The organism is Rhodococcus globerulus NBRC 14531, from assembly GCF_001894805.1.
Classification (GTDB): Bacteria; Actinomycetota; Actinomycetes; order Mycobacteriales; family Mycobacteriaceae; genus Rhodococcus_F; species Rhodococcus_F globerula.
The window spans coordinates 1-55,742 of sequence record NZ_BCWX01000004.1; the positions used below are offsets into that span (position 1 = coordinate 1).

The 55,742-nt window shown below is 61.6% G+C and carries 59 protein-coding genes (1 of these 59 running past the window's edge); 23 read left to right on the plus strand and 36 right to left on the minus strand.

All coding sequences use genetic code 11. The annotated features are described in order from the left end of the window. The 3 genes from RG2_RS20475 to RG2_RS20485 all read left to right on the plus strand — a co-directional run. Positions 1-343 (plus strand): SDR family oxidoreductase (locus tag RG2_RS20475; protein WP_139278895.1); only part of this gene is annotated, 343 nt, incomplete at its 5' end. A 32-nt stretch (positions 344-375) separates the two neighbouring features. Further along, complete coding sequence (locus tag RG2_RS20480) at positions 376-591, plus strand: ferredoxin (RefSeq protein ID WP_033233201.1); 216 nt, start codon at positions 376-378, stop codon at positions 589-591. 55 nt (positions 592-646) lie between these two features. Further along, on the plus strand, positions 647-2,017 hold the full coding sequence (locus RG2_RS20485) for a cytochrome P450 (RefSeq protein WP_033233202.1): 1,371 nt from the start codon (positions 647-649) through the stop codon (positions 2,015-2,017). Between the two features lie 414 nt (positions 2,018-2,431). Here the strand turns inward: RG2_RS20485 and RG2_RS20490 are convergent, their stop codons facing one another. After that, positions 2,432-2,941 (minus strand): nuclear transport factor 2 family protein, encoded by a 510-nt coding sequence (locus RG2_RS20490; RefSeq protein WP_033233802.1) that lies wholly within the window; start codon positions 2,939-2,941, stop codon positions 2,432-2,434. Positions 2,942-3,205: 264 nt separating this feature from the next. Between RG2_RS20490 and RG2_RS20495 the strand changes: the two genes are divergently transcribed. Further along, positions 3,206-3,463, plus strand: coding sequence for a hypothetical protein (locus RG2_RS20495; protein WP_033233203.1), 258 nt, complete (start codon positions 3,206-3,208; stop codon positions 3,461-3,463). A gap of 121 nt (positions 3,464-3,584) precedes the next feature. On the opposite strand, the gene RG2_RS20500 is transcribed toward RG2_RS20495, so the two are convergent. Beyond that, a complete protein-coding gene (locus RG2_RS20500; RefSeq protein ID WP_033233204.1) occupies positions 3,585-4,085 on the minus strand; it encodes a hypothetical protein in 501 nt (166 codons plus the stop codon). Between the two features lie 523 nt (positions 4,086-4,608). Next, the gene (locus RG2_RS31890) at positions 4,609-4,749 is read right to left on the minus strand and encodes a hypothetical protein (protein ID WP_165826230.1); all 141 of its coding nucleotides are present in this window, start codon (positions 4,747-4,749) and stop codon (positions 4,609-4,611) included. 195 nt (positions 4,750-4,944) lie between these two features. On the opposite strand from RG2_RS31890, the gene RG2_RS20505 reads away from it, so the two are divergent. Then, positions 4,945-6,417 (plus strand): FAD-dependent oxidoreductase, encoded by a 1,473-nt coding sequence (locus tag RG2_RS20505; RefSeq protein ID WP_051730393.1) that lies wholly within the window; start codon positions 4,945-4,947, stop codon positions 6,415-6,417. A gap of 46 nt (positions 6,418-6,463) precedes the next feature. Here RG2_RS20505 and RG2_RS20510 read toward each other — a convergent pair whose 3' ends face one another. The 8 genes from RG2_RS20510 to RG2_RS20545 all read right to left on the minus strand — a co-directional run bounded on the left by RG2_RS20510 (position 6,464) and on the right by RG2_RS20545 (position 15,878). Continuing rightward, positions 6,464-7,909: an aldehyde dehydrogenase gene (locus RG2_RS20510; protein WP_033233205.1), complete on the minus strand. Its 1,446-nt coding sequence runs from the start codon at positions 7,907-7,909 to the stop codon at positions 6,464-6,466. Positions 7,910-8,164: 255 nt separating this feature from the next. Then, positions 8,165-8,953, minus strand: a complete 789-nt coding sequence (locus RG2_RS20515) for an SDR family NAD(P)-dependent oxidoreductase (RefSeq protein WP_033233207.1) — start codon at positions 8,951-8,953, stop codon at positions 8,165-8,167. Positions 8,954-8,978: 25 nt separating this feature from the next. Then, positions 8,979-9,629 carry a PaaI family thioesterase gene (locus tag RG2_RS20520; RefSeq protein WP_033233208.1) on the minus strand — a complete coding sequence of 217 codons (651 nt, stop codon included), beginning with the start codon at positions 9,627-9,629 and terminating at the stop codon, positions 8,979-8,981. Beyond that, positions 9,629-10,498, minus strand: coding sequence for a MaoC/PaaZ C-terminal domain-containing protein (locus tag RG2_RS20525; RefSeq protein WP_033233210.1), 870 nt, complete (start codon positions 10,496-10,498; stop codon positions 9,629-9,631). Before RG2_RS20525 ends, RG2_RS20520 begins: the two co-directional genes overlap by 1 nt. After that, positions 10,498-11,700 (minus strand): lipid-transfer protein, encoded by a 1,203-nt coding sequence (locus RG2_RS20530; protein ID WP_033233211.1) that lies wholly within the window; start codon positions 11,698-11,700, stop codon positions 10,498-10,500. The genes RG2_RS20525 and RG2_RS20530 overlap by 1 nt, the downstream gene beginning before the upstream one ends. A gap of 7 nt (positions 11,701-11,707) precedes the next feature. After that, positions 11,708-13,888: an acyl-CoA dehydrogenase family protein gene (locus RG2_RS20535; protein ID WP_033233212.1), complete on the minus strand. Its 2,181-nt coding sequence runs from the start codon at positions 13,886-13,888 to the stop codon at positions 11,708-11,710. Positions 13,889-13,922: 34 nt separating this feature from the next. After that, positions 13,923-15,086: a steroid 3-ketoacyl-CoA thiolase gene (locus RG2_RS20540; protein WP_033233804.1), complete on the minus strand. Its 1,164-nt coding sequence runs from the start codon at positions 15,084-15,086 to the stop codon at positions 13,923-13,925. Between the two features lie 180 nt (positions 15,087-15,266). Next, positions 15,267-15,878 (minus strand): TetR/AcrR family transcriptional regulator, encoded by a 612-nt coding sequence (locus RG2_RS20545; protein WP_033233213.1) that lies wholly within the window; start codon positions 15,876-15,878, stop codon positions 15,267-15,269. Between the two features lie 171 nt (positions 15,879-16,049). On the opposite strand from RG2_RS20545, the gene RG2_RS20550 reads away from it, so the two are divergent. Next, the gene (locus RG2_RS20550; RefSeq protein WP_033233805.1) at positions 16,050-17,582 is read left to right on the plus strand and encodes an FAD-dependent oxidoreductase; all 1,533 of its coding nucleotides are present in this window, start codon (positions 16,050-16,052) and stop codon (positions 17,580-17,582) included. Positions 17,583-17,639: 57 nt separating this feature from the next. On the opposite strand, the gene RG2_RS20555 is transcribed toward RG2_RS20550, so the two are convergent. From RG2_RS20555 to hsaA, 7 genes are all read right to left on the minus strand, one after another. Continuing rightward, complete coding sequence (locus tag RG2_RS20555) at positions 17,640-19,493, minus strand: alkyl/aryl-sulfatase (protein ID WP_255285233.1); 1,854 nt, start codon at positions 19,491-19,493, stop codon at positions 17,640-17,642. Between the two features lie 160 nt (positions 19,494-19,653). After that, the gene (locus RG2_RS20560) at positions 19,654-20,658 is read right to left on the minus strand and encodes a TIGR03617 family F420-dependent LLM class oxidoreductase (RefSeq protein ID WP_033233214.1); all 1,005 of its coding nucleotides are present in this window, start codon (positions 20,656-20,658) and stop codon (positions 19,654-19,656) included. A gap of 10 nt (positions 20,659-20,668) precedes the next feature. Beyond that, entirely contained in the window at positions 20,669-21,541 is an 873-nt protein-coding gene (locus RG2_RS20565) for an SMP-30/gluconolactonase/LRE family protein (protein WP_033233807.1), read from the minus strand. Between the two features lie 83 nt (positions 21,542-21,624). Then, the gene (locus tag RG2_RS20570; protein ID WP_033233215.1) at positions 21,625-22,083 is read right to left on the minus strand and encodes an SRPBCC family protein; all 459 of its coding nucleotides are present in this window, start codon (positions 22,081-22,083) and stop codon (positions 21,625-21,627) included. Then, positions 22,076-22,426, minus strand: a complete 351-nt coding sequence (locus RG2_RS20575) for an ArsR/SmtB family transcription factor (RefSeq protein WP_033233216.1) — start codon at positions 22,424-22,426, stop codon at positions 22,076-22,078. Before RG2_RS20575 ends, RG2_RS20570 begins: the two co-directional genes overlap by 8 nt. A gap of 56 nt (positions 22,427-22,482) precedes the next feature. Further along, entirely contained in the window at positions 22,483-23,778 is a 1,296-nt protein-coding gene (locus RG2_RS20580) for a type I glutamate--ammonia ligase (RefSeq protein WP_033233217.1), read from the minus strand. 45 nt (positions 23,779-23,823) lie between these two features. Beyond that, positions 23,824-24,990 (minus strand): 3-hydroxy-9,10-secoandrosta-1,3,5(10)-triene-9,17-dione monooxygenase oxygenase subunit, encoded by a 1,167-nt coding sequence (gene hsaA / locus RG2_RS20585; protein ID WP_033233218.1) that lies wholly within the window; start codon positions 24,988-24,990, stop codon positions 23,824-23,826. Between the two features lie 237 nt (positions 24,991-25,227). Between hsaA and RG2_RS20590 the strand changes: the two genes are divergently transcribed. Genes RG2_RS20590 through RG2_RS20605 form a run of 4 tightly spaced genes read left to right on the plus strand, consistent with a single transcriptional unit; the run spans position 25,228 to position 27,994 of the window. Continuing rightward, the gene (locus RG2_RS20590; protein ID WP_033233219.1) at positions 25,228-26,391 is read left to right on the plus strand and encodes a 3-ketosteroid-9-alpha-monooxygenase, oxygenase component; all 1,164 of its coding nucleotides are present in this window, start codon (positions 25,228-25,230) and stop codon (positions 26,389-26,391) included. Next, positions 26,369-26,665, plus strand: a complete 297-nt coding sequence (locus tag RG2_RS20595) for a hypothetical protein (RefSeq protein ID WP_033233220.1) — start codon at positions 26,369-26,371, stop codon at positions 26,663-26,665. Before RG2_RS20590 ends, RG2_RS20595 begins: the two co-directional genes overlap by 23 nt. A 30-nt stretch (positions 26,666-26,695) precedes the next feature. Continuing rightward, entirely contained in the window at positions 26,696-27,484 is a 789-nt protein-coding gene (locus tag RG2_RS20600) for an SDR family NAD(P)-dependent oxidoreductase (RefSeq protein ID WP_033233221.1), read from the plus strand. A 51-nt stretch (positions 27,485-27,535) separates the two neighbouring features. Further along, positions 27,536-27,994, plus strand: coding sequence for a nuclear transport factor 2 family protein (locus RG2_RS20605; RefSeq protein WP_020909165.1), 459 nt, complete (start codon positions 27,536-27,538; stop codon positions 27,992-27,994). Position 27,995: 1 nt separating this feature from the next. On the opposite strand, the gene RG2_RS20610 is transcribed toward RG2_RS20605, so the two are convergent. From RG2_RS20610 to RG2_RS20630, 5 genes are all read right to left on the minus strand, one after another. Then, positions 27,996-28,790 carry an SDR family NAD(P)-dependent oxidoreductase gene (locus tag RG2_RS20610; protein WP_033233223.1) on the minus strand — a complete coding sequence of 265 codons (795 nt, stop codon included), beginning with the start codon at positions 28,788-28,790 and terminating at the stop codon, positions 27,996-27,998. A gap of 169 nt (positions 28,791-28,959) precedes the next feature. Continuing rightward, positions 28,960-29,904 (minus strand): TauD/TfdA dioxygenase family protein, encoded by a 945-nt coding sequence (locus tag RG2_RS20615; protein WP_033233224.1) that lies wholly within the window; start codon positions 29,902-29,904, stop codon positions 28,960-28,962. Positions 29,905-29,993: 89 nt separating this feature from the next. Further along, positions 29,994-31,514: an AMP-binding protein gene (locus tag RG2_RS20620; protein ID WP_033233225.1), complete on the minus strand. Its 1,521-nt coding sequence runs from the start codon at positions 31,512-31,514 to the stop codon at positions 29,994-29,996. 34 nt (positions 31,515-31,548) lie between these two features. Beyond that, positions 31,549-32,670, minus strand: a complete 1,122-nt coding sequence (locus RG2_RS20625; protein ID WP_033233226.1) for a DUF5938 domain-containing protein — start codon at positions 32,668-32,670, stop codon at positions 31,549-31,551. Between the two features lie 50 nt (positions 32,671-32,720). Then, positions 32,721-33,524, minus strand: a complete 804-nt coding sequence (locus RG2_RS20630; protein WP_033233227.1) for an SDR family NAD(P)-dependent oxidoreductase — start codon at positions 33,522-33,524, stop codon at positions 32,721-32,723. A 189-nt stretch (positions 33,525-33,713) separates the two neighbouring features. Between RG2_RS20630 and RG2_RS20635 the strand changes: the two genes are divergently transcribed. Continuing rightward, the gene (locus RG2_RS20635) at positions 33,714-34,421 is read left to right on the plus strand and encodes a TetR/AcrR family transcriptional regulator (protein ID WP_033233228.1); all 708 of its coding nucleotides are present in this window, start codon (positions 33,714-33,716) and stop codon (positions 34,419-34,421) included. Here the strand turns inward: RG2_RS20635 and RG2_RS20640 are convergent. Continuing rightward, positions 34,418-35,041 carry a TetR/AcrR family transcriptional regulator gene (locus RG2_RS20640; protein ID WP_230590074.1) on the minus strand — a complete coding sequence of 208 codons (624 nt, stop codon included), beginning with the start codon at positions 35,039-35,041 and terminating at the stop codon, positions 34,418-34,420. The two genes, RG2_RS20635 and RG2_RS20640, sit on opposite strands and share 4 nt — an antisense overlap. A gap of 72 nt (positions 35,042-35,113) precedes the next feature. On the opposite strand from RG2_RS20640, the gene RG2_RS20645 reads away from it, so the two are divergent. The 3 genes from RG2_RS20645 (at position 35,114) to RG2_RS20655 (ending at position 37,984) form a co-directional block, all read left to right on the plus strand. Beyond that, the gene (locus RG2_RS20645; RefSeq protein ID WP_033233230.1) at positions 35,114-35,875 is read left to right on the plus strand and encodes an enoyl-CoA hydratase-related protein; all 762 of its coding nucleotides are present in this window, start codon (positions 35,114-35,116) and stop codon (positions 35,873-35,875) included. Positions 35,876-36,118: 243 nt separating this feature from the next. Further along, positions 36,119-36,634, plus strand: coding sequence for an OsmC family protein (locus RG2_RS20650; RefSeq protein ID WP_033233232.1), 516 nt, complete (start codon positions 36,119-36,121; stop codon positions 36,632-36,634). A gap of 36 nt (positions 36,635-36,670) precedes the next feature. Beyond that, entirely contained in the window at positions 36,671-37,984 is a 1,314-nt protein-coding gene (locus RG2_RS20655; RefSeq protein ID WP_045064988.1) for a bifunctional o-acetylhomoserine/o-acetylserine sulfhydrylase, read from the plus strand. Between the two features lie 64 nt (positions 37,985-38,048). Here the strand turns inward: RG2_RS20655 and bphC are convergent, their stop codons facing one another. From bphC to RG2_RS20680, 5 genes are all read right to left on the minus strand, one after another. Next, entirely contained in the window at positions 38,049-38,969 is a 921-nt protein-coding gene (bphC, locus tag RG2_RS20660) for a biphenyl-2,3-diol 1,2-dioxygenase (protein ID WP_033233234.1), read from the minus strand. 35 nt (positions 38,970-39,004) lie between these two features. Then, on the minus strand, positions 39,005-40,183 hold the full coding sequence (locus RG2_RS20665; RefSeq protein WP_033233236.1) for an acyl-CoA dehydrogenase family protein: 1,179 nt from the start codon (positions 40,181-40,183) through the stop codon (positions 39,005-39,007). 39 nt (positions 40,184-40,222) lie between these two features. Then, positions 40,223-40,327 (minus strand): 4-hydroxy-2-oxovalerate aldolase family protein, encoded by a 105-nt coding sequence (locus tag RG2_RS32735; protein WP_072782658.1) that lies wholly within the window; start codon positions 40,325-40,327, stop codon positions 40,223-40,225. A 160-nt stretch (positions 40,328-40,487) separates the two neighbouring features. Next, positions 40,488-41,348 carry an alpha/beta fold hydrolase gene (locus RG2_RS20675; protein ID WP_033233239.1) on the minus strand — a complete coding sequence of 287 codons (861 nt, stop codon included), beginning with the start codon at positions 41,346-41,348 and terminating at the stop codon, positions 40,488-40,490. Between the two features lie 76 nt (positions 41,349-41,424). Next, entirely contained in the window at positions 41,425-42,333 is a 909-nt protein-coding gene (locus RG2_RS20680) for an IclR family transcriptional regulator (protein WP_033233241.1), read from the minus strand. 137 nt (positions 42,334-42,470) lie between these two features. On the opposite strand from RG2_RS20680, the gene RG2_RS20685 reads away from it, so the two are divergent. Then, a complete protein-coding gene (locus RG2_RS20685; RefSeq protein ID WP_033233243.1) occupies positions 42,471-43,340 on the plus strand; it encodes a TIGR03619 family F420-dependent LLM class oxidoreductase in 870 nt (289 codons plus the stop codon). Between the two features lie 31 nt (positions 43,341-43,371). Beyond that, a complete protein-coding gene (locus RG2_RS20690; protein WP_033233245.1) occupies positions 43,372-43,881 on the plus strand; it encodes a nuclear transport factor 2 family protein in 510 nt (169 codons plus the stop codon). A gap of 63 nt (positions 43,882-43,944) precedes the next feature. Here RG2_RS20690 and RG2_RS20695 read toward each other — a convergent pair whose 3' ends face one another. Continuing rightward, a complete protein-coding gene (locus RG2_RS20695) occupies positions 43,945-45,528 on the minus strand; it encodes an acyl-CoA synthetase (protein WP_033233247.1) in 1,584 nt (527 codons plus the stop codon). Positions 45,529-46,009: 481 nt separating this feature from the next. On the opposite strand from RG2_RS20695, the gene RG2_RS20700 reads away from it, so the two are divergent. Further along, entirely contained in the window at positions 46,010-46,948 is a 939-nt protein-coding gene (locus RG2_RS20700; protein ID WP_033233249.1) for a 3-oxoacyl-ACP reductase, read from the plus strand. A gap of 29 nt (positions 46,949-46,977) precedes the next feature. Continuing rightward, positions 46,978-47,721, plus strand: coding sequence for an SDR family NAD(P)-dependent oxidoreductase (locus RG2_RS20705; RefSeq protein ID WP_033233251.1), 744 nt, complete (start codon positions 46,978-46,980; stop codon positions 47,719-47,721). A 45-nt stretch (positions 47,722-47,766) separates the two neighbouring features. Here the strand turns inward: RG2_RS20705 and RG2_RS20710 are convergent, their stop codons facing one another. Next, positions 47,767-48,672 carry an amidohydrolase family protein gene (locus RG2_RS20710; protein WP_051730442.1) on the minus strand — a complete coding sequence of 302 codons (906 nt, stop codon included), beginning with the start codon at positions 48,670-48,672 and terminating at the stop codon, positions 47,767-47,769. Between the two features lie 126 nt (positions 48,673-48,798). Here RG2_RS20710 and RG2_RS20715 point away from each other — a divergent pair, with 126 nt between their 5' ends. Continuing rightward, positions 48,799-49,326 carry a nuclear transport factor 2 family protein gene (locus RG2_RS20715; protein WP_033233253.1) on the plus strand — a complete coding sequence of 176 codons (528 nt, stop codon included), beginning with the start codon at positions 48,799-48,801 and terminating at the stop codon, positions 49,324-49,326. A 5-nt stretch (positions 49,327-49,331) separates the two neighbouring features. Continuing rightward, positions 49,332-50,465 carry an NADH:flavin oxidoreductase gene (locus RG2_RS20720; protein ID WP_033233811.1) on the plus strand — a complete coding sequence of 378 codons (1,134 nt, stop codon included), beginning with the start codon at positions 49,332-49,334 and terminating at the stop codon, positions 50,463-50,465. A 12-nt stretch (positions 50,466-50,477) separates the two neighbouring features. On the opposite strand, the gene RG2_RS20725 is transcribed toward RG2_RS20720, so the two are convergent. Continuing rightward, on the minus strand, positions 50,478-51,041 hold the full coding sequence (locus RG2_RS20725) for a ribonuclease H family protein (RefSeq protein WP_033233812.1): 564 nt from the start codon (positions 51,039-51,041) through the stop codon (positions 50,478-50,480). Between the two features lie 73 nt (positions 51,042-51,114). Between RG2_RS20725 and RG2_RS20730 the strand changes: the two genes are divergently transcribed. The 3 genes from RG2_RS20730 to RG2_RS20740 all read left to right on the plus strand — a co-directional run bounded on the left by RG2_RS20730 (position 51,115) and on the right by RG2_RS20740 (position 53,308). Further along, positions 51,115-52,041: a DNA-3-methyladenine glycosylase family protein gene (locus RG2_RS20730; protein WP_033233255.1), complete on the plus strand. Its 927-nt coding sequence runs from the start codon at positions 51,115-51,117 to the stop codon at positions 52,039-52,041. A 41-nt stretch (positions 52,042-52,082) separates the two neighbouring features. Next, positions 52,083-52,754: a pyridoxamine 5'-phosphate oxidase family protein gene (locus RG2_RS20735; protein ID WP_033233258.1), complete on the plus strand. Its 672-nt coding sequence runs from the start codon at positions 52,083-52,085 to the stop codon at positions 52,752-52,754. 143 nt (positions 52,755-52,897) lie between these two features. Continuing rightward, positions 52,898-53,308, plus strand: coding sequence for a hypothetical protein (locus RG2_RS20740; protein WP_033233259.1), 411 nt, complete (start codon positions 52,898-52,900; stop codon positions 53,306-53,308). A gap of 15 nt (positions 53,309-53,323) precedes the next feature. Here RG2_RS20740 and RG2_RS20745 read toward each other — a convergent pair whose 3' ends face one another. The 4 genes in view from RG2_RS20745 to RG2_RS20760 are tightly spaced (at most 56 nt apart) and all read right to left on the minus strand, a layout consistent with a single transcriptional unit that may run on beyond the window. Further along, complete coding sequence (locus RG2_RS20745; RefSeq protein WP_033233260.1) at positions 53,324-53,692, minus strand: ArsR/SmtB family transcription factor; 369 nt, start codon at positions 53,690-53,692, stop codon at positions 53,324-53,326. Between the two features lie 56 nt (positions 53,693-53,748). Continuing rightward, positions 53,749-54,945 carry an acetyl-CoA C-acetyltransferase gene (locus RG2_RS20750; RefSeq protein WP_033233262.1) on the minus strand — a complete coding sequence of 399 codons (1,197 nt, stop codon included), beginning with the start codon at positions 54,943-54,945 and terminating at the stop codon, positions 53,749-53,751. 38 nt (positions 54,946-54,983) lie between these two features. Continuing rightward, positions 54,984-55,436 carry a MaoC family dehydratase gene (locus tag RG2_RS20755; RefSeq protein WP_033233264.1) on the minus strand — a complete coding sequence of 151 codons (453 nt, stop codon included), beginning with the start codon at positions 55,434-55,436 and terminating at the stop codon, positions 54,984-54,986. Between the two features lie 51 nt (positions 55,437-55,487). After that, positions 55,488-55,742, minus strand: the 3' portion of a protein-coding gene (locus RG2_RS20760; RefSeq protein WP_033233266.1) for a GntR family transcriptional regulator. 492 nt of this gene lie beyond the right edge of the window; only the last 255 of its 747 coding nucleotides appear in the window; its start codon lies off the right edge, out of view; the stop codon is at positions 55,488-55,490.

Here is a 55,742-nt window from a genome sequence, read left to right on the forward strand (position 1 = left end):
AGTCGCGAAAATGATGCTCTCGCAGTACATTCACGAAATCGCGCGCGCTCTCGCACCTCAGATGATTCGTGCGAACATCGTCCATCCGACGAACTGCAACACCGGCATGCTGCAGAGCGAGGCGATGTACAAGATTTTCCGTCCGGATCTCGAGAGCCCGACTCTCGACGATGCTGTCGGCCCTTTCCATGTTCAGCAGGCGATGCCGATTCCGTGGGTCGAGCCTGTCGACATCAGCAACGCCGTCCTCTACCTTGCCTCCGATGAAGCACGCTACGTCACCGGCACTCAGATGCGGGTCGATGCGGGCGGTTACCTGAAGATGCATTCCTTCCACCCGTAAACACCCACCGACAGCTCCGAAGGAGATGCACCATGAGAATTCATGTCGACCAGGACATCTGTCAGGGACACACAATCTGCTCGATGGTCGCACCCGACCTCTTCCAACTCAGGGACGAGGACGGGCACGCCTACGCGATCGACGGTGACGTCCCCGCCGAACTCGAGGGCGTCGCGCGCGAGGCCATGCTCTCGTGCCCGGAGCGCGCGATCGTCGAGATCTCCGAGCATGCAATTCAGGAAGCCTGAACCGTAATATCCTCTGGCGCTGCGTAAGAGCGCCTCGATCGCACCCGGAGCAATCATGACAGCAGACGATGTTCGCAATGTCGAAAACCTGAAGAAGTGCCCGATCGACTATCAACGCCACGGGCCGAACTTTCGTATCGAGTTCGCGGAGAAGACACACGAGCTTCATGCGAAGTGTCCGATCGCGTGGACTGATTCATACGAAGACCACTGGGTTGCCAGCGGAATGGACGAGGTTTTCGCACTCGCTCGCCGATCCGACGCGGTAACCAACTTCCGGGACGCCGACGGCAGCAAGAACGGGTACAAGGGCATCTCCATCCCGGCGTATGACTATGGCCCGTACGACACTCCGTCATTCCTCGAGCTGGATCCGCCGGAACAGACCGACTTCCGGAAGACGCTCAACCCCTACTTGTCACCAGCCGCCGTCGTACGGTGGATTCCGGTCATCGACGACCTCGTTCGTGCGTGCATCGACGACAAGATAGAAAGCGGCAGTATCGATTTCGTCCACGACCTCGCGAACGTCGTTCCGGCGGTCGTGACCATGGGCATGTTGGGCCTGCCGCTCACCGACTGGGAAATTCACAACGAACCCGCTCACGCGCTGATGTACACCCCGCCAGGTTCGCCCGACCACGAACGGGTGACGCAGATGGCCATGGACAGCCGTGCCGCCCTGACCGCGGCGGTGCCCGAGGTGCGCGCGAATCCCCGACCAGGCCTGATGGACGCTCTCGTGAAGACAACCGTCGTAGGCAAGCCCCTCACCGACCAGGAGGTCACGGGCACAGCGATGCTGCTGGTGGGCGGCGGGTTCGACACCACAACCGCACTGACCGGTCAGTCCATCCTGTGGTTGTCTCAGCATCCGGCAGAGCGAACTCGTCTCATCGACGAGATCGACACTCTTCTCGACCCGGCGACTGAAGAATTCCTCCGCTATTTCACCCCTGCACAGGGCGACGCGCGGACCTTCAGCCAGGATATCGAGATCAACGGCGTCGAGTTCAAAGAGGGCGAGCGCCTTTGGATCTCATGGGCGATGGCAAACCGATCGCCTAATGTGTTCCCGAACCCGGATGAAGTGGACTTCGACCGCGGTGCGAACCGTCATGCTGCGTTCGGACTCGGTATCCACCGCTGCATCGGCTCGAACGTCGCTCGCGTCCTCTTCAAGCGGATGTTGACCGCGGTGCTCGAACGCATGCCCGACTTCGTCGTCGACTCGGAGAAAGTTGTGCATTACGAGTCCGTAGGGCAGATCAACGGACTGGTGAACATGCCCGCAACGTTCACACCCGGCAAACGGCTCGGTCCCGGCTTCGCCGAGACCATCGATCGAGTGCAGAAGATAGTCATCGAGCAGAGCTTGGCAGAACCTGTGGTGTCACGGAGAGAAGCGGCGAAGGTCGGCGACTGAGAACGTGCGGTGTTGCGGTAGGGAGTCTTGTTCCGAGTATCTCCCTGCCGCATTACACCAATGGACTGGGCTGGGGATGTGAGTAGTGATCCGGCTCGATGTGATGAAAAACTGATCAAGTTACGACAGTTCACGCAACTCCCCCTTGTCCCTCCTAGCTCCAGGCGAGCCGGGAGGGATTAAGGAAGCCTTTTCGTCAAGGATTGGGCACGAGGCCGGCGCCTGCATCGAAGTGAGCTCGAGCAGTCGCTCGCGTGAAGTGAAGTTTCCCGCAGCACTGTCCGCAGAGCGCTGTCCGCTGGCGGGACACACCAATTGTGAACCGAGTCGTCACCAAGGTAGCCCGTCATGTCGGACCGACGTTGCTGTCGCACAGATCTGATCCTCCTAGTCACCGTCGGAGATATAGCTGCGTCAGCCCAGAACCTGGTAGCTCGGGTCTGTGGTGTCCCTTCGCCCCCAGGTTTCAGGTCCCGCTTGATTCGACGTCTCATGCATGAGGTCTGCAACGTAGATCCGATGATCGATTGCCCACAAGTCTTCGCGCAGAGACCATCGATCGACGTATCGGCCGCGGTGAAACACATCGGTGACCGTTCCTCCCGACGGTGCCGACCGCAACCACACGGCGACATACGATTCGCTCTTCGCCGTGCCCGAATTCAGATCGACCGAGATGATGGTGTTGCTCACCATATGGGAATGCGACTCTAACCTGAGGTGGTAAGCCCACACGAAATCGAGAAACCCCGCTGCACTGCCTCGATATCCTGGACCGTAGTCAGCCGTACCGTCTGGGTGCCAGACACTGTCGGCCAGCGGTCGATCCATTCGATCGAGCCCACGGCAGTACGAGTACAGCGATTCGGCGATCTGCTGTCTGGCCGCCAACTCGGCGATGACGTTCGATTCGGTTGAAACCACGGTGAGCACTCTTCCCGCTAGATGTAAAGTGAGAAACTCGTCTTAGCCTACCCAAATCTCTCACCCGGTTCCTTCACGGATTCCGGTGGCCGGTACGACATTCCACCCGACCGCCGAATCACGCGAAAGGCCAAGGCTAGATACAACCTAACGAACGAGCCCTGGCCATCGCTCTGCCTTCACTGTCGTGGAATGCCAACATCCCGACACTCGAAACGCTAAACTTAAAATACAAGGATTAATTTTCAACGAAAGGAATTCCTCGTGATTGCAGCTGATCTACGTGACGAGCTCACGTCGGGCTCCAGCATGAGTGTTGCCATCGCTCGCGAGTTCGACCGAGCTGTGGACAATTACGTCTACGAAGGTTTGGCCGACGGAGCGGTTGTATCCGTACTGTCGTCGCTTGTTTCCGCTGTTGGGATACTGGAAGAGGAAGTCCGGAGTCTTTCGAACATCCTCGCTCAGACCCGAGGCGAGTCAAGGTTCACCACGTCCGGCGAAGCCGCAACTGAGAATTAGGAGCAATCGACAGCGGGTAGGTGGCGTATCGAGCCAATGACGAAGCTCTCGAGGAGACCTTCGCGATCAAAAGCAAGGGGAATGCCCAACTAGGCGGCAAACCAAGCCCAGTCGCGCAAGATCAAACCGTCATATTCGACTTCTCCAGAGACCGCTCTGCGTTGTATCGCAGGATCGCCGACGCAGTGTAATCGTCTACGCCATACCGCTCGGCGACCGCACCGACGAGTCTGGCGGCTCCATCTGCACCACCATCCGCCAAAAGATCCACGAGGACCGCCTGGTCCGCGGCGGCCAAGTCTTCGTCCCTGCTGTGATCCACTATGTGAGCGACGATCAGGGCAGATTGGCCGTTGGCTGGTTCAACAGCCATCACTACCGGCTCTCGCAGTATTCCATCGCGCCGCCGCAGGACTACGTGATTGCAGTGCTTCGCACTGAGCGCGGCGGCGACCTCTGGACGCACATCACGCAGACCACGCCGGGGTTGGTTGACCTGACGTTCCACCGATTCGACGAACGTTTCCCCGAGAATGCTCGCCGCAGCGCTACAGACAGTCACCGTGGACGTGGGTAAGTCGATAACCAGCCTTCCCACCAATGCTGTCGTGCCATCGCCCATTGTCTTCACCCCTACTCGTTCCAGCCGCTAGCCAACAGAGCGCGGATATGACGTACCCCAATGACAAAAACACTATAACTAATTAATACAAGTGAAGGAACTGTCCCGACGGAACCCGATCGAGATCGAGACACGACAATCGCAAGCTCAAGTCTTCTTCGTCGAGGCGATGGGTCCCGCACGAGTACGCAGGGTGTGGACGGGCGTCGGCCAAGACGGCAACCTCTGCGCCAACTCCGGCGCATGAGATAACGATATTGAGACAACCGACGAAGACATTGCGCAGCGTTGGGCTGGAGCGAACACGCAATTCACAGAGCCCCACTCGACGTCAGTCAGATTCAGTGTCGTCGACACTGCACGAGTGATCGCTCTCAGTGGACTGGCGGGCTGCGTGGGCGCGAGTAAGCCGGATGTAACAGTTCTGGACTTTCTGGGCAGCCTTTCCGATCTCCCCCCAAAAAGCGCACCAACCAGGGCAACGACCCGCCACCGTTCTGACGGACCCTGGCGTACTCGAGGCTCAATCCGATGTGGGCGTGTCTTCACCTTGCTCGGCAAGAGGATCGATGGTGTCGACGCCCTCCAACACCGTCAGCTCTTCTTCTGCCTCGGCTAGCAGACCTTTGGCCTCGGCCTCGATCTTCTTCACCCAATCGGACATCCCGAGCCTCGTCTCTTCAATACGGAGTTCTCGATTTCTGGATTCAGGATACGTCGCCGGGCCTCTGCGAGTCAGCCGACTGGCTGCCGAGCTATCTACTCAGACCCGACATCTCCCGCTGGATGGCACAAGCACTTCACCAGCACTACGAGCGACCGTAGCGTGCGGAAAACACAACTGAACTGGAGATCTTCTATGAGTGCGCGCCATCCCGTAGCCCCACTGAATATCCACGATGTAGAGAATTTCGACCACGAAACCGAAGTCCTCGTCGTCGGATACGGCTGCGCGGGTGCAGCGGCAGCGTTGGAGGCCTGCGCTCGTGGCAGTGACGTGATTCTGCTCGAACGGGCAAGCGGTGGAGGCGGGTCGTCCGCACTGTCCGGTGGCGAAATCTATCTCGGCGGCGGCACCGAAACTCAGCGTGCATGCGGATTCTCCGATACTCCCGAAGATATGGCGGCGTACCTCATGGCTGCGCTCGGGCCGGACGCAGACAAAGAGAAAATCGATGCCTACGCCCATGGCAGTTTGGAGCACTACCAGTGGCTGGTCGATCACGGTGTGCCGTTCAAACCGTCGTTGTGGGATTCTCCTACGTGGGTGCCACCTACTGATGACGGTTTGATGTGGCTGGGCGAAAACAGCTGGCCTTACGACGAACTCGCCAAACCAGCTCCGCGTGGTCACCGCGTCACCGCTGACGGCTTCGGCGGCAAGGTATTGATGGCAAAGCTCTCCGAACAGGTGGCTGCACACAATATCGGCGTACACACCGATACATACGCCACACGCCTCATCATGGACGGCATTCGCGTCGTTGGGGTCAGTGCACGTAGTTTCGGCAAGACGGTCACATACCGCGCGCGACGCGGGGTTGTTCTCACCACAGGTGGCTTCGCCGACAATGCCGAGATGGTGGCTCAACACGCACCACAGCTTGTGGGATTGGGCGTGAATAGTGATGGTGGCGACGACGGTCGGGGCATCGTTATCGCCCAGGCAGTCGGAGCTGCCGTCAAACACATGTCTGCCGGCCAGGTGGGAATCACGCTGGTTCCCGCAATGATGGTGCGCGGCATGATCGTCAACAACGTGGGGCAACGCTTCATCAACGAGGATGTATATCCCGGCTTGGTTGGGCAGGCTGCGTTGTACCGACACGGTCTCGATGTCTGGGTAATCCTCGATGAGCAGGCGTACGAAGAAGTCCCCGAAGTAGAACGTTGGGGGGTGCAGCCTCACTATGTGGCCGAAACCCTCGAAGAACTCGAGGAAGAAATCGGGATGCCCGCAGGAGCGTTGGTCACCACGATCGGTGAGTACAACAAGCATGCAGCAGATGGAGTCGACCCGTACTTCCACAAATCTGCGCGTTGGTTGCGTCCGCTCCAATCTCCTTACGCGGCAATTGATGTTCGACGCGGGATGGCGCCTCCCGAGCTTGGCGCATCGAATGGGGGCGGTGCCGAGGTGTTTACCACCGGCGGTCTGTGGACCACTGTCGACGGCAGGGTCCTCAATCTGGACGGGGAAGCTATCCCTGGACTGTTCGCGGCCGGCCGAGCAACATCAGGCCTGCATTCTTGGGGATACATCAGCGGAACCTCGTTGGGAGACGGCACCTTCTTCGGCCGCAGAGCCGGTATCTCGGCGGCCGGCCGATAGACAACCGCAGCCCCGGAGTTCGGCACTCCGGGGCATTCGATCAGTGCTACTCCGGCAGGAAGATCGATTTGAGGCTGTAGTACGACGCGAGCCCTTCCGGCCCCAATTCACGGCCTACCCCACTCGCCTTGACCCCGCCGAAGGGCGAACCCCAGTCCAGGCCATAGGTATTCACTCCGAAGGAACCTGTTTCCACCTTCCGGGCCACGTCGATCCCTCGATCGCGGTCGGCAGTCCACACCGTGCCGCCGAGGCCGTACTCGGAATCATTCGCCAACGCGATGGCGTCGGCTTCGTTGCTGTAGGGGATCACGGTCAGAACCGGCCCGAACACTTCGTCCTTCGCGATGTTCGCGTCGTTGCTCAGATTGCCGAATACTGTCGGCTCAACGAACCATCCACGATCGAGGTGCGCAGGACGCTTGCCACCTGTCGTGACCGTTGCGCCCTCGGCACTTCCCGCGTCGATCATCGACAGAACTCGCTTGTACTGACGCTCGCTGACCAAGGGGCCGACAAAGGTACCGGCATCAGCGGGGTCACCGATCGGCAGCGACGCCGCCATTGCAGTCACCGCATCGAGGAATTCGGAATACCGATTGGCCGGTGCAAGAATTCGCGTCGACATGTAGCACGTCTGACCACTGTTCAGCAGAGACGCCGTGGCCAGGCCTGCCACGGTCGTTTCGATATCAGCATCGTCGAGGATCAACGCGGCTGACTTTCCGCCGAGTTCGAGGGTGACGGGACGCAGAAGTTCACCACAGACTCGACCGATGTGCCTACCGGCAGGTGTCGAACCGGTGAACGCAACCTTGTCGACGCCTGGGTGGGCCACCAAATACTGACCGACGTCGGGGCCGCCGGTCACGATATTGAGAACACCTGCAGGCAGGCCGGCTTCGACGGCAGCTTCCGCCAGGAGGTAGGAGTCGAGTGTCGTTTCGGGAGAAGGCTTGAGCACTACCGTGCAACCGGCGGCCAGTGCAGGAGCGATCTTGAACATCGACAAGATGGCCGGGTAATTCCACGGCGCAATCGCGGCCACGACGCCGACCGGTTCCTTGCGAACGATCGTCGTACCGGCACTGGAGAGACTCTGACGCACTTCTTCGACCGACGACGAACGAATCAGATCGGAGTAGTAGCGCAGCAGCTGCACCGGGGCGTCCCCCTCAGCAAACCGGGCGAGCGTGATCGGCATACCGTTCTGCCGGCTGACCAGCGAAGCTCGCTCCTCCGATCGCCGTTCGACAGCATCCGCGAACCTGTCGAGAATCGCGGCGCGATCGGATCCGTCCAGGTTTGCCCACTCCGAGGAGCGCAGTGCTCGGCCTGCGGCAGCGACGGCCGAGTCGACATCTGCCGTCGAGGATTCCGGAAAAATGCCAAACAACTGTTCGGTAGTTGGCGAGAATACCTGAATCGCACCACCAGTCGCCGGCTTTGCCCACTCGCCGTCGATGAACAGAGTCGAATGCTCGATTTCCATGTCTGCCTCGGTACTTTCAGCTCGGAAGAATAGCCTGAGCGATCGATCGCAGACGCCACTGCAACGCCGTGAAGCCTCAACCTGCAATCGACAGGTTAGCGATCGTTCGTTTGACTACTATCGGTGAGCCACGAGGCGCTGTCAAGGACGTCGTTTGTTTCGGGTACTCGCGGCAGGAACGGGACAAGGCCTACAAACGCACAGTGGCTCGACGCTGAATCAGCGTCGAGCCACATGTGTCTATGCAGGCGAAAGTCAGTCCACGGTAGGCGCCCACTGCACACCGTTGATGTGCCCACCACCGTCGACGAAGAGGGTATTGCCGGTGACATAACGACTGTCGTCACTTGCCAGGAAGGCTGCAACGGGGCCGATATCGTCGAGGGGATCGCCGATCCGCCCCATCGGATTCTGCGCGGCCATGACGGCCACGTTCTCCGGATTAGCTTCGGCAACACGCTTATACGCCGCACTCTGCGCACCGGGGCAGATGACGTTGCAGTTCACGTGCTTGGGAGCCCACTCGCGGGCAGCAGTGCGAGTCAGTGTCCGCAGCGCTTCCTTGGCCGCGTTGTACTGCACCGAGTACATGTGAGCATTCACGCCGTTGAGGCTGCACATGTTGATCACGCGGCCGGTGCCGTGACGCTCGAGTTCCGGCAACGCAGCCTGCATGGCCCAGAAAGCGGCCATCACTGCCATGTCGAAACCGCCGCGCAACTGCTCGTCCGTCATCTTCTCCAGCCGAGCGAAACCGAAAGTCCGCCAAGCATTGTTGACCAGGATGTCAAGGCGTCCGAACCGCTCGACGGCCTTGTCGACCATGGCAAGAACCTGAGCTTTGTCGGTGACGTCGGTGCGGATGAATTCTGCTTCCGCGCCCCACTCGTCGCGCAACCACTGGGCGGTTTCGAGGCCGGCCGCCTCGTCGATCTCGGCAACCAGCACCGACGCGCCTTCACGCGCGAAGGCACCTGCCACACCACGTCCGATGCCCATGCCGGCGCCGGTCACAACAGCTACGCGTCCGTCGAGCTTCCCCACTGGGGTTCCTCCTTCGTCAGAACCCCTACCTGGGGCGCGGAATTGTCTTGTCGATGAACAGACCCTCGACCGAAACGCACACTTCACCGTCGGGCGTCCTGATCTCGCCCACCGTGTGAACCTTGCGGCCTTCTTTGGAGATGAACTTGCCGCTGATGGTCAAGGGCACGAACAACGGGGTCGGACGGTGGTAGCGCGTGCTCAATTGTGCTGTCATACCGGCTGTTCCACCCCAAGCGTTCGCGACACCGAGGACGTGATCGAGCAGCATCGCCGACACGCCACCATGCACGTGGCCGGGAGGGCCCTGGTACGGCAAGGTCAACGTGACAACGCCCTGCACAGAACCGTCTTCGAGTCCTTCGAGAACCACCGGCGGTGCGATGGCGTTTTCTCGACCGGTCACCGGGTCGTGACGAGTGACGCCTTCGCCGTTCCACATGTCGATCAATCGCTCTTCGACCTCGGGCGCATGCTGCTCGAGGTGAGCGACGATGCTGTTGAGTTCCTCGGCAACTCGATCGAGGTTTGCGTTGTCGCGGTCAGTGCGCTGTAGCGCGTCGATGAGCCTGCGCGCCGCCTCGGTCGCACGATCGATGGGAGCATCCTGCGGCGGCGACGTCAGAACCGTTCCGCCCGGATGTGTTGCGGCAGTGGGGTGGGTTCCGACGGTCATCAGTTGATCTCCATTGTGGCGTGCGTGAGAACCGGGGAGTTCTCGCGCTCAGGGCAGGTTGCAGCCAGCGTCAGGGTGTTGCCGTCCTGCCACACCGACGTGGTGATGGATTCGCCCGGGAACAACGAACCGGCAAAGCGCACCGAGTAGTTCTTCACCCGAGAGGGGTCGCCGCCGAGCACACCGTCCACGACGGCCTTGCAGACGATGCCGTACGACGCGAGGCCGTGCAGGATCGGTGCGTCGAAGCCGGCCATCTTCGCGAATGCCGGATCAGCGTGCAGCGGGTTCATGTCTGCACTGAGCCGGTAGAGCAACGCCTGCGACGAGCTGGTTGCGGAGGTGAGCACGGCGTCGGGCGCACGATCGGGAACTCCGGCAACAACCTCGGGGCCGGCGCCTCCACCGAATCCACCTTCACCGCGGGCCCAGATTTGCATTCCGGTGGTCCACAACGGATTACCGTCGGAGTCCGCGGCCGCAGTCTCGAGCACGATGACGGCAGCCTTGCCCTTGTCCCACACATCGGCAATGCGAGTGGAGATGCGCGCAGTACCCGTCGACGGGATCGGCGCGTGCAGGGTCAGCGACTGTCCGCCGTGCAGGATCTTGCGCAGATCGATGTCGATGCCGGGCATGTTCATCGCCGCGGGCGGCAGTACGCCTGCCGAAATGCCCTGACCCGCAACCATCGCGAAGGTCGGAAGAACCTTCAGACCCTTTTCGTACACCCAGGTGAGCTCGGCAGGATCCAGAGCATTTACTCCCGCTCCGAGGCCCAGCTGGTAGAGCATGACGTCGCGGTCAGTCCATGACGCTTCGCGCACAGTCGGTTCGGCGGCCAATGCCACCTCGAGATCGATAGCCATCAGTTCTCCAAAGTTCCGGCTCGGTAGACCGTCACGACGCACGCGCCGCCCAGTCCGAGGTTGTGCTGCAATCCGATTCGAGCGCCCTCGACCTGACGGGCATCTGCGGTACCGCGGAGCTGCCACGTCAGTTCGGCGCACTGCGCCAACCCGGTGGCACCTAGCGGGTGGCCCTTCGAGATCAGGCCGCCAGACGGATTGACGACCCACTGGCCGCCGTACGTCGTGGCACCGGATTCGACGAGCTTGCCGCCTTCACCGGCCGCACACATTCCGAGACCTTCGTAGGTGATGATCTCGTTGATCGCAAAGCAGTCGTGCAGTTCGATGACATCGACGTCGTCGATGCTGATGCCGGCTTCGGCAAAGACCTGCCCGGCGGCCGCAGCCGTCATCGGAGCGCCGACCACGTCGATCATCGACTTCTCGGCAAACGCTGCCTCGGTGTCGGTGGTCATTGCCTGAGCGACGATCTCGATCGCACGGTCCTCGAGTCCGTGTTCACGGACGAACTTCTCACTCACGACGACGGCAGCACCGGCGCCGTCCGAGGTCGGCGAGCACTGCGAACGTGTCAGCGGCGCATGGATCATCTTGTCCTCGAGCACTTGTTCGAGGGTGTACTCGTCACGGAACTGCGCATACGGGTTGTTGACCGAGTGCTTGTGATTCTTGACCGCGACGGCAGCGATCTGTTCGACCGTGGTGCCGTACTTCTGCATGTGCTCGACGGCAGCATTACCGAACAGCTGAGCTGTCATCGGCGAGCGGGCGAACCCGTAATCCTCGACCATGATCTTCAACTGCGAGTCCAAGGTGGTGACCTTGGGCATCTCACCGTTGCCGGTCAGTGCCGTCTTGGTCATCTTCTCGAACCCGACGGCCAGTGCACAGTCGGCTTGTCCGGCCTGGACCCACTCGCGAGCCATCATCAGCGCCGTCGAACCGGTGGCGCAGTTGTTGTTGACGTTGAAAATCGGGATACCGGACAGACCTGTTTCGTACAGGGCACGCTGGCCCGCTGTCGACGCGTTGAACACGTAACCCACTGCAGCGCGCTGGATCTGGTCGTAGCTGATCCCTGCATCGGTGAGTGCGTTCGTGACAGCTTCGGTCACCATGTCCGGGTATTCCCAGTCACGGGTCTCGATCTTCTCGAACTTGGTCATACCCACGCCGATGACGAATGTGCGATTGCTCATGTGCAGATCACTTTCCCGGTTCGGGGTCACGAGGTAGACCCAGGATTCGCTCACCGATGATGTTGAGCTGAACATTCGTTGTACCACCCGCGATGGACATGCACTGCGAGTTCAGGAACATCTGAGTTGCAGACATCCGATGCTGGTCGCCCAGTAGCGAACTCGGTCCGGCCCACTCCATGGCCACGTCCCACACCTGCTGGATGTGCTCGACACCGATGAGCTTCGCAACGGAGGACTCCGCACCAGGCTGCGCACCGGACAGCGAGCGCAGCGTGGTCCGCAGACCCAGCAAACCGCCGGACTGCGCGTCACACAGCACCTTTCCGAGTACCGTCAACTGCTCGTCGTCGATACCGCCTGGCAGTCCGTCGACCAGGCTCAGCAGTGCCTCGCCGCCCGATCCCAGGGAGGAGTCGTTCGACAGCGAGACACGCTCGTTGGCCAGCGTGGTTCGAGCGAGCTTCCAGCCGTCGCCCGGCCCGCCGACGAGGCACTCGTCGGGAACGAAGACGTCGTCGAAGAAGACTTCGTTGAACAGTGCTTCACCGGTGATCTCGCGCAGCGGGCGAATGTCGAGGCCGCTGTTCTTGATGTCGATGAGGAAGTAGGACAGGCCCTTGTGCTTGGGGGCGTCGGCGTCGGTGCGGGCGAGGCAGATGCCCCAGTGCGCGTCGCGTGCCATCGACGTCCATACCTTCTGGCCCTGCAACTTCCAGCCACCGTCGACCTTGGTGGCCTTCGTGCTCAGAGCTGCGAGGTCGGAACCTGCGCCCGGCTCGGAGAAGAGCTGGCACCAGACGATATCACCGCGCAGTGACGGTGGGACGAACTTGGCAAGCTGCTCTTCGTTGCCGTGCGCGATGAGCGTCGGGATGACCCAGTTGCCGATGATCATGTCGTGCGGCTTGATCTTCGCCGCGCGCAGTTCCTCGGCGATCACGAGCTGGCTGACGGCGTCGGCGGACTTGCCCCACGGAGCCGTGAAGTGCGGTGCGGTGTAGCCCTTTTCCGCGAGGTACGTCTTCTGCGCGGCGCCTTCGAGTTCGAGAGCCGGAGCGAGTTCAGCGCGAACATCGGCGCGGATCGCCTCGGCCTCCGGCGGCAATTCGATACTGAGCACGCGGCGGGTGCCGGCAATGGTCAGCGCGGCGACGCGGCGGCGCCAAGAAGCGGTGGAGCCCAACAGAATCCGCAGGGACTGCGCGCGACGCAGGTACAGGTGCGCGTCGTGCTCCCACGTGTAGCCGATTCCGCCGAGCACCTGGATGCAGTCACGGGTGACGGAGAAACCGGCTTCGAGGGCCGTGGCTCCGGCGACTGCTGCTGCGAGAGAAGCCTCTTCGGCACCGACTCCGTTTGCGGGCGTCAGCGCACGCGCTGCGTCCCAAGCACAGACGCGGGCCTGCTCGGCAAGAGCAAGCATCCGGGCAGCCTTGTGCTTGACACCCTGAAACTGACCGATCGGGCGCCCGAACTGCTGACGCACCTTCGCGTAGTCGGCAGAAGTGGTCACCGCCCAGTCGGCCAGACCCGACGCCTCGGCCGCGAACAGGGTTGCGGCGATGTCGAGTACACGCTGGCTGTCGATGTCGAGGATCTCGGCGGCGGTGAGCACCAGTCCGTCGACGGTGACCTCGGAATTACGACGCACGACGTCGTAGCTGGCCAAGTCGGTGACCTCGAGCCGGTCGCGTCCGAGCAGAACGAAACCGCTGTCCGTGGCGAGTAGGAACTGGTCGCCGACATGTCCGCCGAGGATGTGGCTCGACGTTCCGCTGAGGGTAGCGGTGTCACCGTCACGGGTGATCTTCAGCGAACCGGGCTGCACGGCAACAGCTCCGAGTGTGCTGCCGTCGACCAGGCCGGCAAGCGGCGCGGTGACTCCGGCGTCGCTGAGGACTGCGCTGACCAGCACGGTCGGCAGGAACGGGCCGGGAACCATCGAACGCCCCAGTTCCTCGACGACGATCGCAAGTTCGACCAATCCGTATCCGGCGCCACCGAATTCCTCGGCTACGTGCAGACCCAGAAGGCCCTGCTCGGCAAGCCCGTCCCAGAGTTGCGGGCGGGTCTCGACCTTGGCCTCGACAGCTTCGCGGATGACGGCCGGCGTTGCGTGGCGCGCGGCCCAGCCCCGTACGGAATCGCGGAGGTCGCGATCTTCTTCACTCAATCCAATAGTCATGTCTACCTCGTCAATTCGAAAGTGTGAGTACGGATCAGATGCGTTCGATGATGGTGGCGGTCGAGAGAGCTCCACCGGCGCACATCGTGATCAGAGCCGTGGACTTGTCGGAACGCTCGAGTTCGTGCAGCGCCGTCGTGATCAGGCGAGCACCGGTGGAACCGACGGGGTGTCCCAGAGCGATTGCGCCGCCGTTGACGTTGACCTTGGACAGGTCTGCCCCGTGGACCTGCGCCCAGGAGAGGACGACGGAGGCAAAAGCCTCGTTGATTTCGACGAGATCGATGTCGTTCAGGGTCATTCCGGCCTTGTCGAGCACCATCTGGGTGGACTCGATCGGTCCGTCCAGGTGGTAGAAGGGATCGGATCCGACCATGCCGGATGCGATGATCCGCGCGCGGGGCTTGAGGCCCAGTTCCTGTGCGCGCTCTTCACTCATCAGCAGCACTGCTGCGGCTCCGTCGCTGATCTGCGACGAGTTGCCGGCGGTGTGGATATGACCCTCGATGACCGGCTTGAGTCCGGCGAGCGCTTCCGCAGTGGTCTCGCGAAGGCCGCCGTCACGGGTCACCGTAGCGATCTCGCCGGTCGGCGTACCTTCCTTGGTGACGACCGGAGCCTTGACGGGCACGATTTCACGGTCGAAGCGACCTTCGGCCCACGCCTGGGCTGCGCGGCGCTGCGACTCGAGACCGAATGCGTCGACGTCGGCGCGCGTGATGCCACGCTTCTCGGCAATTCGCTGCGCAGAGGTGAACTGGTCGCCCATGTCGATCGTCCAGTCGTCCGGGTACGGGTTTCCCGTTCCGGGCGCATTTGCCTGGCCCAGGAACACACGACTCATAGCCTCGACGCCACAGCCGATACCGGCTGAGATCTGACCCGAGGAAATGAGGCCGGAAATCAAATGCACTGCCTGCTGGGCAGATCCACAGGCGCAGTCGATGGTGGTTGCCGCGGTGCTGTACGGCAGTCCGGCGTGCAGCCATGCCTGACGCGTGACGTTGTTGGACTGCTCGCCCGCCTGAGTGACACAGCCGCCGATGATCTGTCCGATGTCTTCCGGGGCGACGCCTGCCCGTTCGAGAACTCCGAGCTGCGCTGCTCCCAGAATCTCGGCGGGGTGCAGTCCCGCCAGCGCGCCGCGACGACGGCCGATCGGTGTGCGGGCGGCTTCGACGATGACTGCATGGCCCATGATGAGCGCTCCTTCGTAGAGATATCGGTTGGTGAGCTGGCTCACCTATCACTTTTCTGCAATGTATTCTATTTATTTAAGTAGAGCAACGCGGCGGTCCACGTTCAGTACGCTTCTTGAATTAGAATTCATTTCAATTTTGAGAATAAGACAAGCTCAACGCCCGGAGGCGAATCGCTGTCAGTGCCGCGAAAGATTGACCAGAAGCAAATCGCAGCCCTTGCGGATGTCGTACTCCGCGTCGGGAATCGAGATCCTGCCGTTGAGGCAGGACTGAATCACGCCGAACCACAGCTGCATCAGCAGTCGCAATGCGGTGTTGTCGTCTTCGGTGGGATTGTCGATTCCCGCCGCATCCAACACGATCTGACGAAAACCCCGATCGATCTTGCCTGCATCGGGAACTGTTGCGACGTTGGCGGTGCTGGTTGATTGCAGCATCGCTGTCGAGAGGGCCGGCCGACGCAGTAATCCACGGGTGGCGCGCACCAACACTTCGTAGACGGCATCCTGCGGATTTGCCGACTGCACCTGATGCTTGGTGAAGGTGTCGCCGATCTGATCGATCTGCTCGACCATCACGGCAACGAACAAGTGAGTTTTCGACGGGAAGTAGCGGTACAGCGTCCCGATAGCGACTCCGGCACGCTTCGCGACCTCGTGCATCTGGACGCGAGCAAGTTCCTTCTCCGTCGCCAGCTCTTCTGCAGCTTGCAACATCCGAACATGGCGTGCCCGCTGCTCGTCCGAACTGGGCTCGGCCGCGTCTCTGACCTCGGCAATTCTCGGCACCGTCGCCCCTAATCATCCTGTGAGTGTGTAGCGGCCGCGGACGACCGAGTCAATTCTCGCACCCAATCCCCGCATGTCGGCATATTGCCCGCTGAGTGAGACCTGACATAGCCAACGCGGGTCACTGGGTATTGCGTATAGGCCCCACCCTCTTCGAGTTAGGACGCAATGATGCAGGACTGGACCACGGAGTGCGACGTATTGGTCGTCGGTTCCGGCGGCGGCGCGCTGACCGGTGCTTATACCGCCGCAGCTGCCGGATTGAGCACCATCGTGATCGAAAAGACCAACCGCTTCGGCGGAACGTCGTCGTACTCCGGAGCTTCCATCTGGCTGCCGGGAACTCAGGTCCAGGAACGTGCCGGCCTGCCCGATTCCACCGAGTACGCGCGCACATACCTGCGCTCACTGCTCGGTGATTCCGAGTCCGATCGCCAGGACGCCTACGTCGACACAGCCCCCGCTGTCGTCGCGCTACTGGAGAAGAACCCGAACATCGAATTCGAGTTCCGGGCTTTCCCCGACTACTACAAGGCTGAAGGCCGGATGGACACGGGACGCTCCATCAACCCGCTCGATCTCGACCCGGCTGACATCGGCGACCTCGCAGAACTGGTTCGTCCCGAGCTCGATCAGGACCGAACCGGCCAGGGCCATGCGCCCGGCAAGATGATCGGCGGACGTGCACTGATCGGCCGTCTACTCGCAGCCGTTCAGAGCACCGGCAAGGCCGATCTGCGCACCGAAACCACTCTCACCTCCTTGATCGTCGAAGACGGCCGCGTTGTCGGCGCCGAGGTCGAATCCGGTGGCGAAACCCAGCGCATCAAGGCAAACCGCGGCGTGCTCATGGCGGCCGGTGGAATCGAAGGCAACGACACGTTGCGCGAGCAGTCAGGCACCCCGGGCAAGGCCATCTGGAGCATGGGCCCGTTCGGCGCGAATACCGGCGACGCGATCAGTGCCGGCGTTGCTGTCGGCGGCGCAACAGCGCTGCTGGATCAGGCCTGGTTCTGCCCCGGCATCGAGCAGCCCGACGGCAGCGCCGCATTCATGGTCGGTGTCCGCGGCGGGCTGATCGTCGACAAGGCCGGCGAGCGCTACCTCAACGAGTCGCTGCCGTACGACCAGTTCGGCCGCGCGATGGACGCGCACAACGACAATGGTTCTGCCGTACCGTCGTTCATGATCTTCGATTCCCGTGAACGCGGCGGATTGCCCGCGATCAGCATCCCCAACACCCCTCCCGCCAAGCACCTCGAGGCTGGAACCTGGGTTGCTGCAGACACTCTCGAAGAGCTCGCAGAAAAGACCGGCATCCCGGCTGACGCGCTGCGTAGCACCGTCGAAAAGTTCAACGACGCAGCAAAATTGGGTGTCGACGAGCAGTTCCACCGCGGCGAAGATCCCTACGATGCGTTCTTCTGCCCGCCCAACGGCGGCGCTAACGCAGCACTCACCGCAATCGAGACCGGCCCGTTCTACGCGGCACGCATCGTTCTCAGTGACCTCGGCACCAAGGGCGGCTTGGTCACCGACATCGACGGCCACGTTTTGCGCGCCGACGGTACCGTGATCGACGGCCTCTACGCAGCAGGCAACACGAGCGCGTCGCTCAGCGGCCGCTTCTACCCCGGCCCCGGCGTCCCGCTGGGTACGGCCATGGTCTTCTCCTACCGAGCAGCCCAGGATATGGCGAAGTAGCACAACACAGGCAAGTGGGGCAGGCGATGTCGTACCGCCTGCCCCACTTGCTTTGTTTCACGGCGTGGCGATATCGAAATTCGGATCGAAGGTATCCATCACCTCGGCCAGCGTCTTCAAAACCGACAGATCACCTGTTGCACTTACTTTCCCACCGTCGAGAATCGCTGATGCGTCACCCGGTTTCAGCAGGATTCCCGCAAGTAGAGGCTTGGGACCGCTGAGCGTCAGTTGCGCATCCGGGACGTGCCCTGCCCGAGCGTTCAACACCGCCCGTCGCACCCACATGTTCCAATCCTGTTTTGTGTCAGCAAAACTGAAGTTGATGGAAATGTCGACGTCGTCCGCCTTTTCGGCGATGAGATGTACACCCGCATAGTCGAAGAGCAGATCGATCGGCATCGCAAGAATTGTGTCGGTTGTGTCGGTGTTGATCTGGCCTGCACCGGTCACCCCGTTCCGCAGTTCCATCGCTGTGGCGAGAAAGATCGAACGATACTGCGGCACTTCCTGCTGGTATCCGAGCTGCTCGTAGGCGTCGGCCTGCAGGTTCTTCGCCTCGACGTCGTCAGGGTCGGCAAAAACGAGGTGGTGCAGCAGTTGCACTGCCCACCGGTAGTCACCGGACTCGAAAGCGTTGCGCCCTTCGGCAAGCAACTTTTCACGTCCGATCAGGTCGACGTGGCGCTTGGCATGATCTACCGGCAACAACGGCAAAATCGTCGCAGGGTCACCGTCCCAGAAGCCGAGCTCCTTGTGGAAGACAGCGCGAACGTTGTGATGCAATCCGCCGTGGTAGTAGCGGTTGTACCACTTCTGACCGATTGCCTCCGGTAGCCGGACGACCTCCGCAGCTTCGAGCGGCGTGTAGCCCTGGTTCGCGAATCGTAGCGCCTGATCGTGAATGAACTTGTACATGTCCCGTTGCGATTCAAGGAATTCCACCACCGTGGCGTTCCCCCACACCGGCCACGTGTGTGGACCGTGATGCACTTCGACGTCGGCACCCCATCGCACCAAGGTCTCATCCAGATACCTGGCGAAGTTGCGCGCATCTCGGGTACGTGCGCCTCGGATCGTCTGGATGTTGTGCATCGAGTGATTGGCGTTCTCGGCACAGGTGAGTGCTTTGATGGCCGGGATCCAGATGTGCATCTCCTCCGGTGCTTCGGTGTCAGGAGCGTAGAGGAACTCGAAATCCCACCCGCCGAGATTGCGTACCTCACCGGTCTTGGTGATGCCGTCGGTCGGCGGAATGTAGGTCATGTGGATGTTCATTCCGTCAGCGCCAGAGCCCAGGCCAACGGTCACCAGCCCGCAATCACATTGCGGCAGAATCAAACCGAAGGTGTATCCCATCCGCCGCGACATCGCATTACCGGTGATGACATTCTCGCCGATCGCGAACTTGTTGAAAGACTCGATGGTTCCGGGCGCGACGATCGGGACTTTTCCCGATGCCACGTCTGCTTCGTCGACCAGGCCTTTGACTCCGGCGTAATGGTCGAAGTGTGTGTGGGTGTAGATGATCGCGGCGATAGGTTTGTCATTGTTCAGCTCACGCCGGAACAGTTCGAGTCCTGCTTTGGCAAGGTCGGCGCTGGTGGTGGTGTCGATGATGACGAGCCCGTCGGGGGCGTCGACGATGGTCAGGTTAACCGCGAATCTGACTTGGTACAGACCGTCGACAACCTTGTACAGACCGGACCGCTTCACTACCTGCGACTGGCGCCACAGGCTGGGGTTGACGGACTCTGGCGCAGGTTTGTCGTCAGCGATGTACTCGAGTGGTCGACCGTCGTGGATCAGCTCGCCCTTGTCGTTGAAGACCTGGTCGTTTTCCCACCCGGTGATGAACCCCCGGTCCGCGTCACCAAAATCTTCCCGATCCGACATCGGATAATTAGCCACCGCCGCGCGGTTGATCTCAGCGGTGAATGCTGTTGCTGGTTTTTCCTGCCCGGAACATGACGTCTCCTCCGACTTCGTCTCAGAACCCTCAGGAGTCAATCTGGCCTGCCGACACCGTCGGCGCATCACCCGTAAGAGATGAGATCAAACCGCAGCAGTATTACTCCGCGGCTCGAAACTCCGCGCACATACTTCGGAAATCTTCATCGTCGGCCGGATCCGTCGGGATCGCCAAGGCAACGCCGTCACAGATGCTTCCGTACTTCGTAGTCAGCACTTCCGGCAACTCTGAATACGTGCATTGTGTGATCAACCCGTCGAGAACGTCGTCGGTAAGTACGCCGGCCAGATCGGCCCAGCCGCCCGAGCGCGCCATCGACGTCAACTTCTCACCGACCTCAGGGAATCCCAGTACATCCAACGCAATTCGGTAGGCCGGTGTGGAGTAAAGGAACGCAAGCTCTTTGCGTACCGGCTCACGGGCCGCAGCTACTGCGGCGCCATCACGCCCGGTGATCACCTTCGGAACTGCGACAATCCGAGGTTTCCGGCCACCGGACTCGAGCGCCGGAATTATCTTCTCCCTGAGCACTTTCGGATGTGAACTCGTCGGATGTGCAACAAAACCGTCGGCAACCTCGCCTGCCAGGGCGCACATCCGCGCGTTCACCCCGCCCGTCCAGATCTCGGGTGCGGGGACGTCGATCGGCCCCGGATTGAAATACGGCTGCAACCGATTGAATGTGTAGTGCGTGCCCTCGTGGTCGAGAGCACTACCGGATCGGAAAGCCTGGAATATCGACCGGACAGCACCGACGTAATCGCGCAGTTGCGCAACAGGATCAGTCCACGGCATCGAATACCGTCCGACGATGTTTCCGCGCACCTGAGTTGCCAAACCCAACTGGAACCGCCCGCCGGAGAAGTCCGCCAGATCCCAGGCCGCCAATGCCGTCAGCATCGGACTACGCGCAAACGCCACCACCATGGACGTCCGCACGGTGAGCCTGGAACTGTGCTCAATGGCCAGAGCCGCAACGGCAAACGGATCTCGAACGGTCTCCGAAATGTGCACGGTGTCGAAACCGAGTTCCTCGATGCGGCGCACCCGTTCCGCAACGTGCCGGAGCGGGGTATCGGCAGGCAGCGACGTCACTAATTCCATGTGAATCCAACTACTCCAGACGTATCGACAACAACTTTCCTTCCGTTGCCACCTTACGTGCGTGCTCGTTGAAATCCGGTGCCGCACAGACAAACAGTGTTCGTCCGTCTGCCCCACCCAACCCGCAGGCAAACACCCCGGTTTCGAAGGGAATCTCGTCGATCACTCCAGATCCCGCCGCCACATGAAGTATCCGACTACCGATTGCGTCGGCTACCCACATCGAATCGTCCGCATCGATGCAGCACCCGTCGGGCGCGATCACCATCTGGGAAATGGTGGACTCCATCGTCGAACCATCAGGCACGCCGCCGAACGTCGCCCAATCACGACGCTCCCCCAGGGAACCGTCGTCCGCGACGGAGAAAACACTGATGCGATTGCCCAAGGTCTCGTCCACCAGCAGTTCCCCACTGGAAGTCAGTGCCATGCCGTTGGGAAAGTGCAGATCCCGCGCCACAACATGCACGCTGCCATCCGGATCGACCCGCAGCAGATCCGCAGTCTCCACCGCCGCCAGATTCATCAGATCGAACCCGAAGTTGCCGACGTACGCACGGCCGTGAGCGTCGACGAGCATGTCGTTGACGTTGCCGCTCACATACTTCGACAGGTCCGCATGAACGACCAGTTGCCCGTCCGGTTCGCGACGAAGGACCTTCTGATCGCGCATCGACACCACAAGCAACCTGCCGTCCGGCAACCAGCCGAGACCCGACGGCTGCCCGGGCACTTCGGCCTCGACGCGAACATCCGTTCCGTCTTCGCGAGCCGAAACCACCTGGTGGCTATAGAAATCCGATACCCAGATGCGGTCGTCGTGCCAACGTGGGCATTCGAAATAGGTGTAGCCGTCGAGTACGACGGTCGTCTCACGCGCCATGGCCTTGGACTCCCCTTGCATCGGTGAAGTGCGAGCTTTCCGCCATTCAATCACCGGCACCGGGACACAGGGCCCGATTGCGACTATTCAGTCATCGACTCCTCGAAGATGTCGAAGGCCTCGTTCCAACCGTCGTACACATTCCCATCGCCCTTGAATCCGGGGATACCAACCAGGTGGAACGTCATTTCCGTCTTGTCCCCTTGCTCCACCAACGTGACGGTGATGCGGGGTGCACTCTCGACCGACTCCTCCGGGTTACCCCAGGTGAAGACCAGCCGCTTCGGCTCTTCGACTTCGAGATAGGTTCCGCCTGTCGGGTATTCGGCGCCGTCCTCGTCGTTGATCATCAAATAGCTGTATGTCCCACCAACGCGCGGGTCGATGGCGACGTGCTCGCGGGGGCTCCTCACACCACGCGGGTGCCACCAGCGCGCCGCCTCGTCCGGGTCGGTCCAGGCACGCCAGAGAAGTTCGCGCGGTGCGTCGAAGATTCGGATGATGGTGAATTCTGCGGTCTGATCGACATTGTGCTCACTCATTGCCCTTCTCCTTCTTCAATTCGGGATTCTTCAGTTCACGGAGTCGCTCGTCGAGAAGATCGAAACGCTCGTTCCAACCGCGACGGTGTTCCTCGACCCAGACGGCTGCGTCGTCCAGACCTTCGGCGCGCAGCGTGCAGGTGCGCCATTGCGCAGAGGCCGTCCGTTCGATCAATCCGGCCTTTTCGAGCACCTTCAGATGCTGCGATATCGCCGGCCGACTCATCTCGAACGGCTCGGCCAATTCCCCCACGGTCATGGAACCGCTGGTCAAGCGTGACAGCATCGCACGCCGGGTGGGATCTGCCAACGCCCCGAATACCGCGTCGAGCTCATTGCTCATTTAAGCAACTCCTTAATTAAGGAACAACTTAAATTTAGAACGCCCATCGGTCCCCGTCAAGCACTCCAGGCGTATCGCAATCGCTCGACGAGCACCGACTCGTCCAACTCCGAGCACCGTGACTTTTCGAGTGCTTTCACGGCAACCATTGCGTCGATGATCGCGTCTCCGAGGACACTCTTCGCAACTTCCGACAAACGCAGTCGTTGCAGCATCTCGCCCATCTCGGTCGGCATGCGCGTAATCGAAAGCACCGCCCGCTGTGCATCAGCCAGACCTGACGGATTGACGCTCACTTCCGGCGGCAGCGTCAGCGCACCGGCAATACCCGCATGCATGGCGCCGAGAATGACAGCAGTAGCAAGATACGGATTCGCGGAGGCATCCACCACTTTCACTTCGACGTTGGCGCCGTGAGGATTTCCGATGGATTCAGCGCAGAATCGGACTGCGGCCTCGCGGTTTTCATGACCCCAACAGATGAAGGCACCTGACCAGGTGTCGGGCTGCAACCTCAGTCCCGAAAGCGGCGACGACGCCAACACCGCGCCCAGGTCTGCGAGGTGAGCAAGTACGCCACCCACCGCACCGGCACCGTCTGCGGTCATCCCGTAATCCTGTTTTCCACCGGAGAAGATCGACTCGCCGGATCGAGTCAACGAAATATGCTGATGTGCACCGTTTCCCGATCCACCCACAATGGGCATCGGCGAGAACGATGCAGCCATTCCGTGCGATCGGGCGGTGCGGCAGATCAGAATTCGGGCTGTGATCACGCTGTCGGCCGCTTCGAGCGGTGACGCCGGCGCCAGCGAGATCTCGAACTGACCGAGGCCGTACTCCGCGTGAAACTGTTCGATATTCAGTTGGGCGCGTTCGGCATTCACCAACAGATCCCTGACAAAGCTCTCCTGCGCAAGTGCAGCTCCGAGTCCGTAGGCTGACCATTGTTCGGCCACAACCCCGCCGAAGAGTGTGAACTCGATTTCGTGACCCACCCGAGCTTCGAGATTGTCGTGCGCAAGCGTCTGGACTGTGCGTCGTAACGCCGTTCGACTGCACACAGCCGATATCGATCCGTCCAACTCGTGCAGGGTCGCAGGCGCCCAGGACACATCGTCCCCCACGGCACGCAGGTCTGATTCCACGATCCTCAACCGAAGATCACCCACCGCGGAAAGCTCCTCGGTGAAGGCGAGGGCGTCGTCGGCGCAGAACACACTCCAGCTCGGCGACGCACCCATCCCGCTGGTGACAAAAACGTCAACCCTGTTCGCGGGCACCATTTTCGCCCGCGAAACACCAGCCAGATCGACAATCGACCCGATGATCAGTTCGGAGGTGTACCTCACAGGGCGGAGGTTACCCCGCAACCTCACATTGTGAACCCAGGACAGTCAGATCAGATTGTCTTCGACCGGCAAACCGAATGCTGCCCGTCCGTACAGCGCCAGCGCCCGCTCCGGTTCGTTTGCCACATGCACGCTGCCCGCGTGAACGTCGCGCCACGCCCGCTCGATCGGGTTGCCGCGCGACAGCGAGTTTCCGCCGGCCGTCTTGAACAGCATGTCGATCGCTTCCACCGAACGCTCCGTAGCGCGAACCTGGTCACGCCGAGCACGCAGCCGCATCGAGAGCGGCAGCTCCTTACCGGCCGCGGCGAGTTCGTACATCTCGCGGACGTTGCGATCCATCTGCAGAATCGCCGCATCGATCTCCGACGACGCCCGCGCCACGGCCACCTGAGCGAACTGGTCCTCGCTGAACCGTCCACCGCCCAGGCTGAGCCGAACACGCTCGCGCATGACTTCGAGGTAACCCTCGTAGCAACCGGCGACAATTCCCACGCAAGGTGCTGCCACCGTCGACGTGAAGATAGTTCCGAAGGGCAATTTGTACAGCGGACCGGGATTGACCGCCTGGCCGGGTCCCTGCAAGTGGGCCGTCTCGTAATTGCGCTTCAACCGGTGCTCGGGGACAAAGGCCTTCTTCACAACTATTTCGTTGCTCGCCGTCCCGCGCATGCCCACCACGTCCCAGACGTCACGGATCTCGTAATCCGTGCGCGGTACCAACACAGTCATGAAGTCGACCGGACGCCCGTCCATGCCCACGACCATCGCTCCAAGCAAAGCCCAGGTTGCGTGCTCACACCCGGAGGAAAATCCCCAGTTGCCGGACAGCTCGTATCCGCCTTCCACCGCCGTCAGACGACCGACCGGCGCATAGGCGGACGAGATGAGCGTCGACTGGTCCTCGCCCCAGACATCTGCCTGGGCACGGTCGTCGAAGAGGGCCAGATGCCACGGATGTACGCCGACGACGGAGGCGACCCACCCGGTCGACCCGCAGGCTGCAGAAATCGCACGAACCACTTCGTAGAACTGGACGGGATCACTCTCGGCGCCGCCGTAGCGCTTGGGCTGCAGCATCGCGAAGACACCCGCGTCGCCAAGCTCACGAATGGTTCGATCCGGTATCTTCCTGGAGTCGTCCACCTTCTGAGCTCGCTCGGCAATCTTGGGAAGCAGATCGCGAACGGCGCTCAGAACCTTGTTGACCATGGGAAGACACTCCTTGCACCGATCAACGGAAACTGGATCGGCAAATAGACATAGCGGATGCCCCGTCACGATATCTTCTTCCGTGATTCCGCTGACCGGAAGTCCCGGAGGCCGGGACTGATGCCGTCTTCGACTCGGTCACACACTGGTCCCGCCTAGTGAGACGACGGCCAGAGCGCCCATCACGGCTCACCTAGCGTCAGTCTGACATTGACCCTGGAAAGGACGGGACTCATCGTGACGATCAATCAGTCCGACAACGACGAGGTTCGCGAGATCCAAGCTGGAACCGCACCTACTCGCTTTGCACGTGGATGGCACTGCATTGGACTCACGGAGTCCTTCAAGGACGGCGAACCGCACTCCATCGAGGCGTTCGGCACCAAGCTCGTCGTCTTCGCCGACAGTGAAGGCAACGTCAAGATCCTCGACGCGTACTGCCGTCACATGGGTGGCGACCTGAGCCAGGGCACCATCAAGGGCGACGCCATTGCCTGTCCGTTCCACGATTGGCGTTGGGGCGGCAACGGCAAGTGCCAGAAGATTCCGTACGCACGCCGCGTTCCCCCGCTCGCCAAGACCCGCGCGTGGCAGACCCTCGACCAGGACGGCATGCTCTTCGTCTGGCACGACCCCGAGGGCAACCCGCCGACGGACGACGTAGCCATCCCCCGCATCGAAGGCGCGCTCAGCGACGAGTGGAGCGACTGGGTCTGGTACACCACGACCGTCGACACCAACTGCCGCGAAATCGTCGACAACATCGTCGACATGGCGCACTTCTTCTACGTGCACTACTCCTTCCCGACGTACTTCAAGAACGTCTTCGAAGGCCACGCCGCAACGCAGTACATGCGCGGCGTCGCTCGCTCGGACATGCGTCCGCACGCAGCAGGCACCCCGAAGATGGTCGGCAGCAACTCCGTCGCCACGTACTTCGGCCCCTCCTTCATGGTCGACGACCTGACCTACGAGTACGAGGACTACAACGTCGACTCCGTACTCATCAACTGCCACTACCCGGTCAGCGCAGACAAGTTCGTCCTCCAGTACGGCATCATCGTCAAGAAGTCGGATCGTTTCCAGGGTGAAGCCGCCGACGCGATGGCAGCGAACTTCGGCACGTTCATCGCCAAGGGCTTCGAGCAGGACGTCGAGATCTGGAAGAACAAGACTCGCATCGAGAACCCGCTCCTGTGCGAAGAGGACGGCCCGGTCTACCAGCTCCGTCGCTGGTACGAGCAGTTCTACGTCGACGTCGCGGACATCGCTCCCGAGATGACCGAACGCTTCGAATTCGAACTCGACACCGCGCGCCCCGTCGCCGCCTGGCAGAAGGAAGTCGAAGACAACCTCGCTGCGAAGAAGGCAGACGAAGATGCAGCCTCTTCAGTGCGCTGAGTGCAAGGCGCAGGTCCTGGTCCAGAAGAACAGTTGGGAACACACCACCGTTCAGTGGAGTGACCAGGCCCGCGCCAAGTGCCTCGAGATCGCCGACGAACGTGAATTCGGGCAACGTGAGGGACGCCCAGGCGCTCCTCGCAAGGAGTGCGGCGCCTTGATCGCGTCCATCGTGAACGCTGCAACGGCAGGCGAGCTCGAGATCCTCAACGACGAGCCGGTGCCCAAGCCGATCGTCGACGACAGCGAACCCGTTCCCGCCCCGTTTCATTAGTCAAGCCAACATCTTTCGAAGAAGGTAGTAATGATCGATCCTCAGTACTACGGCCCGTGGGCAGTCATCGCCGGCGGTTCCGAAGGTGTCGGCGCGGGGTTCGCCGACGAGCTCAGCAAGATCGGTATCAACCTCGTGCTCATCGCCCGCAAGCCGGGCCCGCTCGAGGAGACCGCGGCCAAGGCACGCGCCAACGGCGTCGAAGTACGCACTCTGGCACTGGATCTGCTGGTTCCCGACGCGCTCGATCAGATCAAGGCTGTCACCGACGACGTCGAGGTGGGCCTGCTCATCTTCAACGCCGGCGCCAACAGCTACGGCCACGAGTTCGTCACCGGTGATCTGACGGGATTTGCCGGAGTCATCGAGCTGAATATCAACAAGCAGCTCGAACTCTCGCACCACTTCGGCGGATTGATGAAGGATCGCGGACGCGGCGGCATCATGCTGCTCGGTTCGCTGGCCGGATTCATGGGCTCCGAGCACCAGAGCATCTACGCAGCGTCCAAGGCATTCGGACGCATCTTTGCCGAGAGCCTGTGGCTCGAACTCCAGCCGTACGGCGTTCACGTCGTCGAGTTCATTCTCGGGGTGACGCGCACACCGGCTATGATTCGCGCCGGTCTCAACTTCGACATCCCCGGCATGAACGTCGCCGAGCCCGAAGATGTTGCACGCGAAGGCCTCGAGCACCTTGCCGACGGCCCGATCTGGGTTGCCGCAGGAAACTACGAGGGCGCTCAGAAGCGCAGCGGCTTCCCCCGCGACAAGATGGTCAAGGGCGCTGCCGAAGCGATGCGCAAGCTGCTCAACCGCTGACTTCTGCTGTGCGCCTTTATTAACCCCTCTACGTTAAGAAAGGCGCACAGCATGAGCGTCGACATCACCACTCTTCTTGCCGAACGCGAGATCACCCGCTCCATCTTCGAGTTCGCCCGAGCCATGGACGCTCGCGATTGGGACGAACTCCACCGGATCATGACGCCGGACGCTACTGCAGAACTGGGTACCGGAACGCTGCGCGGACCCGCCGAGGTCGTGGCTTCCATCCGCTCGTTCCTCGACGAGTGCGGTCCCACCCAACATCTGATCGGCAACGTGCTGGTCGAGGTGGTCGGCGATCTCGCCACCAGCCGCTCCTATGTCAGCGACATGCATGTTGGCACCGGGAGCAAAGCTCACCTGAACTTCTTCACCCTCGGCGACTACCACGATTCGTGGGCGCGGATCGACGGAACGTGGCGAATGACGCACCGCACCAAACATTCCCACGCCAGCCAGGGATCTATCGAGGTTCTGGGCACCGGCCCCAGCGGTTGGCGGAGCTGACTCAGCTCAACATCGACGAACGACCGGTTGCGAGGGGACTCTTGCTGGTGAGTCCGCCGTCGACCACCAAGGTCTGCCCGGTCATGTAGCGAGATTCGTCCGAGGCCAGGTAGACCATGGCGTGCGCGATGTCTTCCGACTGCCCGAGGTACGGCAGAGCGTTTGCCTGCTTCATTCCTTCGATGACGTCAGCCGGGATGTTGTCCACGAGTGCGGGTGTCATGATCGCACCCGGTGCCACGGCGTTGCACCGAATGTTCTCCGGCCCGTACTGAACAGCGATGTACTGAGTCAGCCGGATCACCGCAGCCTTGGCCGCACCGTAGGCCGACTGCAAAGAATCACCGATCAATCCGCCCACCGACGCGGTGTTCACGATCGACCCACCGCCTGCCTTGATCATGTGCGGAATCGCCAGCCGCGACGCGACAACGGTGCTGCGAGCATTGAGCGCCATGACGCGATCCCACTCGTCCAAGTCCATCCGAAGCAGATCAAGATCCTTGCGCGGATTGCTTCCACCGACGTGATTACACAGCACGTCGATGCCGCCGAATTCAGCTACTGCTCGGTCGATCATCGCGGCGACGGCATCTTCGTCCATCACATTGACGCCGAAACCTACTGCAATACCGCCTGATTCACGAATCGAAGCAGCAGCCTCCTCCGCGTGAGACGCATCAAGATCGGCAACCAGAACCTTCGCACCTTCTGCAGCCATCAACCCTGCCGCAGCGCGCCCGATCCCGCTGGCCGCCCCCGTGATCACAACATTCTTACCTTCGAGCCTGTTCATCTTCGTTCCTTTCGGCGTATCACCGAGCTCCGGATCTCCCGTAGGGCGGGAAATACCCAATTGATCCCAGTGAACGCCTGACGAACGGCTCAGTCCAACTTTCTTGAATGAACTCACAAGTACGTGACGAGTGACCTTGCCCCTGCTACACCCGAAATTCGGCGGGCGGCTACACGATCCCAACCGGCCGGTCGCCGACGATGGAGATCCGATCCATCACGCGCCGCGCGGGAAAATAATCACTCGACGCATAGTGCTGACACGTCCGATTATCCCAGAAGGCAACGGTATTCGGCTCCCATTTCAACCGGACCTGGAACTCCGGACGGTTGACGTGCCGGTACAGCAGGGTGAGAAGTTCGTTCGACTCCTCTTGCGAAACGCCGACGATTCGCTGCGTGAAAGTCATGTTCACGAACAGGACCCGTCGGCCGCTCTCGGGAATAACGCGCACAACCGGATGCCGAACCGGCGGAAATTTGGGGCGCAGCATGTCTACCGCTTCGGCCGGCATCGACTTTCCGAACGCGTTGATCCAATCATGCTCGGCTTCAAGGTGTTCGATGCGTTCCTTGATGTCCTGCGGCAAGAGGTCGTACGCCGCAGCAGCGTCAGCCCACAACGTGTCGCCTCCAACTTCCGGCACTTCGACGGCTCGAAGAACTGCCGCAAAGGACGGATGCTCGTGCCACGTCACATCGTTGTGCCAGTTGTTCTCGACGCCCCCAACCATTGCGTCCTTGGCCAGCGTCGTGACGTCGATGTCGGTCTGACCAGGCTGGGTGTATTTGAAGAACGGATGCTGCTCCAGTGAACCCCATCGTTCCGCGAAGGCACGATGCTCCGCGCGGTCGATGTCCTGGTCCCGAAAGAACAGCACCTTCCACTCGAGCAAGGCGCGGCGTAGTTCGGCCATGACCTCGTCGGACAGGTCGCCACCCAGCCGCAGCCCCGAGATTTCCGCACCGATGGTGGGTGTGTGCGGCTTGACCGCAAAATGGATATACGGCTCTGGTGCAACCGTTTCCGGATTCCGTTTTGCCACTAGCGGGCCATACGCAGCCAATGGGTCCGTCGGAATCGGAAAGATCATGGTGGGAAACAGGACGGCCATCTTCAGACTCCCTCGAGTACAGCGACAGTGAACCAGATCACTTCAACTTTAAGGAGACGCCCTTAACCTGTCAATGACTCATCCCGGACTTATCCCAGCAACACCCCCTTGATCTCGTTCTTGAGCACCTTCCCCACTTTCGACCGCGGCAGATCTTCCCAGACGACAACCTCTTTCGGTGTCTTCACGCTTCCGATGCGAGCCTTCACAAAGGCCATGACTTCGGCTCCGTCGATGACAGCTCCCTGATGCGGCTGCACTACAGCCACAACGCGCTCGCCCCACTTGTCGTCAGGGAGGCCGATCACCCCACAGTCCTGAATTCCCGGATAGGCCATGAGGGCCTGCTCGACCTCCACCGAATAGACGTTGAATCCCCCGGTGATGATCATGTCCTTCGCCCGGTCGACGATGAACAGGAAGTTGTCCTCGTCCAGATATCCGATATCACCAGTGTGATGCCATCCGTGTGCCGATGCCTCCGCACTGGCTTCGGGGTTCTTGAAGTACCCCGCCATCACCAGCGAACTGCGAATCACGACCTCACCGCGTTCTCCGCGCCCGAGCAGTTGACCCTTGTCGTTCATGATTGCGACTGTGACCAAAGGCGACGGGCGTCCGGCGGAAGACAGCCGCTCGGTTGCAATGGCACCGTCCGGGCCGAAATGGTCCTTCGGTGCCATCGTGGAAATCATCATCGGCGCTTCGCTTTGGCCGAACAGTTGCGCCATGACCGGCCCGATCTTGGTGATCGCCTCCCCCAGCCTGGTCGGCGAGATGGGCGCTGCGCCGTACCAGAAGCATTGCAGCGAGCCAAGATCCGTGTCCGCCAGATCGGGATGCTCGAGCAGCATGTAGATCAGCGTCGGCGGCAGGAACGTGTGCGTGACCCGATGTTTCTGCACGTTCTCCAAGAACGCACCGAGATCGGGTTTCGGCATGATGACAACCTCCCCACCCAACGCCATAATCGGAAAGCAGAGAACCCCGGCCGCGTGTGTCAACGGCGCCAACGCGAGATACACGGGACGACCTTCGAACGGGTAGCTCATCAACGTGATCGCTGTCATCGTCTCGATATTGTGGCCGGTCAGCATCACACCCTTGGGGCGCCCGGTGGTGCCGCCGGTTCCGACGAGCATGGTCACGTCGTCAGGCGGCGACGCCCCCGAATCTTGCTCCCCGAGCCATTTTTCGAGTGACGGCGCCCAGTCGGTCTCACCGTCGATGCAGACCAGCGTCGCCAATTTCGGCAGCGCCTGCCGGATCGAATCGACAAGAGGCGCATACGACTTCTGGAAGAACAGGGCCCGAGTATCGAACAGATCCAACAGGTCTCGGTTTTCCGCAGCCTCGTTGCGCGGATTGATCGGGCACCACACCGCACCCGCCCGGCTGATACCGAAAACGCACGAAAACGAGATCGGATCATTGCCGGACAGGATGGCCACTTTGTCTCCCGGGGCAATCCCGGAGGCTGCAAGGGATGAGGCAAACCGGCGACTGAACTGTTGAACGTCACCGTAGGTGAGCGTGCGCTCCCCCATCGTCAAACATGGCGCGGTGGAACCGAGAGAGGCTCCCTTGTCGAGATAGTCGGTCAAACGCATAGCGGGAGCCTCTCAGGCAGAATCGAATGGTGGTCTAGGTGTTGACGGTGATTTCCGGCTCCAGCACCAAACCGAAACTCCTTAGCGCACCGAGCAATTCACGGTGTCCGAAGGCCTGGCACGCCGACGCCAACCCGGCACGCTTGGGCGGCTGCTGCAGCAGCGAGTGAGCCGCGTACGCCTGCAGCAGGCCCGTCTGCTTGTAGTTGCAGTTGCCGTGGATGACGACGTGAGCACGTCCGAGCGGACCGGATGCGTACACCGAGTCCATCGACGTGTTGATGCGCGGGTTTTCCCGTGGCGGCATGCCTGCCTGCACCGAACCGGCGATTTCCGCCAGCGCTGCCTCCTGCTGATCGGCGGGCAACGTCTTGATCTGCTCTTCCACCATCTTCTGGGTGGCAACAACACCTTCCATCACAGATCGGTCGAACACGCCACCCGCAGCCTTGACGTTGGACACGCGCGGGTCGTTCTTGAACCACACAGGATGGCAGGTTCCGCCCCACGGCAAAGCGAGAGCGGTTTCGTGCTGACCCGGAACAACAACGTCGAAGGTCGAACCGGGCGCCCACTGCACGTACTTGTTCTGCTCGAGGTAGTACCAGTCGGCTTTGAGGATCGTGAAGATGGTCTGGGTGGACGCGTACGTGGGAAAGCCCTTCCACAACACCAGAATATCGAGCGTGTCGAGGCCCGGATTCTCCAGCGCGATGTTGGCAGCGATCTCACCTGTCGTGTACATCTGCGCAATACCGGGTGAGAGCAACAAGCCCTTCTCCTGGTACTTGTCGCCGAATTCCTCTTGGACGTCGAGAACCCAGTCCTGCTCACCGGTGGTGTCCATGTAGTGGCAGCCGGCATTGAGCGCTGCCTCGACCACGGTGCCACCCAACTTGATGAACGGGCCAACCATGTTGCTGACTACCTGTGCGCCGGTGAACAACTCGGTCAATGCTTCTACCGTGTGCTCCACCTCGACCACTTCGTGATCAACAGTGTCGAGGCCGGGGATCTTGTCGAGCACTTCCTGGATGCGTGCGGCATCTCGGCCGGCGGCGATGAACGGAATGTTGAACTCACGCAGGTATTCACACACGAGGCGTCCGGTGTACCCGGAAACGCCGTAGACGACGACTGGCTTCTTGTCAGACATGTTGGTTGAACCTTTCGAAGTTGGGGTCGAGCCGAAAAAGACTGTGTGGGTTACATACCCATGCCGCCGTCGACGGGCAGGCCGATACCGGTAATGAAGCGGGCAGCATCCGAGGACAGGAAGACGACCGCGTCCGCCATGTCGTTCACTTCACCGAGACGTCCGAGTGGCGTAAGGCCGATGACGTCGCCAACGGCCGCCTCCGCACTGGGCCACAGACCGAGTTTCTCCATGTCCGACGCGAGACCCAGCCCCATCTCCGTCGCGACAAGTCCCGGATAGACGCAGTTCACGCGTACTCCGTAACCGAGTTTTCCGGACTCCGTCGCAGCAACGCGGGTAAAGCGGTCGACGGCGGACTTGGTGGCCGAGTACCCACTGATTCCGGGAAACGGAATAGTGGCCGCAACCGACGAGATGTTGATGATGGAACCGCCGCCGCCGGCAATCCCACCAGGCCGCATGCTGCGCAAACCGTGTTTGGTGCCGAGCGCGGTGCCGAGGATGTTCACCTCACACATCCGGCGGATGTCATCCGCGTCCAGGTCCACCACGAGCGAAGAGATTTCAATGCCCGCATTGTTGACGAGGATGTCGAAACCGCCCAGGGTCTCCGTCGTGGCAGCGACCGCGTCAGCCCAGTTGGCGTCGTCGGTGACGTCCAGCTTCACGAAGCCGGTCTTGGCTCCGCCCGAACCGACGGCCTCCGCGGTTGCCCGGCCCTCGTCCTCGAGAACGTCGCCGATCATCACCGACGCTCCCGCCCTTGCCAACGCCTCTGCCATTCCGGCACCGAGACCCTTGGCACCGCCTGTGACCAGCGCTTTTCGTCCCTCGAGATCAAACACGCTCATTTTTCACTGCCTCCATGACTGAGATGAATCTCGCGATGCCACCGTTCACAGCGACGCTGCCAAGTGGCGTGTGTCACAGAGTATTCAACTTTGGACGAGTGTCAAGAGAAATCTTGACGACTGTCAAGATTTTGTTACACGATCGTCAAAGAGCAGGGACTACACTGTTTCCAGCAGCCGGTCATACTGATGGCACACATCGCACGAACAGGACGTAACGCCGTGACTACCACCGTCGAGAATGCAAGTGGGACAAGTAAAAAGTCCTCCCCGAGCAATGCCGACAAGGTCTCACGTCGGCAGGTCGACAAGTTCTCGGATCGCCGCGACGAACTGGCCGAAGCAGCGTTGCAAACGCTCGCCGAACTCGGATATGCGCGGACCAGCCTGCGCGAAATCGCTCAGAACTCCGAGTTTTCGCACGGCGTCCTGCACTACTACTTCAGCGACAAAGTCGACCTCATCACGCACTGCGTGCGCCACTACAAGGCGCGTTGCGTCACCCGCTACGACGGCATAGTCTCCACTGCGCAGACACCCGACGAGCTGCGAGCGGGCTTCGGGGCTATCTTGGCCGAGACCATGATCAACGAGGCGACCATGCACCGGCTCTGGTACGACCTGCGAGCACAGTCTCTGTTCGAGGATTCTTTCCGCGCGGATGTGGCCGCGATCGACGAAAGCCTCGAAAACATGATCTGGCGCATCGTCAGCCGCTACGCAGAACTCCTCGACACCGAACCCACCATTACGCCCGCCGCTATGTACGGAGTTTTCGACGGCCTGTTCCAACAGAGTCTGCTTCGCCATTTCTCCGGCGACGCGAGCGCAGCCACGTATCTGTCCGACACCGTACAGTCGATTCTCTTACAGGTGGTGCCCACACCACACGCCTAGCGGGCAGCGATACTATCCGTGACAAACCTTGCGCCACGATCGAATTCGGCCACCACATCGTAGCCGGCATCCTGACGCCAGAACCTGACCAGCGTGCTGTAGACGCCACCGATCATCTGCGCCAAGAACAACGGTGGATAGTCGGCTCGAACTTCACCGGTCTCGAGACCTGCCGTGACGATGCGCAACAGTTCCACGTGAAACCGCTTGTCGTGGGCGGCTCCCGCACCGGATGCGGCAAAGTCGCGTTCCAATTCCGTTGTCACCATACGCAAATAGCGTGGATGCTTCACCGCTTGCAGTGCAAAATCCTCGAAGAGCTTGACGATTCGATCCGTCGTGGACATCGGCGTACCCATGAGCTTGTCCACCATTGACGCCAGCCGATCCAGATGGTCGCTGTGCAGCGCTTCGAGAACCGCATCCTTGCCCTGAAAATAATTGAAGAAAGTAGCCCGCGAAACTTCTGCCCGTTCGGCGATATCGTCGACGGTAGTGCTGGCAAATCCTTGCGCCGAGAAGAGAACACGGGACGCGGACAACAACCGATCGTTGGTGTCGCGCTTGTTCTGCTCGCGTTTGGAAACCATGTCTTTGGAAACCACGTCTTTCGAAACCACGCGGACTCGCCTCCTCAGCCCTTGGCCTTGCAATCAGCGTACGTAAGAATATAGATGGACTACAGTCCAATTATGTCGACTGTAACCACTGAACGCCAGGGCAAGGTACTTATCGTTCGGATCGAACGCGAAGAACGTCGCAACGCCATCAACCGCGAAACCGCCGAGGGCATCGAATCCGCACTCGACCTCCTCGACGACGATCCCGAGCTGTGGGTCGGCATCATCACCGGCACAACCTCCGTCTTCTGCGCCGGCACCGACATCCGTGAGCGCGCCGACCTTCGCATGCCGCGCGGTGGCGAATACGGCATCATCCGGCGACAGCGCAACACGCCGTTGATCGCAGCAGTCGAGGGATACGCATTGGGCGGCGGATTCGAAATCGCCCTGGCCTGCGACTTGATTGTTGCCTCTCGCACAGCACAATTCGGCCTTCCCGAGACCCGCCGCGGATTGGTCGCCACGTCGGGCGCCCTGTTCCGGGCACCACGCGCACTACCTCTCAACGTTGCCCGTGAACTCTTGATTACCGGCCGCACACTCGATCCCGAACGCGCGCTGAATTTGGGCGTCGTCAATGCGGTAACCGAACCGGGCAAGGCGCTCGACGAAGCACTGGCTATAGCGTCGGAAATCTGCGAATCCTCCCCCACCTCGGTGAGCCTGACTTTGAAGTCGGTGAATGCCCTGTACACCGAAGATGATTCGCAGGGCTGGAATGTCACCGACACGGCGCGCGATCACATCCTGCAATCGCCGGACATCGCCGAGGGACTCGACGCATTTGCCAACCGCCGAGTGCCACGTTGGAACAACGTCCCGACCGCATGAGCAACCAGCATTCGGGACAGATTCCCTATAGGGCTGGTGGGAAAGGTTGCCAGCCGGTTACAGTCACTGGCGTGACGGGATTCGGCGCATACACGACACGCACGCTGCTGACGCGGCGTCGCCATGTCGATTTTGCGCACGTCTGTACCTCTGGGTGTCCGATCTTCTGATCGGACCTACTTCCGCGGTCACCGCCCGCGGAAGGTATTCGTATGCTCACCCAGATCAGGGGATCTTTCTGTCATGACCACCGCATCCGTTTCACACTTGAGTTCCGTTGTTGCCGCGAACGCTGACGCGATCGGCAAGGACTCCGGCAAGGCTCATGTCGTCTTCAAGGCGTCGGCGCAAGCCCACGATGCCGTTGCCAGCACAGTCACGCTCGGCAAATACAGCGTCGAGGTCGACGAACCGCCGGCCCTCGGCGGCGAGAACACTGCCGCCAATCCGGTCGAGTACTACCTCGCTTCACTTCTGTCCTGCCAGGTGGTGACGTATCGAGTCTGGGCGGACAAGCTCGGCATCCGACTCGACGACATCTCGGCACGCGCCGAGGGCGACCTCGACGTGCGCGGCTTCTTCGGATTCGACGACGCTGTCCGCCCCGGTTTTTCCGAGGTTCGTGTGGTTGTCACACTGACCGGCCCGGAATCGCGTGAGCGCTACCTGGAGTTGCAGGAGACGGTCGACGCCCATTGCCCCGTGCTTGATCTCACCCGCAATCCTGTTCCAGTGCATACAGTCGTCGAAACCGCCTGACCCGCATCAATCACCCTCACTACGGAGTATGAATTCATGAGCGAGAACACCCCAGCCGAAATTGATCCGACCGCCAACTGGTCGTTCGAAACCAAGCAGGTCCACGCCGGGCAGGGCCCCGACAGCGCCACCAATGCTCGGGCACTTCCGATCTACCAGACCACCAGCTACGTCTTCGACAGCACCGACCACGCCGCCGCGCTGTTCGGCCTCGCCGAACCCGGCAACATCTACACCCGCATCATGAACCCGACGCAGGATGCCGTCGAACAGCGCATCGCTGCCCTCGAAGGCGGAGTTGCGGCTCTACTGGTCGCGTCCGGTCAGGCTGCGGAGACGTTCGCGATCCTCAACCTCGCCGAAGCCGGTGACCACATCGTCTCGAGCCCGCGTCTGTACGGCGGCACGTACAACCTTTTCCACTACACGCTGCCCAAGCTCGGTATCACCGTCGACTTCGTCGAAGACCCGGACAACCTCGATCACTGGCGCGAGGCAATCCGTCCGAACACCAAGGCGTTCTACGGCGAAACCATCTCCAACCCGAAGAACGACGTGTTCGACATCCCCGGCATCAGTGCGATTGCCCATGAGAACGGCATCCCGCTGATCGTGGACAACACCGTTGCAACTCCGTATCTCATTCAGCCGCTGAAGCACGGCGCGGACATCGTCGTACACTCCGCCACCAAATACCTTGGCGGACATGGCACCGCGATTGCCGGCGTCATCATCGACGGCGGAACTTTCGACTGGACCCAGGGTCGCCACACCAATTTCACCACCCCGGATCCCAGCTACCACGGCGTCACCTTTGCCGACCTCGGTGCGCCCGCTTACGCTCTCAAGGCCCGCGTTCAGCTTCTGCGCGACCTCGGTTCGGCAATCGCACCGTTCAACGCGTTCCTGATTTCGCAAGGCATCGAAACGTTGAGCCTGCGTATCGAGCGCCACGTGTCCAATGCGCAGAAGGTGGCCGAGTTCCTCGACAGCCGCGCCGAGGTTACGTCGGTGGCCTACGCCGGACTGCCGTCATCTCCGTGGCACGAGCGCGGAAAGCAGCTGGCGCCCAAGGGCACCGGCGCGATCGTGGCGTTCGAGCTGGCCGGTGGGGTCGATGCGGGTAAGAAGTTCGTCAACGCCCTGACTCTGCACAGCCACGTCGCCAACATCGGTGACGTCCGCTCGCTGGTCATCCATCCCGCGTCGACGACGCACTCGCAGCTCACTCCCGAGGAGCAGCTCGCGTCGGGCGTTACCCCGGGACTCGTCCGCCTGGCAGTCGGAATCGAAGGAATCGACGATATCCTCGCCGACCTCGAAATCGGTTTGGCTGCAGCAGCTTCCTGATCGCCGACAACAAAAGGCTCGGCCCCGACGCGAAAGTCGGGGCCGAGCCTTTTGCCGGGTGAAACTAGCTCTTGGGCGTGAAGGCCGCAAGCGGTTCGCTTGCGGACCAGTCGTGGCCCCAGTAGCTGTCCGCTGTGATTTCCTCAGCGGTGTAGAACGCTTCGTCGACCAGCATTCCCTCGCAACCGAATTCGAGGTCCCAACCACCGGGAGCGCGCACGTAGAACGACACCATCTTGTCGTTCGTGTGGCGCCCCAAGGTCGAGGAGATCGTGAAGCCGAGCTTGGCGACACGATCGAGTGCCTGACCGACAGAGTCGAGGGTCTCGGCTTCCATCATCAGGTGCACCAGACCAGGCTCGTCGACCGGCGGGGCCGGGCACAGAGCCAGGCTGTGGTGACGCTGGTTGACACCCATGAAGCGGACACGGCGAGCTGGCGGCGGCGCGTCGATACCGCCGAGGCGAATGGAGCCGCGCGGCAGGAAGCCGAGAACCTCGGTGTAGAAGGCGTGTGCTTCGTCGAAACGCGTGACGGGGAGCACGACGTGGCCGAGTCCCTGATCGCCGGTGACAAAGCGTCCACCGTGCGGGGTGACCAACGGGCTGTGGTCGAGAACCGGCCCGAAGAAGACCTCGACACGGTTGCCGTTGGGATCGTTGAACGCGATGACCTGCTCGGCGTCGCGGTAGCTGGCATCGGTCTCGGAGAGAACCTCGACCTCGACCCCGGCCTTCTCGACGGCTTCGCGAACACGCTGGAGCGCGAACTGATCTCGCACTTCCCAGCCCACTGCCAGCGCCTTGTCCGACTCACCCGGAAGGACGATCAGTCGCGAGCGACGCTCGTCCAGACGGAGGTAGAGGCCGTCGGGTTCCGGGCCGCTGCCGACCGCGAGACCGAGTCCGTCAACCACGAGCTCGCGCCAGCGAGCCACGTCCTGCGTTTGGATCCTGAGATACCCCAGGCCCCGAATTTCAGTCATGCCTAACCGTCCTTGCTTCGAAAGTATTTGTGGGACTAGATCATCGAGCGGTGGATGCCCTGCGGCTCGCCACCGAGCTGCGTCAGGGTCGACGCGTGGAAGATCGATCCGGGCACGTGGATGGCATGCGAGAGACCCGCGTGCGCGTCACGCCAGAATCGCTGCATCGGAGTGCTGAGCTGGAGGGCGCCGCCGCCGGAGCGAGCGAAGATCTCGTCCACTGCGCGCACTGCACGCCACGCGGCAGCCGTCTGAGTGCGTCGGCCGATGGAACGAAGTTCGAACGAAACTTCCTGGCCCTTTTCGGTCATGTCCCAGAAACGGTCGACCGTCTCGAGGATCGCCGCGCGCGAAGCCGCGATCTCCGCAGCAGCCTCGCCGATGGCGAAGAGTACGTACGGATCTTCCTTGATCGGGACACCACTGACTGTGACGCGCTCACGCTGGGCTGCAATGTTGCAGGCCAATGCGCCTTCGGCGATACCGATCAACGAGGAGGTGATGCCGAGCGGGAAGATGCAGGAGAACGGGAACTTGTACAGGGTCTCCGTGCGGCCGGCTTCCTTCCACGCGCTGCCGTCGTACACCTTGGACGCGTCGATGGTGCGGTAGGCGGGGAGAAAAGCATCCTTGATGATGAGGTCCTTGGAACCGGTGCCTCGCAGGCCCACGACGTTCCAGCTGTCCTGGTCGATTTCGTAATCGCTACGCGGCAGCAGGACGTGCAGGTGCTTCGGCGGCATGAGGGGCTTGCCCTCGGCGTCGCCGACCATCGCGCCGATCATGACCCAGTCACAGTGATCCGTTCCTGAGGAGAATGACCAGCGACCGTTGAGGATGTAGCCACCGTCGACGGGACGAGCAACACCCATCGGTGCGTACGGGGAAGCCATCCAGGTGTCCGGGTTCTCGCCCCAGACCTCTTCCTGCGCCTTCTTGTCGAAGAATGCAAGCTCCCACGGGTGGACGCCAACGATGCCGCTGACCCAGCCGGTTGCGCCGTCCATCGCGCCGATAGCCATTGCCGTCTCGGCGAACTCACGCGGGTGCGATTCGAGCCCACCGAATTCCTTGGGCTGGAACATGCGGATGACGCCGGAATCGCGAAGACGCTTCGCGTTGCCGTCCGACAGCTGCATGATCTTGTCGCCCTCGACGCCGCCTGCGCGGATCTCGTCGGCGAACTGAGAGATGTTGTCTAGAACCTGTCCCATGGTTTTCTCGGCTTTCTGGTTTCGGTACCCGGCGAATGCCTAGGCAGACTTCTTCGCGGCGAGTCCAAGCGCGATGTCGATCAACTGGTCTTCCTGCCCACCAACTACCTTGCGGCGGAAAACTCGCTGCGTATCACTGAGCATCGCGTCCTCCTGGAAGATCTGGCGAGGTGAAAATCTGTTGGTGAAACCGTGGCAGGTGCGGATCGGTAGTGCAGAAATGCTTCCCGGTGAGTGGGAGCAGCCCCTGTGCGCCTTTTTGGTAGTGGGAACTGCCGGAAAGGCGCACGGGGGCCGAAGGCCCTTACGGGCGGGTAAGGAATGCCAGAACTGCCGAGACCCAGGCGTCGCGGGCCTCGATCATCGTCCAGTGACCGCACCTGGGGAAGATGTGCACTTCACCGTTGGGAATGTCGCGCATCGGCAGAATCGCCATGTCGACGGGGCTGACGCGGTCATCGCGACCCCAGGTGAGCAGTGTCGGAGCCTTGATCTTGTTCAACTGTGCCCAGTACGGAACATCCGTCGACGCAGCAGCGGCGGCGCCCATAGCGGCCATGGCCTTGCTGCTGTACATCCGGCGTGCGATCTCGAGGGTCGTCGGCTCGGTGGCGAGCGCCCAACGCTCTTCGATGAGCTGCTCGGTGACAACGGCCGGGTCGAAGACCATCGACTGCAGCCAACGGATCAGGGCTTCGCGGGTGGGGTTGTCGGTGAATTCCATGAGGAGCTTGATGCCTTCACCGGGGCCGGGCGAGAAGGTGTTCTTGCCCATGCCACCGATGGTGACGAGCTTGCTGACGCGGTGCGGTTCGTCGATCGCGACCTTGGTGGCGACAATGCCGCCCATGGAGTTGCCGATCAGGTGGACCGGACCGAGACCGAGTCCGTCGAGGAACGCGCTGACCGAAGCCTGAGCCATCATCATCGGATGGCCGTCGCCCGGGTCGCTGACGCCGAAGCCGGGGAACTCGAGAACGTAGCAGTGGAAGTGCTCGGCGAAGTCCGCGAGAACGCCGCGGTAGTTGCGCCAGCCGGTGACTCCGGGACCTGATCCGTGCAGCAACACCAGCGGCGGACCGTCGCCGGCCTCGTGATACCGAAGCACACCGAGATCGGTCTGCAGCTCTTTCAGAGTGTCCTCGTAGCTCAGTTCAGTCGTCATACCCGGAACGGTGCCATCACCGCCGCTGAGCTGCTACGAACCGTCCCGATCAGCGAGACAGAAAGGGCAAGAAAACTCAGATCCACTGCTCGGTGGACGCCGCCAGAAGTCGGTCCATCGTGTCTGCCGAGAAGGTGTTTGTCGGGATCGGAGGAGCCTTGCGGCCACGGCGAGGCGCACCCAGCTCGGGGTACAGCGAGCGCGAGACCTCACGGGCCGCGTCGACTACCAACGGGGCGACTCGCTCGAGCTGAGCCGTCCGCATGTCGCCGCACAACGCAATGCTGCCGACGGGGCCTTCATGCCCACGAATCGCAGCGGCCACGCATGCCAGGCCGCGAGCGGATTCACCGCGCTCGAAGGCCAAGCCCCGGCGCTGACGGATGCGGTTGAGTTCCTGATGCAAGATGCCGATCTCCGCGATGGTGTTCTCGGTACAGCGCGGAAGGGTCGCGCCGAACAAGGCGTCGACGCGCTCCGGATCGATCCACGCGAGCATCGCCTTGCCGCCCGCGGTGGAGTGCGCAAGAACCCGGCCACCGACGCGCGACGGGAGTGCAGCGGCAAACCGGCCGCCGACCTTGTCGAGATAAACAGTTTCACGGCCGTCGAGCACCGAGAGGTGCACAACCATTCCGGTCTGAAGGTGCAGTTCGTGCAGGAGGGGTGCAGCAGCTTCACGAATCTGGCTGTGGCCACCGTCGCCGCCACCGAGGCCGAGTGCACGCCGTCCGAGGCAGTAGCCGAACGATGCGTGATCTACCCAGTCGAGCTTGACGAGCTGATCGAGAATGCGGTGGACGGTGGAGCGCGGCAACTGCGTGCGGCACGCCACCTCTTCCAGGGTGAGCCGTGCTGCGCGTCCGTCGAAGGCGTCGAGAATCAGCGTCATCCGCTCGACCATCGACGGCGGAAGATCCTTTTTAGCCTGAGCGCTGGTCGGCTGAGCAGTGGTCATGGTGTCGTTGATTTCAACGATGGTCATTGACGCCTCCCGGAAACTGGAATTGATTCTAGTGACTATAACCCAGGTCACAGTATCTGGAAAGCCAATCCGACAATCTCATCCCGATCACCGGAAATTTCTGTGCCAGAACTGCTCGTCGCAGCTATAAACGCTCGATGCACCTCGGACTCGTCACACCGGTACTGATCCAGCACCCCAGCACCCGATCAGATTGGGAAGCGACGGCTGAGATCGACGAGGTCGCACAGATCGCCGAAACTGCTGATCGCCTCGGTTTTCACCACCTGACCTGCAGTGAACATATCGCAGTTCCCACAGAAATAGCCGGAGAACGCGGCGGAACCTACTGGGATCCGCTCGCAACACTCGGATATCTTGCGGCTCGAACACGCACTATTCGGCTCGCAACTCAAGTGCTCGTGCTGGGATACCACCACCCACTGGAGATCGCGAAGCGCTACGGAACGCTGGATCGGGTCAGCAACGGGCGACTTGTCCTCGGCCTCGGAGTCGGGACGCTAAAAGAAGAATTCGATCTCATAAACGCTCCGTTCACCGATCGTGGAGCTCGCGCCGACGACGCCCTCGCAGCGCTGCGCACCTCGCTCTCCACTCCGCTCCCGGAGTACCACGGCGAGTTCTACGACTACTCGGGATTTGTTGTCGAGCCGCACGCCGTCCAACCGCGAGTGCCTCTCTGGATCGGTGGCCGCACCAAGCGCTCACTGCGCCGCGCACTCACCCATGGCGACGGCTGGGTTCCCTTCGGACTGCGCCTCTCGGAGCTCGCGGACATGCTCGCGGCAGCGCCGCTCCCCGAGAACTTCGACGTCATCTTGTCCACTGGCGCAGCCTTCGATCCGCTCGGCGACCCGGAACGCGTCGTCCGCTCACTGACCCGAGTCCGCGACGCCGGTGCCACGATCGCCAGCACGTCGATCAGCGCGTCGAGCGCTGAGCACTTCGCGGAACAACTCGAGGAACTTCACCGCATCGCCCTCGCCGAGGGCATCGATTTCACCTGATTGATCCACTTCGTCTACGTAAGGAATGCCGATGACCGACGCCACCGCACTGAGCAACTCACTTGCCCTGGTTGAATCACTGATTGCCCGAGTCGAATTGCTCGAAGACAAGCTGGCCATCACCGAACTGCTCACCGCGTACAGCCCGGCCGTCGACAGTGGATCTGCCGACGAGGTCGCAAACCTGTGGCTCGAGGACGGTGTCTACGACGTCGACACGGGAGCAATGCACGGCCGTGGCGAACTCCGCGCCATGGTGCGCAGTGCCGCTCATCAGAACTGGATCATGAACGGCGCAGCGCACATGATGACGCCGGCACACATCCGCATCGACGGCAACAAAGCCGTCGCAACCTGCCACTCGCAGCTCGTGATCAAGGATCCCGAGAACCCGTCCGGATTCAAGGTTCTCCGCATCACCGCGAACCGGTGGGAACTGGTCAAGAACGACGGCGTCTGGAAGGTCGAATTGCGTACGAACGCGCTCCTCGACGGCCGCCCCGAAGCCCGCGCCCTCTTGGCCGCAGGAGTAACGAACTAGTTCTGCGCTCTGCCCGAGCGTCATCCAGCGCGTCCCTCACAAAACGCGCTGGATGACGTCGAACTAGTTAGCTTCCGTCAAAGTTGCCTTGGCCCAGCGGTAGTCGGCCTTGCCACTGGGAGAACGACGGATCTCCGACACGCTCACGACGGTACGAGGCACCTTGTACCGCGCGACCTGAGACGCGCAATGCTCACCGATCTCGGCGAGGTCCGGGACAGCGAAACCGTCACGAGTGGTGATGACCGCAGCCACGCGCTCGCCGAACTTGTCGTCCGGCACTCCGGCAACCAAGGCGTCGAGAACAGCCGGATGACTCTTGAGTGCCTGCTCGACCTCTTCGGGGTACACCTTCTCGCCACCGGTGTTGATGCACTGAGAACCGCGCCCCAGCAGAACGATCGAGCCGTCGGCCTCGACCCGCCCGATGTCGCCGAGAACCGACATGCGGACGCCGTCGACGACGGGGAACGTCGCTGCCGTCTTCACGGGATCGTTGAAGTATCCGACCGGAACGTGACCGGAACGAGCGATGTACCCGGTCTCGGGTGAACCGGGCTCGAGCGGACGCATCCGATCGTCCACGACACGAGTCTCGTCGCGAGCGGCGATCCGCATCAAGCCGTCCGCGCCGATCTCGAGATTGCCGTCGACGCCGGACTCGGACGAACCGAAACCGTCGCGGATGATCAGGTTCGGAAGAATCGACTTCAACTGCTCACGCAGTGAGAGCGAGAACAACGCTCCGCCGGACGAGACCATGCCCACCGTGCTGAGGTCGTATTCGGCCGCGTTCGCAGCCAATTCGTCGGCGAGCGGGCGTGCCATCGCGTCGCCGACAACGGTGATGGAGACGGCCTTTTCACTCCCGGCAAGCTGGAGCGTCTTCTTCGCGTCGAAACGCGCCATCAGGATTGCGTTGGCGCCCATGAAGAATCCGGTGAACAACGAGTAGGACGCCGCGCCGTGCATCAGCGGTGCAGTGCTGAGCATGTTCATCGCGGGGACGTGCGGCACAGCGGCGTACAGATCTTCGGCCTTGACGTGCGGAGGGCCGAACGGGTTTCCACCTGTGAGCGCTGCGAAGTAGAAATCCTCGTGACGCCACATGACGCCCTTGGGCATACCCGTCGTGCCGCCGGTGTAGATGACAAAGAGGTCGTCTTCGCTGCGCGGCCCGAAGTCTCGCTTGGCCGACTGCGCCTGCGTTGCAACGTCGTAACTGATGCTGTCGACGCCGGCAAGCTCGGCTTCGCCGACGACGACAACATGCTTGACGCCGGGCGTTGTGGGAAGGATCGACGCGACGGTGTCGGCAAACTCCTCGTCGACGATGAGTGCGACCGCCATGGAGTCGTTGTAGAGGTACGTCAGCTCGGCATCGACGTAGCGGTAGTTGACATTGATCGGCACTGCGCGAATCTTGAGGCAGCCCAACAGGCTCTCGACGTATTCGATGCTGTTGCGCATGTGCAAGGCGACGTGATCTCCCGGTCCGACGCCAACACTCGCGAGGTGATGGGCGATGCGGTTCGAGCCTTCGTCGAGTTCCGCGTATGTCCGTCGACGCCCGTCGCACACGATTGCCGTGCGGTCCGAGATCAAGTCCGTTACGCCCTCGTACAGATCTGCCAAATTCAGTGACACTGTTGGTGCCTTCCGTTATTTCAGGTGCGGCAGGTCCGGCCCGGCCGCATCTAGTGGTACTTCGAGTGCGTCATCCGCCGATCCGACGTCCCAACAACGATGCCAGGAGCTGCGCAGATCCTCCCGTTGTTCCACCCGATGCAGCCAGAGCGGATCCTGCTGTGAGGATCTCCGACGATTGGCTGGGGCGTAGATGCTTCCGAGCAGGCGAGTCGTTGAACATGGGTTGCTCCGGGCAGTGTCGGCGGTGACGCAAGTGCGTGCGCGCCCGGTCGGCGCGTAGCCACAAGGTGGCATGTCCAGCTCGTGACCTACATCACCGCTCCCACTGACCGGGACTGCAGTGTTCTGGCTCGCATTTCTGATCAAAACTAGAACTAATTCTGATTTTGACTCTGCTAGTTTTGCCGAATTTACGCCAAAATAGATTGAACAAATTAGAATGAATACTAATTTCTGACCCGGATCGAAGGAGCATGACATGACGCAATCACTGAGCTTGGAAGGCAAAGTAGCCGCAGTCACCGGTGCTGGCGCCGGACTCGGCCGCGCGGAGGCACTCGGCCTCGCAGCCGCCGGCGCAGCCGTCATCGTCAACGACATGGGCCCCGCAGCCAATGACGTGGTCGACGAGATCAAGGCCGCAGGCGGACAGGCCATCGCCATCACTGGCGACGTCTCCGACTGGTCTCTCGGTGCGCGCTTCGTCGAGGAAGGCGTCAAGAACTTCGGCTCCTTCGACATTCTCGTCAACAACGCGGGCATCCTGCGCGACAAGATGATCTTCAACCTGACCGAATCCGACTGGGACGACGTCATTCGCGTGCACCTCAAGGGCCACGCCGCAACCTCCCATGCAGCTGCAGTGCACTGGCGCGCCGCAAGCAAGGCAGCCGATGCTCCCGTCTACGGACGCATCATCAACACCTCCTCCGAAGCCTTCCTCTTCGGCAGCGCCGGACAGCCCAACTACTCGGCAGCCAAGGCCGGCATCACGGCTCTGACGCTCTCGAGCGCAGCCGGCCTCTCCCGTTACGGCGTCCGCAGCAACGCAATCTGCCCGCGCGCCCGGACAGCAATGACAGCAGATGCGTTCGGCGAGAACAACACCGGCGTCACCGGTCTCGATCCGCTTGCACCCGAGCGTGTTGCAACTCTGGTCAGCTACCTGGCTTCGCCCGCCTCGGACGAGATCAACGGACAGGTCTTTGTCGTCTACGGCAAGATGGTGGCGCTGATGGAAGCACCGAAGGTCGAGAACCGTTTCGACGCAGCCGGATCCGCGTTCACCGTCGAAGAGCTCGGTGGTCAGCTCTCGTCGTACTTCTCGGGCCGTGGCCCCTACGAGACCTACGCTGCTTACAGCATCGCCGGCCTCGAGAAGATCGCACTCGCAGTCGACGAGACCGCAACCGTCTAAACAGCATCAAACACAGAAGGAGCGTTTTCATGAGGTTGAACGGCAAGGTAGCGATTGTCACCGGCGGCGCCGGCGGAATCGGTCGCGCAATCACCCGAGTCTTTGCCCGTGAAGGCGCGAAGGTCCTGTTCGTCGACATCAACGACGAGCAGGGCCAGGCCCTCGAGCAGGAACTGGCCGGCGCCGGCAAGTTCCTCAACGTCGACCTTGCCGCCGCAGGTTCGGCCGAGCAGATCCGCGACGCCGCACTCGAGGCGTTCGGCAAGCTCGACATCCTGGTCAACAACGCCCACGCGTCTCGTCAGGCCCCGCTGCTGGAAACCACGCAGGACATGTTCGACCTGTCCTTCAACACCGGCTTCTACCCGGTTGTCCACCTGATGCAGGCGTGCCACGACGAACTGGCGAAGACCAAGGGTTCGGTCATCAACTTCGCCTCCGGTTCAGGCTTGGACGGTATGCCCACCCAGACATCGTACGCAGCGGCCAAGGAAGCTGTGCGCGGTCTGACCCGCGTCGTCGCCAACGAGTGGGCGCCGGAAGGCATTCGGGTCAACGTGGTCTGCCCGTTCGCCGCAACCGAAGGCGTCGTCAAGTGGCAGGAAGCCTTCCCCGAGCGTGCAGCCGCATCGGTTGCCAAGGTTCCTCTCGGACGTATCGGTGATCCCGAAACCGACATCGCTCCCGTCGTCGTGTTCCTCGCGAGCGACGACTCGCAGTACATGACCGGTCAGACGTTGATGGCCGACGGCGGCAGTATCAAACTGCGCTGAGCCGAAGCTCTTCACTGCGCTGAGTCGAAGTTCTTCTCGGTGAGCTCAGCTCACCGAGAAGAGCTTGGCCGCGTTGTCGTGTACGACGGCGCGCAACCACTCGTCCCCGAGATCGAACCGCGTAAGTGCTTGCAACGATTTGAGATACGGGTACGGAATGTTCGGGAAATCGCTCCCGAAGAGTATCCGGTCCTGCATGTCGATCAGGCGAGAGATATCCGACTTCGGAAAGGCACACTGCTCTTCCGTGAAGTCGGTGAACGCCATGGTGGTGTCCAGGCGCACATTCCCGTACGCCTCTGCAAGATCAAGGAATTCGCTGTACTCCGGCATACCCATGTGCGCGATGATCAGCGGCAACCTCGGGTAGCGTGCCAGCAACGACGCGATTCGATCCGGCCCGGTGAACGTACCCGGCGCCGGCCCTGAGCCACAGTGAATGACGATGGGTGTCTCGGCGTCCTCGAGTTGGCCCCACACGTTGTCGAGCAGCGGATCGTTAGGGTCGTAATTGCCGACCTGGATGTGGGACTTGAAGATTCGCGCGCCCGACTCCAACGCTTTCCCGACGTACGACGCGGCCGTCTCTTCGGGATAAAACGTGGCCGTATGTAGGCAATCCGGCGTTTGGGCGGCAAACTCGACGGCCCACTGATTGAGCCACTCAGCCATCGCGTTCTTGTGCGGGTAGATCATCGAGGTAAAGGCGCGGACTCCGAATTCACGCAGCCGCTGTACGCGTTCCTCTTCCACCAGGCGATACGTGATCGGCCATGGTCGACCGATCATCGGACCCGCCGAGTCGAAGTACCCCCACACTTTGTCCATGACACTCTTGGGCATGAAGTGGGTGTGAACGTCGATCAAACCCGGAACACCCAGCTCATCCCAAAAGTCCCGAACCGCGGCGATCTCCTCGGCCCCGGGGACCGAATCCGTATCTACGCACATAGCGAGCGCTCCTTCCGTTTGCTCGACCATACCGAGTGTTGTCGCGCTCACTGAGACAGGTGATTGACGGCAAGGCCGTACGCACTCGAATCTGAAGGCATCTTGCCGATTACTGCTGGAGGTTGCATGTCTTTGACCGAGTCCGAAGTCGCGTCACTCAGTCCTGTCGAGGAACTACTCGCAATCGAGGAAATCAAGAAGGTCTTCTCGGCTCGCCTGCGTTGCATGGACACCAAGCAGTGGCATATCTACCCGACACTGCACACCGAGGACGTCGTCAGCGAAACCTGGGGCGGCCTCCCCACGGACAAGCAACCCAAGACCGGTGACACCTCCAATCAGGTGGTCGGTATCGAGAAACTCACCAACGCCATCCGGAACATGCTCGACGGCGAGATTCCTCTCACCACGGCGCACCACGCACACACACCTGAAATCGTGCTGACCTCCCCCACCACCGCCACGGGAATCTGGGCGATGGAGGACATGCTGTGGTGGAACGACGGTGAGAAGGAATTGCACCTGCACGGCTACGGCCACTACCACGAGGAATACCGCAAAGAGAACGGTAAGTGGCTGATCAGCTACCGCACTCTCACGAGGTTGCGCGTCGATCAGGACCCCGGATTCTTCCGATTCATGAAAGCACTGTGATTGACATGACCAGTCCCCTTTTCCAGCCTTTGCGCATTCGTTCGCTCGAATTGCCCAACCGCATCGTCATGTCCCCGATGACGCGCACCTACTCCATCGAGGGCGTCCCCGGTCAGGATGTCGCCGACTACTACCGTCGACGCGCTGAGGGCGGCACCGGCCTGATCGTCACCGAAGGCGTTGCGATCGACCACGTAACTGCGGTCGACCATGCCAACGTCCCCAACCTGCATACGCCCGCCGCTCAGGCCGGCTGGCGCAAGGTCATCGACGACGTTCACGGCGCCGGCGGCAAGATCGTGCCGCAGCTCTGGCACGTCGGCCCGTTGTGGGGCGCGATGACGCAGATGGATCCTTCGCTCAAGCCGATGCGCCCGTCCGGTGAGTGGGGTCCGCTCGGTGTCACCTCGTACTCTGCCGCCTACGTCGAGCGCGCCCAGGCAACAACCGACGCGATGACCGAGCAGGACATCGAAGACGTGATCGCCGCCTACGTCCGCAGTGCGAAGCACGCTGTCGAGCTCGGCTTCGACGGCATCGCCATCCACGGCGGCCACGGCTACCTACTGGATTCCTTCTTCTGGGAAGGCACCAACCGGCGCGACGACGCGTGGGGCGGCGACTTGGAGCGTCGTACCAAATTCCCCGCAGCCGTCGTTGCGGCGATCCGCGAAGCCATCGGCCCCGATCTGCCGATCATCTACCGCTTCTCCCAGCACAAGCAGCAGGATTTCACCGCGAAGATCGCGGAAACCCCGGAAGAGCTGGGCGTGATCCTGGGCGCTTTGGTCGATGCCGGGGTCGATGTGCTGGACGCCAGCATCCGACGCTTCGACGTTCCCGCCTTCGAAGGCAGCGACCTCTCGCTCGCCGGCTGGGCCAAGAAGCTGACTGGCGCCGTCACCATGGCCGTGGGCAGCGTCGGCCTCGGAAAGTCACTGCGCGACAGTCGCATCGAAGGCGTTGCACCCGTCGTGGACAACATCCCCCAGCTCGAGGAGCGCATCGGTAGCGGAGAGTTCGATCTGATCGCGATCGGCCGCTTGCACTTGGCTGATCCGGCACTCGCCACCACCCTGCGTGCCGGCGGCCCCTTGCCGGCATTCGATCGAGCGGTGCATGAGGGCAGCTTGATCTAGGGGCTACGCCTTTTAGAACAGTGTGAACAGATCTTCCGGTTCGACAGCCGTCGTGGACTTCTCCTTGTACGAGGAGTTCACGGCGGTTACTTCTTTTTTCACCGGCACCGGTGTCTGCGCAGCAAGTGGTACCGACTCGATGTCCCCGGAGACAATCGCACGGGCGGCTTCGCCTGCCAGCTTGTCGGCCATCTCGTTGTAGTGGTTGCCCACGTGCCCGCGGACCCAACGGAAACGCACCGGCCCGACACGATCGGTGATGGCACGGTCGATGCTCTGCACCAGTTCCAGGTTCTTGACAGCGCCGCCGCCCGCGGTTTTCCAGCCCTTGCGCTTCCAACTCGGCAGCCACTCGGATGCACATTTGATGGCGTACTGGGAGTCCGATTCGATGAGCAAAGGCTCGTCTCCGGGGTGAGCGACAACGGCCTCGAAGAGCGCCCTCAACTCGGCGATCTGGTTGGTTCCGGATGATTCGCCGCCCGACATCGACGGACCCTCGTGATTTACCCAAGCCCAGCCGATAGCTCCGCCGGGGTTGCGCAGACAGGATCCGTCGGTGCTCACGATGATCATGGCTCGGACCTTACGTTGCCCCACCGACATGTGTCTGAACGCGGGGCGACCGTTGCAGATACGCTGGCCGACGATGACGCCGAAACTCGAGGCTGCCGAAGTCACGGTGACTTCTCAGCGACCACTCGATGCCGCGCTGACGCTCAGCCCGCATCAGCGCGGACCTGGCGACCCCGCTCACAGGCGTACCCCGGACGGCGCGATCTGGCGAGTTTCCCGCCAACTTTCGGGTCCTGTGACCTACCGCATTACACAGTCGGATCGCCACACCGTGCGCGTGCAGTCGTGGGGCGTCGGCGCTACGGAGTTCCTGAGCGGAGCCGAAGCATTGCTCGGGCTCGACGACGAAGCCGACGATTTTGCTCCCGAACATCCCAAGCTGGCCGAAGCTCATCGACGCTTCCCGCATCTGCGGATCGGACGCACCGGACGCGTCATGGAGGCCCTCGTCCCCGCCATCCTCGAACAACGTGTCCACGGCGTCGACGCCTTTGCAGCGTGGAGACGTCTGCTGACCAAGTTCGGAGAACGAGCTCCCGGACCGGCGCCTGACGGAATGCGAGTTCCACTCACCGCGGATCAGTGGCGACGGATGCCGTCGTGGGAGTTTCATCGCGCGAACGTCGACCCGGCAAGATCCAAGACGATCGTGCAGTGCGCTCGGGTTGCCGATCGACTCGAGCAAGCGTCGACGTTCTCACGGGCGGAGGCCACGAGGCGTCTGCGAGCCGTCCCCGGCGTCGGAATCTGGACGGCCGCCGAAGTTGCCCAGCGTGCGTTCGGGGATTCGGACGCTCTGTCGGTGGGCGACTACCATCTCGCCGCAGTAGTCGGCTGGTCCCTCCTCGGGGAACCGATCGACGACGCTCGTATGGTCGAGTACCTCGCTCCCCTGCAACCGCATCGGTATCGGGCGGTCCGGCTCCTGCAGGTCAGCGGCCAGGCCGTCAAACCGAAGTTCGGGCCTCGCACCGCAATCGCCGATCATCGTTGGCACTGAGCGCAAGATCATAGTTGGCACTGAGCGCAGGGAGAGTAATCATGTCGAGTCGATACGCACACATCGCGTTCTCACCCGCTGCGGTCGAGCGCCAGCGCGAGTCGGGCAGTTTCACGATCTACGGATCCAAACTCGATCATCCCGATGCCGGCCCCATGGAATTCGATTCTCGCGCTCAGGGTTTCGTTACATCTGTCGATTCGTTCTTCCTGTCCACGGTCACTTACGACGGTTGGCCGTACATCCAGCATCGTGGTGGTCCCCGCGGGTTTCTCCACGTGTTGGGCCCGAACCGAATCGGCTTTGCCGACCTGCCCGGCAATCAACAGTTCGTGACGCTCGGCAATCTCGAGACCAACAACCGCGTCTCGCTCTTTGTCGTCGACTATCCGACACGAACCCGCCTGAAAATCTACGGCCGCGCTCATGTCGTCGACGCCGATGCCGACCCCGCGCTGCTGCAACAACTTCTGGAGGTTCCCGGCGGCATCATGTCGGCCAAGGCGCAGCGCTCGATAGTCATCGACGTGGAAGCATTCGATTGGAACTGCGCGCGAAACATCACTCCGCGCTACGACAAGGAACGAATGGACGAATCTCTGGCGCTGGCCCGCAGGCCACTACAGGAACAGATCGACTCACTCCAGGCGGACGTTGCCAGGCTCGCCGCCGAGAACGAAGCGCTCCGCGCTCGGGTGTCGAATAACGAATGAGACTGGGCGGTTTCAGGAGTGTGGGGGCCGGGTAGCCACTTGTCACGACCCGTCGCGTGCAAGGCTCTGCTTGCGAGCGCATCGCAGTGCTCGACGGGTCCGCTTGTGCCCGAAAGTTCCACACAGACAGATTGGCTTTCCCCATGAAACTGTCCCGAACTCTGACCATGACCGCGATTGTCGTTGCTGCCGTCGGCGCAGGCGCCGGAACGGCTGTTGCAGCTCCGAACACCGGCTTCGATCCGTTCAACCAACCGGTAAGCACGAACAGTCCGACTGCAGCGACGCTTTTCCCCGGTAACGATGCCAAACAAGCTGCGTTCGACACCATGACGAACGAAATCAATATCGGGTGGAACAACGGCGGCTTGCAGTCGACGCTCGGCGGTGCGGCCACGGGTATCGGGATTGGGTGCTTGTCGATCTTCCCCAACTTCATCGCCGGATGCATCGTCGGCGGAGCCATCGGAACGGGTATCGGTCTGGGCAACGGCATCATGAACGGAAACCCGAATGCCGCACCGGCAGTGGAGAAATTCTTCGCCACTCCGTAGTTCAGGCGTTGTAGTTCAGTCGTGCGAGTGACCATGTGTAGGATCGTCGCCGAAGTGCGTGGCGCCGATCGAGTGAAGTAGCTGGTGAACGGTGTCGTCAGCCAATTGGTAACGCATCGAACGGCCGTCTCGCGTCGCAGTCACCCACCCCTGGCTCCGAAGCAGCCGAAGTGCATGCGAGACAGCCGTCCCGCTCATTCCCAATGCCACGGACAGGTCCGTGACACAGATCCCCGGCGCGTGATGCAAACACAGGAGAAGCCGAAGGCGGTTGGCATCGGACAGCAGTTCAAACCTGTTGGACCACACAGTCACGTCCAGGCCCTCGAGCGCCGCCTGCCCGCGCCGGACATCGGCGATGTTCAAAGCGCCGCTTGACTCCATGCCCGACCGCCTTCGTAGTGCTGTTATCCCTCATACGGAGTGTACCCAGGGGACGCTCAGGCGGATTCCACCACAGCGGCCAGGCCCTGCCCGCCGCCGATACACATGGTCAGCAGCGCTTTTCCGCTACCGCGGCGACTGAGTTCATGCAGGGCTGTAGTCGTCATGCGGGCACCCGTCGCACCGACGGGATGTCCGAGTGAAATTCCGGACCCGTTGACGTTCAGCCGATCGAGGTCCTCGAAGCCCCATTCCTTCACGACGCCGAGAACCTGGCACGCAAATGCCTCGTTCAGCTCCACCAACTCGAAATCGGAGAAGCTGCCGCCGGTCCGGGCAAAGAGCTTCGATACTGCTGCGACGGGTCCGAGTCCCATCAGCGCGGGTTCACAGCCGGCGGCAGCCCAACTGTCCAGGAAGCCGATCGGTTCGAGACCCAACTCGTCCAGTCGATCTTCGGCAACCACCAACATCGCAGCCGCAGCGTCATTCTGCTGACTGGCATTTCCGGCCGTGACGACGCCACCCTTCGTGACGGTCCGCAACCGACCGAGTGTGTCCATCGACGTGTCGTCGCGAATTCCCTCGTCGCTGCGGAACTCCGTGACGTTGCCCTTACGATCGGTCAGTTCCACGGAGACGATCTCGGTGTCGAAACGGCCGGAATCTCGCGCTGCCGTTGCCTTGCGATGACTGTCCACCGCAAACTGATCAGACTGCTCGCGACTGATGTCGCAGCGTTGCGCGACGTTCTCCGCGGTTTCGATCATGCCGCTGATCTTGCCGAATCGCCACTCCGGTTGTGACCGCTCACGCCCACGATCGAGCCTGTCGAACAGTTGCAGCCCACCGGCTTTGGTGCCCCACCGCGCTCCGGTGGTGTAGTGCTCAATGCCACTCATCGATTCGACACCGCCCGCGAGAACCACATCAGCAGCGCCTGTTTGAACCATCATCGCCGCGGTGATGATGGCCTGCAGGCCCGTTCCGCAGCGGCGATCCGTCTGGAAACCGGCAACCGAGATGGGAAGCCCGGCCTCGAGCGCTGCCCACCGGCCGATGCACGGTGCCTCCGAATTGGCGTACGACTGCCCCATCGCAACATCGTCGATGCGGGCAGGGTCGATGCCGCTGCGACGAACCGTCTCCTTGATCACTGTGGCTGCCAAAGTCTCGGCAGGTACGTCACGCAGTGCACCGCCGAAGCGGCCCACCCCGGTCCGAACCGGCGCAACCAGCGCTGCTCGTTTCATGATTTCCTCGAATCTTGTTCTGTACGTGTGAGAATGACTCAGGAGACAAGCAGGCGAACCGTCTCGGCAACAAGAGCAGGCTTTGGTGCCCCCTCGATCTCGATCGTGTAGCGCACGACAATCGTCGCGCCCTTCGCAGTGCGCTCGAACGACAGAATTTCAGCGCCTGCGCGAACCGACGAACCGACCTTGACCGGTTCGGGGAATCGAACCTTGTTGCTGCCGTAGTTGACAGTCATGGCAATGCCGTCGACGCGCATCACCTGGGCACCGAGCACGGGCAGCAGTGACAGGGTCAGGTAGCCGTGTGCAATGGTGCCGCCGTACGGACCCTGCGCGGCGCGTTCGGGATCCACGTGAATCCACTGGTGATCTTCTGTCGCGTCGGCAAACTTGTCGACTCGCTCCTGGGTGACCGGAAACCACTCGCTGTATCCGAGGTGCTCGCCTACTGCCGACTCGACGTCGTCGATTCCGTTGAATACTCGCATGGTCTCTCCTGAGAGATTTTGGGTGACAACGAGATACGACCGCGGGAACCGCTAGTGCGCGCCTCGTCGTAGCGTCACTCGATAGGTGTACTGCTCGGGCAGGAAGTAGCTGACGGACAATTCGTTGGCCAGACCGGCAGCGTTGGTATACAGGCGATCGACGCGCAACATCGCATGCCCGGGTTCACAATTCACGTCCCTGGCAACGTCAGCAGTAGCCGGTGCCACCGTAATCGACTGCGCTGCTTCGATTATCGGACTGTCCAACAGTGGCTCCAATAACCCGATCACGGTATAGGAGCTGAC

What these genes read in the sequence shown, in the direction of transcription:
- RG2_RS20480 (WP_033233201.1), top strand. Translation starts at nt 376, where the DNA reads ATGAGAATTCATGTCGACCAGGACATCTGTCAGGGACACACAATCTGC.
- RG2_RS20485 (WP_033233202.1), top strand. Translation starts at nt 647, where the DNA reads ATGACAGCAGACGATGTTCGCAATGTCGAAAACCTGAAGAAGTGCCCG.
- RG2_RS20500 (WP_033233204.1), bottom strand. Translation starts at nt 4,085, where the DNA reads ATGGGCGATGGCACGACAGCATTGGTGGGAAGGCTGGTTATCGACTTA.
- RG2_RS31890 (WP_165826230.1), bottom strand. Translation starts at nt 4,749, where the DNA reads ATGTCCGATTGGGTGAAGAAGATCGAGGCCGAGGCCAAAGGTCTGCTA.
- RG2_RS20505 (WP_051730393.1), top strand. Translation starts at nt 4,945, where the DNA reads ATGAGTGCGCGCCATCCCGTAGCCCCACTGAATATCCACGATGTAGAG.
- RG2_RS20510 (WP_033233205.1), bottom strand. Translation starts at nt 7,909, where the DNA reads ATGGAAATCGAGCATTCGACTCTGTTCATCGACGGCGAGTGGGCAAAG.
- RG2_RS20520 (WP_033233208.1), bottom strand. Translation starts at nt 9,629, where the DNA reads ATGACCGTCGGAACCCACCCCACTGCCGCAACACATCCGGGCGGAACG.
- RG2_RS20525 (WP_033233210.1), bottom strand. Translation starts at nt 10,498, where the DNA reads ATGGCTATCGATCTCGAGGTGGCATTGGCCGCCGAACCGACTGTGCGC.
- RG2_RS20530 (WP_033233211.1), bottom strand. Translation starts at nt 11,700, where the DNA reads ATGAGCAATCGCACATTCGTCATCGGCGTGGGTATGACCAAGTTCGAG.
- RG2_RS20535 (WP_033233212.1), bottom strand. Translation starts at nt 13,888, where the DNA reads ATGACTATTGGATTGAGTGAAGAAGATCGCGACCTCCGCGATTCCGTA.
- RG2_RS20540 (WP_033233804.1), bottom strand. Translation starts at nt 15,086, where the DNA reads ATGGGCCATGCAGTCATCGTCGAAGCCGCCCGCACACCGATCGGCCGT.
- RG2_RS20550 (WP_033233805.1), top strand. Translation starts at nt 16,050, where the DNA reads ATGCAGGACTGGACCACGGAGTGCGACGTATTGGTCGTCGGTTCCGGC.
- RG2_RS20560 (WP_033233214.1), bottom strand. Translation starts at nt 20,658, where the DNA reads ATGGAATTAGTGACGTCGCTGCCTGCCGATACCCCGCTCCGGCACGTT.
- RG2_RS20565 (WP_033233807.1), bottom strand. Translation starts at nt 21,541, where the DNA reads ATGGCGCGTGAGACGACCGTCGTACTCGACGGCTACACCTATTTCGAA.
- RG2_RS20570 (WP_033233215.1), bottom strand. Translation starts at nt 22,083, where the DNA reads ATGAGTGAGCACAATGTCGATCAGACCGCAGAATTCACCATCATCCGA.
- RG2_RS20575 (WP_033233216.1), bottom strand. Translation starts at nt 22,426, where the DNA reads ATGAGCAATGAGCTCGACGCGGTATTCGGGGCGTTGGCAGATCCCACC.
- hsaA (WP_033233218.1), bottom strand. Translation starts at nt 24,990, where the DNA reads ATGGTCAACAAGGTTCTGAGCGCCGTTCGCGATCTGCTTCCCAAGATT.
- RG2_RS20595 (WP_033233220.1), top strand. Translation starts at nt 26,369, where the DNA reads ATGCAGCCTCTTCAGTGCGCTGAGTGCAAGGCGCAGGTCCTGGTCCAG.
- RG2_RS20600 (WP_033233221.1), top strand. Translation starts at nt 26,696, where the DNA reads ATGATCGATCCTCAGTACTACGGCCCGTGGGCAGTCATCGCCGGCGGT.
- RG2_RS20605 (WP_020909165.1), top strand. Translation starts at nt 27,536, where the DNA reads ATGAGCGTCGACATCACCACTCTTCTTGCCGAACGCGAGATCACCCGC.
- RG2_RS20610 (WP_033233223.1), bottom strand. Translation starts at nt 28,790, where the DNA reads ATGAACAGGCTCGAAGGTAAGAATGTTGTGATCACGGGGGCGGCCAGC.
- RG2_RS20615 (WP_033233224.1), bottom strand. Translation starts at nt 29,904, where the DNA reads ATGGCCGTCCTGTTTCCCACCATGATCTTTCCGATTCCGACGGACCCA.
- RG2_RS20620 (WP_033233225.1), bottom strand. Translation starts at nt 31,514, where the DNA reads ATGCGTTTGACCGACTATCTCGACAAGGGAGCCTCTCTCGGTTCCACC.
- RG2_RS20625 (WP_033233226.1), bottom strand. Translation starts at nt 32,670, where the DNA reads ATGTCTGACAAGAAGCCAGTCGTCGTCTACGGCGTTTCCGGGTACACC.
- RG2_RS20630 (WP_033233227.1), bottom strand. Translation starts at nt 33,524, where the DNA reads ATGAGCGTGTTTGATCTCGAGGGACGAAAAGCGCTGGTCACAGGCGGT.
- RG2_RS20635 (WP_033233228.1), top strand. Translation starts at nt 33,714, where the DNA reads ATGGCACACATCGCACGAACAGGACGTAACGCCGTGACTACCACCGTC.
- RG2_RS20645 (WP_033233230.1), top strand. Translation starts at nt 35,114, where the DNA reads ATGTCGACTGTAACCACTGAACGCCAGGGCAAGGTACTTATCGTTCGG.
- RG2_RS20650 (WP_033233232.1), top strand. Translation starts at nt 36,119, where the DNA reads ATGACCACCGCATCCGTTTCACACTTGAGTTCCGTTGTTGCCGCGAAC.
- RG2_RS20655 (WP_045064988.1), top strand. Translation starts at nt 36,671, where the DNA reads ATGAGCGAGAACACCCCAGCCGAAATTGATCCGACCGCCAACTGGTCG.
- bphC (WP_033233234.1), bottom strand. Translation starts at nt 38,969, where the DNA reads ATGACTGAAATTCGGGGCCTGGGGTATCTCAGGATCCAAACGCAGGAC.
- RG2_RS20665 (WP_033233236.1), bottom strand. Translation starts at nt 40,183, where the DNA reads ATGGGACAGGTTCTAGACAACATCTCTCAGTTCGCCGACGAGATCCGC.
- RG2_RS32735 (WP_072782658.1), bottom strand. Translation starts at nt 40,327, where the DNA reads ATGCTCAGTGATACGCAGCGAGTTTTCCGCCGCAAGGTAGTTGGTGGG.
- RG2_RS20675 (WP_033233239.1), bottom strand. Translation starts at nt 41,348, where the DNA reads ATGACGACTGAACTGAGCTACGAGGACACTCTGAAAGAGCTGCAGACC.
- RG2_RS20680 (WP_033233241.1), bottom strand. Translation starts at nt 42,333, where the DNA reads ATGACCATCGTTGAAATCAACGACACCATGACCACTGCTCAGCCGACC.
- RG2_RS20685 (WP_033233243.1), top strand. Translation starts at nt 42,471, where the DNA reads ATGCACCTCGGACTCGTCACACCGGTACTGATCCAGCACCCCAGCACC.
- RG2_RS20690 (WP_033233245.1), top strand. Translation starts at nt 43,372, where the DNA reads ATGACCGACGCCACCGCACTGAGCAACTCACTTGCCCTGGTTGAATCA.
- RG2_RS20700 (WP_033233249.1), top strand. Translation starts at nt 46,010, where the DNA reads ATGACGCAATCACTGAGCTTGGAAGGCAAAGTAGCCGCAGTCACCGGT.
- RG2_RS20705 (WP_033233251.1), top strand. Translation starts at nt 46,978, where the DNA reads ATGAGGTTGAACGGCAAGGTAGCGATTGTCACCGGCGGCGCCGGCGGA.
- RG2_RS20710 (WP_051730442.1), bottom strand. Translation starts at nt 48,672, where the DNA reads ATGTGCGTAGATACGGATTCGGTCCCCGGGGCCGAGGAGATCGCCGCG.
- RG2_RS20715 (WP_033233253.1), top strand. Translation starts at nt 48,799, where the DNA reads ATGTCTTTGACCGAGTCCGAAGTCGCGTCACTCAGTCCTGTCGAGGAA.
- RG2_RS20720 (WP_033233811.1), top strand. Translation starts at nt 49,332, where the DNA reads ATGACCAGTCCCCTTTTCCAGCCTTTGCGCATTCGTTCGCTCGAATTG.
- RG2_RS20725 (WP_033233812.1), bottom strand. Translation starts at nt 51,041, where the DNA reads ATGATCATCGTGAGCACCGACGGATCCTGTCTGCGCAACCCCGGCGGA.
- RG2_RS20730 (WP_033233255.1), top strand. Translation starts at nt 51,115, where the DNA reads ATGACGCCGAAACTCGAGGCTGCCGAAGTCACGGTGACTTCTCAGCGA.
- RG2_RS20735 (WP_033233258.1), top strand. Translation starts at nt 52,083, where the DNA reads ATGTCGAGTCGATACGCACACATCGCGTTCTCACCCGCTGCGGTCGAG.
- RG2_RS20740 (WP_033233259.1), top strand. Translation starts at nt 52,898, where the DNA reads ATGAAACTGTCCCGAACTCTGACCATGACCGCGATTGTCGTTGCTGCC.
- RG2_RS20745 (WP_033233260.1), bottom strand. Translation starts at nt 53,692, where the DNA reads ATGGAGTCAAGCGGCGCTTTGAACATCGCCGATGTCCGGCGCGGGCAG.
- RG2_RS20750 (WP_033233262.1), bottom strand. Translation starts at nt 54,945, where the DNA reads ATGAAACGAGCAGCGCTGGTTGCGCCGGTTCGGACCGGGGTGGGCCGC.
- RG2_RS20755 (WP_033233264.1), bottom strand. Translation starts at nt 55,436, where the DNA reads ATGCGAGTATTCAACGGAATCGACGACGTCGAGTCGGCAGTAGGCGAG.